A 42,389-nucleotide genomic window follows, 5' to 3' on the forward strand; every position below is an offset into this window, starting at 1 on the left:
GCCCTCGCCGCCGGCGCCGCCGTCACCGTGGCCGTGCTGCCCACGCCCGCGCCGCCCGCGCCGGTCGCGGCGCCACCGTCCCCGGCCGGGCCGCGTACCACCGCCGCCCCGGCGCCGGCGGTCACCTCGCGGGAGCCGGCCGCCCCGGCGCCACCGGCACCGAAACCGTCCGCCGTCCGGACCGCCTCGCTGACCGCCGGCCGGCCCGTGTCGCTCGAGGCGGCCACCGCGACCGGACGGTACGTCGCGATCGTCGACGATCTCGGTGTCCTGCTGCCGCTCGGGCCGGACAGCACCGAGGCGGCCCGCCGCCAGGCCACCTTCACCGTGCTCGCCGGCCTGGCCGACGCCCGGTGCTTCTCCTTCCGCGCCCGGGACGGCCGCTACCTGCGGCACGCCAACTGGCGGCTACAGCTGAGCCCGGACCAGGGGACGGAGCTGTTCCGGGGGGACGCCACCTTCTGCCCCCGGGACGGGGCCGCTCCCGCCACGACGTCGCTGGAGGCGTCGAACTATCCCGGCTGGTTCGTGCGGCACCGCGACGGGCAGCTCTGGGTGGACCAGGCCGACGGCAGCGCCGCCTTCCGCGCCGACGGCTCGTTCCGGGTCCGCCCGCCCCTGGCCGGCTGACGCGCCCGGGCGGGTCAGCTCCGGTTCCACCGCTGGTTGGCCCCGCCGTTGCACGTCCAGAGCTGGACCTTCGCCCCGTCGTTCGTGGCCTGGCCGCTGACGTCCAGGCAGAGCCGCGACTGGACGCCGAGGACGGTGCCGTCGGCGGCCAGCATCCACTTCTGGTTGTCACCGCCGTTGCAGTCCCAGATCACCACCGCGGTGCCCGCCGCGGTGCCCTGACCGTAGGCGTCCAGGCACTTGTTGCCGTAGACCCTCAGCTCGCCGGCCGGACTCGGCGCGAAGGTCTGGTACGCCGCGCCGGTGCAGGTCCGCAGCTGGGCCGCCGCGCCGTTGGCCGTCGAACCGTCGACGATGCTCAGGCACCGTCCGGACTGGACGCCGACCAGCCGGGACGCCGGCAGGGCCAGCGATCCGCTCGCGGTGTCGACGCCCCACGAGCTGAACCAGCTCAGCGCGGCGGTGCCGCCGGGGGTGAGGGTGATCGGCAGCCAGACCGGCAGTGAGGAGTTCAGGTCCGAGGGGTTCCACCGGTCGCCCAGGTACACGTAGCTGGTCCCGGCGCTGCCGCTGACCGGCAGCAGGAACGACGTCTGCGAGTCGTAGGTGCGGCTGCCGGCCGGCGCCACGTTCCGGAACTCGCTCCACGGCCCGGCCAGCGAGGTGGCCGTCGCGTACACGTTGTCGTTGGTGGACCAGCCGGTCAGGTGCGAGGCGAGCAGGAAGTAGCGGCCACCGACCTTCGCCATGGCCGGCGACTCCAGGTCCGCAAGGACCGCGACCGGGCCGGCCACGCTGGTGTAGTCGGCGGAGAGCCGGTCGATCCGCAGGCCGTGGTCGCGGTCCTCGGTCAGCAGGTACCCGGTGCCGTCGTCGTCCTTGAACAGGCCCAGGTCCCGGCTCAGGAAGCCGAGTGGCCGGCTGGAGCCCAGGTAGGTGTACGGGCCGCACGGGGTGCTGCTGACCGCGACCCCGGCGCGGGCGTCCCCGTACGAGCTGGAGTCGATGTGCATCCACATGACGTAGCGGCCGGTGGCGCTGTTGAAGATCACCTTCGGCCGCTCCACGATCCGTCCGGCCGCGAGGTCGCCGCTGGCCTGCCGGGAGAGCGCGTCGGTCTGCCGGGTCCAGTGCGCCAGGTCGGTGGAGGAGTAGCAGGCGACGGCGGTGAAGGTGGCTCCGGCGCTCTTGTCCTCGCCCACCAGGTAGTAGGTCGAGCCGACGGTGAAGATGCCGGCGCCGTGCGCCTGCAACCGCCGGCCGGCGGTGTCCGTCCACGGGGTGCCGGGCGTGATCGTCGCGGTCGCCGCCTGCGCGGGCGAACCGATCCCCACCACGGCGAGGGTGCCGGTCACGGCCAGCACCAGTGCCAACAGGGTACGCCGGAGTCTCTGCTGCATGACGTCTCCGAGGTTCGAGGGGAGGTGCTGCCGGGCCGGCCGCGACGTCAGCGTCGGGCGATGCCGTTCGCCGGGTGGTGTGGTCGGCGGTCCGGTTGGTCGGCCTGCGCGCCGCCCGGTGACGCCAGCAGATTGCCAGAACGGCCGGACGCGTTCAAGAGGCCGGCCCTGCCTATTGTGTCGACCATATGCGGGCATCACTCATAACACTTTTCCCGCCACGATGTCGGCCGCCGGTAGCGGGATGGGTCGACAATTCAAAATAGATGCTCTTCATTGCTGATCGCTGCTGTTATCGCTAACATGGCCGTGCCGGGCTGGGCGGAGGCTGGGAGCCGGGCGACCCCAGCGCCCGCTCGGCCCGGGCTGCGCCCGGCTCGCCGGACCCGCCATCGCCGGTCCGTGAGTCGTCCCCCTACATCTGCTCGCAGGCCATCTCGGCGTGCCGGCGCTCCGGCGCCGACCCGCCCACGCGGCACGCGCCCGTCCCCCTCGCGCGTGTCCCGCCCGGAAGGAGTGGTTCATGAAGGTGACAGCCCCGTCCTGGATCGGACGTCGTTGGCGGTCGGCACTGGCCGCCGCCACGGCGGTGCTCGTCGCGACCGGTTCGCTCGTCACGCTGCAGGCCGCGCCCGCCGCGGCGTCGGTCGACACCAATGCCTGGTACGTCCTGGTCAACCGCAACAGCGGCAAGGCCCTCGACGTCTACGGCGCCTCCACCGCCGACGGCGCCCGCATCACCCAGTGGACCCGCAACAACGGCACCAACCAGCAATGGCAGTTCGTCGACTCCGGCGGCGGCTACTACCGCCTCAAGTCCCGCAACTCCGGTAAGGTCCTCGACGTCAACGGCGCGTCCACCGCCGACGGCGCGGCCGTCGTGCAGTGGAGCGACCACAACGGCACCAACCAGCAGTTCCGGCTGGCCGACTCCACCGACGGCTACGTCCGTCTCCTCAACCGCAACAGCGGCAAGGCCGTCGAGGTCCAGAACGCCGCCACCACCGACGGCGCCAACGTCGTGCAGTACAGCGACTGGAACGGCACCAACCAGCAGTGGCAGCCGGTCCTGGTGTCCGGCGGTGGCAACGCCGGTGGCGGATGCGGCAACGCGCCCGGGCTGTCCAACGGCAGCCACACCATCCAGAGCGGTGGCAAGAGCCGCAGCTACCTGCTGCGACTGCCGGGTAACTACGACAGCAGCCGCCAGTACCGCCTGATCTTCGCGTTCCACTGGCGCGGCGGCACCGCCAACGAGGTCGACTCGGGTGGCACCAGCGGGGCCGCCTGGTCCTACTACGGCCAGCTGGAGCAGTCGAACAACAGCGCGATCCTGGTCGCGCCGCAGGGCCTCGGCAACGGCTGGGCCAACTCCGGCGGCGAGGACGTCACGTTCGTCGACGACATGATCCGGCAGATCGAGGGCGCTCTCTGCGTCAACACCCGCCAGCTCTTCGCGCTCGGGTTCAGCTGGGGCGGCGGCATGAGCTACGCGCTGGCGTGCGCCCGGGCGAACGTGTTCCGGGCCGTCGCGGTCTTCAGCGGCGCGCAGATCAGCGGGTGCAGCGGCGGGACCCAACCCATCGCGTACTTCGGGCTGCACGGCATCACCGACAGCGTGCTCAACATCTCCCAGGGGCGGGCGCTGCGCGACACGTTCGTCCGGAACAACGGCTGCACCCCGCAGAGCCCACCCGAGCCGGCGCCGGGCAGCCGGACCCACATCACCACCGCCTACTCCGGCTGCCGTGCCGGCTACCCGGTGCAGTGGGCGGCGTTCGACAACGGCCACATGCCGGGCCCGGTCGACGGCACGTACGCCGAGAGCGGCGTGACGACCTGGACCAAGGGCGAGGTCTGGCGGTTCTTCGCCCAGTTCTGACGGAGCCACCCGGCGCCGGCCGGAACCCCGTCCCGGCCGGCGCCCCACCACACCACCGCGTACGACAGGAGACCGTTCCGATGTCCCCAGCTCCGATCAGACGCAGACACCTGGCCGCCGGGATCGCCGCGGCGGTCCTCGGCGCCACGGGGGTGCTCGTCGCCGCCTCGCCGGCCGCCGCGGCCACCACCACCCTCTACGCCGCACCCAACGGGACGGGTAGCGCCTGCTCCGCCAGCCAACCGTGCTCGCTGACCGCCGCGCAGGAGGCGGTACGGTCGCGGAACGCCGCGATGTCCGGCGACATCGTGGTGGAGTTGGCCGACGGCGTGTACCGGCTCGCCGCGCCGCTGCGCATGACCGCCGCCGACTCCGGCAACAACGGCTACAGCGTCGTCTGGCGTGCCGCCGCATCGGCCCGACCGGTGATCAGCGGGGCCCGGGCGGTCACCGGCTGGTCGCTCGTCGACGCCGGAAAGAACATCTGGCGGGCGAATGTCGGCGCCGGAATCGACAGCCGGCAGCTCTACGTCAACGGCGCCGTCGCCACCCGCGCCCGTACGGCGGTGAACCGGGCCGACTTCACCTTCACCACCACCGGCATGCGGTTCAGCAACAGCGCGCTGAGCTACCTGAACAACCTCGCCAACCAGAACCGCATCGAGGTGGAGAGCGTCGGCTCGTTCACCGACCGGTACGCGCCGGTGCAGAGCATCGCGGGCAACGTGCTGACCATGCAGCAGCCGGCGTGGAACAACAACACGTTCGGCTACGACACGCTCAGCCGGCCGCACCGGGCCGGCCCGTTCTACCTCGCCAACGCCTACGAGTTCCTGGACTCGCCGGGGGAGTGGTACCTCGACCCGGGCTCCGGCGCGCTCTCCTACCTGCCGCTCGCCGGGCAGAACATGGCCACCACCAGCGTGGAGCTGCCGGTGCTGTCGTCCCTGCTGGACATCGGCGGGACGTACGACGCGCCGGCGCACCACATCTCGTTCAGCGGGATCACCTTCAGCGGCACGAGCTGGCTGGGGCCGAGCAGCAACCAGGGCTTCGCCGACCAGCAGACCGGCGCCCACATCACCGGCACCTGGGCCCGGCCGGCCGACGCCCTGACCTCGTGTCAGGAGGGCTGCCAGCTGTTCGAGGCCACCCGGCCGGGCTGGAGCCAGATGCCGGCGGCCGTGCAGGTGTCCGCGGCCAACACGATCTCCTTCAGCGACTCCCAGTTCGTCAACCTGGGCCAGACCGCGGTAGGCATCGGCAACGACGCGAACGCCCACGCGAGCGGGGTCGGCCTCGGCGCCAGCAACATCACGATCACCCGCTCCGAGATCGCCCGTAGCTCCGCCGGCGGCATCGTGGTCGGCGGCGTGCGGGCCGACGCGCACCACCCGAGCGACTCCCGCATGACCAACCGGAACATCACGGTCAGCAACAACCGCATCCACGACCTCGGCCTGGACTACCGGGGCATCGTGGCGGTCCTGACCACCTACGTCAGCACCGCCGCGGTCACCCACAACGAGGTCTACAACCTGCCGTACACCGGCCTGTCGGTCGGTTACGGGTGGGGCAGCAACGATGCCGGCGGCAGCACCGAGTACGCCAACCGTGGTTTGTACAACTACCAGCCGCGCTACAGCACGCCGACCACCGCGTCCAACAACCAGCTCACCGGCAACTACGTCCACGACGTCATGCAGCAGATGACCGACGGGTCCTGCATCTACACCCTGTCGAACCACCCGAACGGGCTGATCAGCGACAACTACTGCCTGCGCAGCAACGGCTGGTTCGGGCTCTACTTCGACGAGGGCTCCCGCTACTACACCGCCCGCGCCAATGTCTTCTCCTCGACCGGCACCTGGGCCACCGCCAACTACTGGGGCGGGGAGAACATGGGCAACTTCACCGTCACCGGGAACTGGTCGACCAACGGCAGCAGCAACGTGACCAACGGCGATCGCGGCAACGTGGTCTCCGGCAACACGACGGTCACGAACAACAACTGGCCGTCCGGCGCCCAGGCGGTGATGGCCGCCGCCGGGGTGCAGAGCACCGGCGGCCAGCAGAGCGGACAGCTCGTGGGCGGCCAGTCCGGTCGCTGCGCCGAGATCGGTGGATCCAGCACCACCAACGGCACCCAGGCGCAACTCTGGGACTGCACCGGCGGCACCAACCAGCGGTGGACCTACACCGCCGGCCGGCAGTTGCAGGTCTACGGCAGCAAGTGCCTCGACGCGTCGGGGCAGGGCACCACGAACGGCACCCAGGTGATCATCTGGGACTGCAACGGCCAGTCCAACCAGCAGTGGAACCTGAACGCCAACGGCACGGTGACCGGCGTCCAGTCGGGGCTGTGCCTGGACGCCTACGGCGCCGCCACGGCGAACGGCACGAAGCTCGTCCTCTGGGCGTGCAACGGGGGCGCGAACCAGCAGTGGACGTTGCGTTCCTGACCCGCGGCGCGGGCGGTCGGGCTCCGAGCCCGGCCGCCCGGCCGGCGGTGCCCTCCGGCGGGCCGACCGCGGGATCCGCCCCAGGTACGGGGGTTTGCTGCCGCGGACCGCGAATATTACGTCTTGACGAACGATATGTTATCGCTCACAGTCGATGGACAAGGACGGCGGGACCCGCGGCTCACCGGGCGGGCCTGGTTTCGTCGCCACCCAGGTTCAGGTCGTTGGGCAGGGCGGGCGATCCCGCTGTTAGCGCTAACACCCTGCGCGCTCGCCCCGTCACGCGTTCCGGTAGCCCGGCCGCAGCGGGTGACCGTTCGGCTTCCGGTCATTGAGGAGGATCATGTCTGCCTTTGGTACGTCTCCATCCCTGGCGCCGCCCCCGCGCCCGCGCCGGTGGTTGCCGCGGGTGGTCGCCGCCGCCGCGGCGACCGTGCTGGTCGGCGGCGCCGCCGCCGTCGTCGTGTCCACGCCCGCCGCGGCGGCGACGGTCGACACGAGCGCGTGGTACGTGCTGGTCAACCGCAACAGCGGTAAGGCCCTGGACGTCTACAACCTGGCCACGAACGACGGCGCCCGGATCGTGCAGTGGACCCGCAACAACGGCAACCAGCAGCAGTGGCAGTTCGTGGACTCGGGCGGCGGCTACTACCGGCTGCGGTCCCGGCTGTCCGGCAAGGTGCTCGACGTCTACAACTGGTCGACCGCCAACAGCGCCAACATCGTGCAGTGGACCGACAACAACGCCGCCAACCAGCAGTTCCGGCTGGCCGACTCCGACAGCGGCTACGTCCGGCTGATCAACCGGAACAGCAACAAGGCCATGGAGGTGATGGGCGCCTCGACCGCCGACGGCGGCAGCATCGTGCAGTACGACGACTGGAACGGCTCCAACCAGCAGTGGCAGCTCGCCCGGGTCGACGGCGGCGGGGGCAACCCCACCACGCCGCCGCCCACCACGCCGCCGCCGGGCGGCACGTGCTCGCTGCCGTCGACCTACCGCTGGTCGTCGACGGGCGCGCTGGCGAACCCGCGGTCGGGCTGGGTCTCGCTGAAGGACTTCACCAACGTCGTGTACAACGGCCGGCACCTCGTCTACGCCACCACGCACGACACCGGATCGTCGTGGGGGTCGATGAACTTCAGCCCGTTCACGAACTGGTCCGACATGGGCTCGGCCACCCAGAACGCGATGCCCTTCTCGGCTGTCGCGCCGACGCTGTTCTACTTCGCCCCGAAGAACATCTGGGTGCTCGCCTACCAGTGGGGCGGGACCGCGTTCTCCTACCGGACGTCCAGCGATCCCACCAACGTCAACGGGTGGTCGGCACAGCAGACGCTCTTCACCGGCAGCATCTCCGGCTCCGGTACCGGCCCCATCGACCAGACGCTCATCGGCGACGGCTCGAACATGTACCTCTTCTTCGCCGGGGACAACGGCAAGATCTACCGGGCCAGCATGCCGATCGGGAACTTCCCGGGCAACTTCGGCTCCAGCTACACGACGATCATGAGCGACTCGACCAACAACCTGTTCGAGGGGGTCGAGGTCTACAAGGTCCAGGGCCAGAACCAGTACCTCATGCTGGTCGAGTCGATCGGCTCGCAGGGCCGCTACTTCCGCTCGTACACCTCCAGCAGCCTCGGCGGGTCCTGGACGCCGCAGGCCACCAGCGAGAGCAACCCCTTCGCCGGCAAGGCCAACAGCGGTGCCACCTGGACCAACGACATCAGCCACGGCGACCTGGTGCGGAGCAACCCGGACCAGACCAAGACCATCGACCCCTGCAACCTGCAACTGCTCTACCAGGGGCGGTCCCCGAACTCCGGCGGCGACTACGGCCTCCTGCCGTACCGGCCCGGGGTGCTGACCCTGCAGCGCTAGGGCAGTGACGCTGGTCCGGTCCGGATCTCCGGCGGTCGCGGCGACGGCGCCGCCGGACCGGACCAGCTGTCCCACCCCCGAACGGGGCCGGGATGACCGTGGGTGGGCTCGGTGGGCGGCCGAGCCCACCCCACGGTCATCCCGGCCGCGCCTCGCCGCCCGCCGTTCGTCCCGACCCCGACCCCGCCGTTCCGGCGCCCGCCGTCGTCCCGACCCCGTCCCGACCCCGTCGTTCCGGTCCGTGCCGTCGTCCCGATCCGTCCGGGACCGCGTCGTCCGGGCGACCACGGGTGCCCCCGGCGTTCCGACCAGTGGGCGCGGCCGTGCCTCGCCGAGGCGGGAAGCTTGCTGGGCGTACACTGACGCTGGCCTCGTGCCGGGCTGCCCTGGGCAGGCCCGGGGAGGCCGGGGGCAGGGCTGCGGATGGTGCGTCCAGCCGCTCCGGCGTTCGACCGCCGGAGCACGGTCGGGGCTTGGCGGGAGGGTGAGCGCGTGCGGGGTCCCGCGATGACGGATGTGGCCCGCCTTGCCGGGGTCTCCCACCAGACGGTGTCGCGGGTGCTCAACGGGCACCCCAACGTCCGTGAGCAGACGCGGCTGCGGGTGCAGGCGGCGATCGCCGAGCTCGGCTACCGGCCCAACCGGGCCGCTCGGGCGCTGGTCACCGGCCGGTCGCAGGTCATCGGGGTGGTCGCGCAGAACACCACGCTGTACGGTCCGGCGTCGCTGCTGGCGGCGCTCGAGCAGACCGCCGCCGAGGAGGGCTTCGCGGTCACCGTGGGCAGCGTGCGGGACCTCGACCGGGTCTCCATCTCCGCCGCGGTCGAGCGGCACCTGGCCCACCGGGTGGCCGGCATCGTGGTCATCGCTCCGGTGGAGTCCGCCGGTGAGGCGCTGGAACACCTGCCGAAGGACGTCCCCCTGGTGACCGTCGACGGCGACCCGCGCCGTCCGGTGCCGCTGGTGACGGTGGACCAGGTGGCCGGTGCCCGGGACGCCACCCGGCACCTGCTGGAGGCCGGCCACCGTACGGTCTGGCACGTCTCCGGGCCGGCCGACTGGTTCGACAGCGCCGGCCGCATCGAGGGCTGGCGGGAGGCGCTGCGGACTGCCGGCGCCGAGGTGCCGCCGCTGGTGCCGGGGGACTGGTCGGCGGCGTCCGGCTACCGGTGCGGGCAGATGCTGGCCCGGATGCCCGACGTGACCGCCATCTTCACGGCCAACGACCATCTCGCGCTGGGGGTGCTCCGCGCGTTGCACGAGTACGGCCGCCGGGTGCCGGACGACATCAGCGTGGTCGGCTTTGACGACGTGCCGGAGGCGGCGTACTTCATCCCGCCGCTGACCACCGTCCGGCCGGACTTCGTCGCGGTGGCTGAGGCCAGCCTGGAGCTGCTGCTGGCGCAGATCGGGTCCGGGGCGGTCGGTGAGCTGCGGCAGACCATAGCGCCGACCCTGGTCTCCCGGCAGAGCGTCGGGCCGCCCGCCCGCTGACCGTCGGGGCCGGCCCCCGCCGGCGGGGTGGAGCCGTTTCCGCTGCGCGGTACGGCTCGACCCCGCCAACGTCCTGATCCTGGTGCTGGTCCGCCGCCGCAGGGTCGACCGGACCCCGTCCGTGATGCCGTCGCCGGCACCGGCCGGAGATGCGGTCAGTTGCGGAGGGCGAACTGCTGGTTGGTCCCGCCGTGGCAGGTCCAGAGCACGATCTTGGTGCCGTTCGTGGTGCCCCAGTTGTACGCGTCGAGGCAGAGCCCGGACTGCACGCCGCTGATGGTGCCGTTGGAGTTCAAATTCCACTGCTGGTTGGACTGCCCGTTGCAGTCCCAGATGATCGCCCGGGTGCCCGCGGTGGTGCTGGCCCCCTCGGCGTCGAGGCACTTGTTGCCGTACACGGTCAGCTGCTTGGCCGAGGTGTACGTCCAGCGCTGCATGTTCCCACCCCAGCAGTCCCAGAGCTGGACCTGGGTCCCGTTGGTGGTGCTGCCGTCCGGCACGTCGAGGCAGCGGCCCGACTGGTTGCCCACGATCTCGACGTTCTGCCGGGTGCCGCCGGTGCTCGCCGCGTAGCCTGCGGCGTTGATGTTGGCCTGGACCGAGTTCTCGGTGGCGTCGGAGGGGTAGCCGGAGGTCATCACGCCCTCGTAGAAGGTGCCGGCGGAGCCGTGGCTGTTGTCGCCGCCGATGCCGAGGATGATCGCGCCCTCCTTCTTCATCGGGTTGTAGCCCGCGACGTTGGGGCGGGGCCCGTTGTAGTAGGTGGACAGCCCGCCGGACTGCGCGTTGCCGGCCCGGATGGCCCAGTGGTTCGGCTCGCCCTTGACGATGGCGGTCAGGAACCGGTGCGTCACGGTCGGATCGTTGGCGTTGTAGCCGGCGTTGACCCCCGAGAAGAGGCCGTTCTCCAGATCGGCCATGACCCAGGGGCCCGGTCCGGTGCCGTAACCCCAGACCTTGATGTTGCCGAAGTAGATGGCCTCCATGGTGCCGTTGCCGTTGTCCCGGCTGTTGGTCTCGGCGTTGCCGTAGTCGAAGCAGCAGCCGCCGTTGTAGTGGGTGCCGTCGAAGATGGCGTACATGCCCTCCGGCTGGTCGCCCCGGGCGATGCCGTTGGTGTTGTTGTTGCGGTAGCCGGTCCCGGGCGCCACGAACACGCCGTACGCCTTGTGACCGTTGACGGTGACCGGCGCGAGGGTCGCGTCGGCGAGGTTGTCGTAGCCGCCGGCCGCCGGGCCGGAGAAGCCGCCCGGCGGTGCCTGGGTGAGGTGGTTGCCCCGACCGGACTGGTCGTAGATGACGGAGATGACGCAGTTCGTGCCGGCGCAGAAGGTGTCCTGCGTGGCGGCGTTGGCCACGTCTCCCGGGGCGAGCGGCGCGACGTCGCGGGTGCCGTTGTCGGACGAGCGCCGGACCTGGTAGAGCGGCCCGTTGTAGGAGCCGTAGAGCGCCCGGGTGGTGCTGTGCGCGGCCACGCACGGCGTGCCGCCGGAGGCGTAGATGTCGCAGGGCCCGGTGGTCGCCGCCCGGGCCTGGGGCGTTGCGGCGGAGACGCCGCCGGTGATCGCGGCGACCAGCACCAGGGGTGCGAGGGTGGCCGTCAGGCGGCGCCGGCGGCCGGTGTTCGGTTTCATCGTTCCTCCCGGGTGGATGACGACCATGTGAGCGCTAACATCGACAAGTAGCGTCGCGTTCACATCCGTATCTGTCAACGTCCGGTGCGCGTTGGGCGGGGTCGTGCCCGGGTCAGGGCACCCATCACCTGCCAATTACCGCAGTTGATCAGGGAGGGCGGGGCGGTCGGGTCGACGGTGTCCGGGTCGGGCCGGAGTCGACTGTCGACATCGGCGGTCATCTGGCCGTTACTTGAACCGGGTCGGGGCGATGTTAGCGGTAACAGGGCATGGTCGAGAGACGCGGCCCAGGGCACGATCCGGCAGGGCCTCGGCGATCATCTGAGCCGCTTCGGCGAGTGTCGGTCTACGCCACCCGCGTCTGCTCGGTTCACCGGGAGGGCCTCACCCGGATGGGCGGCGGGTCGTTCCAGACCTCCGCGGGCACCGGACAGGGCATCCGCATCACCCGCAGCAAGGACAACACCGTGCGCCGTCGTGCGCTGGGCTGGCTGGGCAACATCCGCAGCTCGCCGCGCTCGGTGCGAACCCGATCAAACTGAACACACGGCCCACCGGGCCGGGCGCCACCACATCCCGAGGTCACGTCCGCGCTGGTGGTGTAGGAGACGGCCATCGCGGGATCCGGCTTGATGTTAGGCGGCGATCGGGTTCGGGTCGGCCTGCTGGGTGTCGTGTTGGGCGGTGTCGACGGTGATAAGGCGGGCTTTGGCCAGTAGCTCCAGGCCCATGTAGCGGCGGCCTTCGGTCCACTCGTCGGTCTGTTCGGCGAGGACGGCGCCGACGAGGCGGATGATCGCCGGGCGGTTGGGGAAGATTCCGACGACGTCGGTGCGGCGGCGGATCTCCTTGTTGAGCCGCTCCTGCGGGTTGTTCGACCAGATCTGGCGCCAGATCTCGCGGGGGAAGCCGGTGAAGGCGAGGAGGTCGTCGCGGGCGGCGTCGAGGTGTTCAGCGGCGGCGGGGAACTTGGCTTCGATCGTGGTTACGACGCGCTGGAACTGGGCGTGGACGGCGTCGGTGTCGGGCTGGTCGAAGATCGTTCGCACCAGCGTCGCTATCCACGGCTGCGCAGACTTCGGCACCTTCGTCAGCAGGTTGCGCAGGTAGTGGGTCCGGCACCGTTGCCAGGAGGCTCCCGGCAGAGCCGCCCCGATGGCCTGCACGAGTCCGGCGTGGGCGTCGGAGATGACCAGGCGGACACCGGTCAGGCCGCGGGCGGTCAGCGACCGTAAAAACGCCAGCCAGCCGGCGCCGTCTTCGTCGGAGGCGACGTCGAGGCCGAGGACTTCGCGTTGTCCGTCGGCGTTGACCCCGACGGCGATCAGGGCGTGGACGTTGACCGTGCGGCCGTGCTCGCGGACCTTCATCGTCAGGGCGTCCATCCACACGAACGTGTAGTGCCCTGAGTCGAGGGGCCGGTTGCGGAAGGCCTCGACCTGGGCGTCGAGGTGGGCGGCCATTTCCGAGACCTGCGACTTGGACAGCTGCCGGATGCCGAGTTGCTCAACGAGCTTCTCCACCCGCCGGGTCGACACCCCGAGCAGATACGACGTCGCCACCACCGACACCAGAGCCTGCTCCGCCCGCCGACGGTGCGTCAGCAGCCAGTCCGGGAAGTAGCTGCCCTGGCGCAGCTTCGGGATCGCCAGGTCGATCGTGCCGGCCCGGGTGTCCCACTCCCGAGCTCGGTATCCGTTGCGGGAATTGACCCGCTCGTCGCTGCGCTGCCCATAGCCGGCGCCGCAGATCGCGTCGGCCTCGGCGGACATCACCGCCTGCGCGAACGTTTTGATCATCGCCTGCAACATGTCCGGCGACGCGCCCGCGATCTGCTCGCGCAGCAGTTCAACAGGGTTCACACTCTCTGAAGCGGCCATCGCGTCCTCTCTTCCTTCTCTGACTTGGTCGTCTTGAAGGATCGACGCGATGGCCGTCTCTCATCTACGCAACACGCCCATCACGGGCAAGTCGTACACCACTCTCGTGGACGCAACCCATCCCGCGCCAGCCAGAAGCCGGCGGCTTGGAGGTGACGGGATGGCGCAGTCCGGGCTGACGGGTCGGGCGGTGGCCACGGTACGGCGCAGTCCGGGCCTATGGGTCGGCCGGTGGCCACGCGATGGCGCGGTCCGGCCCTATGGGTCGGGCGGTGGCGACGGGATGGCGCAGTCCGGCCCTATGGGTCGGGCGGTGGGCACGGTTTGGCGCAGTCCGGGCCTGTGGGGCCGCCGGTGGCCACGGTATGGCGCAGCCGGGCTGACGGGTCGGGCGGAGTGGGCACGGGATGGCGCAGTCCGGGCCTATGGGTCCGGCGGTTGCCACGGGATGGCGCGGTCCGGCCCTATGGGTCCGGCGGTGGGCACGGATGGCTGGGCTGACGGGTCGGGCGGTGGGCACGGTATGGCGCAGTTCGGGCCTATGGGTCGGCCGGTGGCCACGGTATGGCGCAGCCGGGCTGACGGGTCGGGCGGTGACCACGGGATAGCGCAATCCGCCCCAACCGCTCGCGCGGTGACCACGGGATAGCGCAATCCACCCCAACCGCTCGCATGATGACCACGGGGGCGGCGCAATCCGCCCCAACCGCTCGCGCGCTATGACCACAGGACGGCGCGATCCGCACCGACCGCTCGGGCAGTGGCCACAGGACGGCGCAATCTGGGCCGACCGCTCGGGCGATGACCACGGGACGCACAACCCGCCCCAACGGCTCGGACGGTGACCACGGGACGGCGCAATCCGCGCCGACCGCTCGGGCAATGACCACGGGATAGCGCAGTCCGGGCTGACGGCTCGGGCGGTGTCCACGGCATGGCGCAGTCCGGGCTAACTGGTCGGGCGGCGGCCACGGCATGGCGCAGTCCGGGCTAACGGGTCGGGCGGCGGCCACGGCATGGCGCAGTCCGGGCCGACGCCCGCGGGCGGCGTCGCGACGAGCGGGCGGGTTAGCGCTAACAGATCTTCGGACCGGTGTCGAGCGACGTGCCGGCCCAGGAAGGACTTGGGCGGCGCATCGACAACTGTGAACGTTAACATCCGCTCATCGCGTCCCTCCGGCTCGATCGAGGTGACCCGATGGGGTCGGTGGGCCGCGTCGTTACGGGACTGTTGCGATCGCGTCTTGACCAACGCCGATGTGAGCGCTAACAATGTGAGCCACGGCACGCGGAGGTGGAGATGATGGGTGTGGACGGACCGGGCGACCGGTACGTCGTCGGGGTCGACTTCGGGACACTGTCGGGTCGGGCACTGGTGGTCCGGGTGAGCGACGGCGCGGAGCTGGGCACCGCGGTCCACGAGTACCGGCACGGCGTGCTCGAGTCAGCGCTGCCGAGCGGTGTGCCGCTCCCGCCCGACTGGGCCCTGCAGGATCCGGAGGACTACCGGGACGTGCTGCGCCACGCGGTGCCGGCCGCGGTGGCCGCCGCCGGGATCGACCCGACCCGGGTCATCGGCATCGCCACCGACTTCACCGCCTGCACGATCCTGCCCACGCTGGCCGACGGCACCCCGCTCTGCGAGGTGCCCGAGCTGCGGGACCGGCCGCACGCCTGGGTGAAGCTGTGGAAGCACCACGCGGGGCAGCCGCAGGCCGACCGGATCAACGCCCTGGCGCAGGAGCGCGGCGAGTCGTGGCTCGGCCGGTACGGCGGGAAGATCTCCGCCGAGTGGCAGTTCGCGAAGGGCCTGCAGCTCCTCGACGAGGACCCGGAGGTCTACCGGCGGGCCACCCGGTTCGTCGAGGCGGCCGACTGGATCGTCTGGCAGCTGTGCGGCGCCGAGACCCGCAACATCTGCACCGCCGGCTACAAGGGCATCCGGCAGGACGGCCGGTACCCGTCCCCGGACTTCCTGGCGGCGCTGGACCCGGACTTCGCCGACTTCGTCGACAAGTTGGACGGCCCGTTGCTGCCGCTGGGCGCCCGGGCCGGTGGCCTGACCGCCCAGGCGGCGGCCTGGACCGGGCTGCCCGAGGGCATCGCGGTCGCGGCCGGCAACGTCGACGCCCACGTCACCGCCGCGTCCGCGCAGGCCCTGGTGCCCGGCCACCTGGTGGCCATCATGGGCACCTCCACCTGCCACGTGGTCAACGGCACCGAGCTGGCGGAGGTGCCCGGCATGTGCGGCGTCGTCGAGGGCGGCCTCAGCCCCGGCGCCTGGGGGTACGAGGCCGGCCAGAGCGGGGTCGGCGACATCTTCGGCTGGTTCGTCGAGCAGGCCGCCCCGGCGGGTGCGGACTCGCACCAGCGGCTCTCCGAGCTGGCCGCGGCGCAGCCGGTCGGCGGGCACGGGCTGATCGCCCTGGACTGGTGGAACGGCAACCGCTCGCTGCTGGTCAACCACGACCTGAGCGGTCTCATCGTGGGGCTGACCCTGGCCACCCGGCCGGCGGACATCTACCGCGCGCTGTTGGAGGCCACCGCCTACGGCACCCGCATGATCATCGAAGCGTTCACCGAGGCGGGCGTGCCGGTCCGGGAACTCGTGGTGGCCGGCGGCCTGACCGCCAACCCGCTGCTCATGCAGATCTACAGCGACGTCACCAACCGGCCGCTGCACCTCATCGGTTCGGCGCAGGGGCCCGCGCTGGGCTCGGCGATCCACGCGGCGGTCGCGGCCGGCGCGTACCCCGACGTCTACGCGGCCTCGGCCGCGATGGGCCGGGTGGACCGGGACGCCTACCAGCCGGATCCGGAACGGGCGCGTGCCTACGACGCGCTGTACGCCGAGTACCGGGCCCTGCACGACCACTTCGGACGCGGCGGCAACGACGTCATGTCCCGGTTGCGCGCGATCCGCAACGCCGCCGTCCAGCCGTCGGCGGCCCAGGTCACGACACCGTTGGAGGTGGTCGCATGAGTGCCGAGCTCGGTCAGCAGCTGCGGGGGCTGCGGGAGAGCGTCGCCCGGTTGCACGGCGAACTCACCCGCTACGGGCTGGTCGCCTGGACCTCGGGGAACGTTTCGGCCCGGGTGCCCGGTCACGACCTCATGGTGATCAAGCCGAGCGGGGTCGACTACGACGACCTCGCCCCGGAGAACATGGTCGTGTGCGATCTCGACGGGCTGGTGGTCGAGGGGGACCACGCGCCGTCGAGCGACACCGCCGCGCACGCGTACGTCTACCGCGCCATGCCCGAGGTGGGCGGCGTGGTGCACACCCACAGCGGGTACGCGACCGCCTGGGCGGCCCGCGGCGAGTCCATCCCCTGCCACCTCACCGCCCAGGCCGACGAGTTCGGCGGCGAGATCCCGATCGGCCCGTTCGCGCTGATCGGCGGTGACGACATCGGCAAGGGGATCGTGGCGACCCTCGCCGGGCACCGCTCGCCGGCCGTGCTCATGCGCAACCACGGCGTCTTCACCATCGGCCGGGACGCCCGCGCCGCGGTCAAGGCCGCGGTGATGTGTGAGGACGTCGCCCGCACCGCCCACCTGACCCGGGCGCTCGGCGAGCCGCTGCCGATGGCGGCGGCCGACATCGACGCCCTGTACGAGCGCTACCAGAACGTCTACGGACAGCGATCCCCCTCACCCGCGAGCCCCTGACGGCCGCCCTGAATCGCGCGGCCGTCCACAGCGGGCCGTCCGCGTCGCACCACCTTCGGACCACCTGACCAGCACCACCACCAGCGCGGGACGCACGCCCTCGAGGCGTACGGCCCCGGAACGGTTACCCCGAGGAGATTTGCGGTGAAGAGAATGAGGACCTACCTGCCGTCCCGAAAGGTCATCGCGGTGCTCGCCGCGGCGTTGCTCGCCACCGGCACGGCGGCCTGCGGCAACAGCGACACGGGCGACAACGCCGGCAAGGGCGACGACGGCAAGATCACGCTCGGCTTCTCCCAGGTCGGTGCGGAGAGCGGCTGGCGTACGGCGAACACCACCTCGATCAAGGAGGCCGCCTCGGCCGCCGGGATCGAGCTGAAGTTCGACGACGCGCAGCAGAAGCAGGAGAACCAGATCAAGGCCATCCGCAACTTCATCCAGCAGAAGGTGGACGTGATCGCCTTCTCGCCGGTGGTGGAGTCCGGATGGGACACCGTGCTCAAGGAGGCCAAGGACGCCAAGATCCCGGTCATCCTCACCGACCGGGCGGTCGACTCGGCCGACAAGTCCCTCTACAAGACCTTCCTCGGCTCGGACTTCGTCAAGGAGGGCCGGCTCGCCGGGGAGTGGCTGGTCGAGCAGAAGAAGGCGGCCAGCGGCCCGGTCAACATCGTCGAGCTGCAGGGCACGACCGGTTCGGCGCCGGCGAACGACCGGAAGAAGGGCTTCGCCGAGGCGATCGCGGCCAACCCGAACCTCAAGATCATCGCGTCGCAGTCCGGTGACTTCACCCGTGCCGGCGGCAAGCAGGTGATGGAGCAGTTCCTCAAGGCCAACCCGAAGATCGACGTGCTCTTCGCGCACAACGACGACATGGGCCTGGGCGCGCTCGAGGCGATCACCGCGGCCGGCAAGGTGCCCGGCAAGGACATCACCATCATCACGGTCGACGCGGTGAAGGACGGCATGCAGGCCCTGGCCGACGGGAAGTTTAACTTCATCGCCGAGTGCAGCCCGCTGCTTGGCCCCCAGCTCATGGAGCTGGCCAAGAAGGTGCACAACGGCGAGGAGGTCCCGGCCCGGATCGAGACCGAGGAGACCACCTTCACCCAGGAGCAGGCCAAGGAGGCGCTGCCCAACCGCAAGTACTGACCGGACCCCGGGGGGTGCCGACACCCCCGGAACCCGATGCGGCGGCCGGGCCTCGGGCCCGGCCGCCGCGCGGCCCGATCGACCGGAGCACGCCGGTCGCCTTCTCACCAACCTCAGGAGGAAAGGTCCGGTGGCATGACAGGCAGCCATCCAGTCCTGACGATGACGGGGATCAGCAAGTCGTTCCCCGGGGTCCGCGCGCTCGACAACGTGGACTTCCGCCTCTTTCCCGGCGAGGTGCACGCCCTGATGGGCGAGAACGGCGCCGGCAAGTCGACCCTCATCAAGGTGCTGACCGGTGTCTACGGCACCGACCAGGGCACCGTGACGCTCGCCGACGAGCAGGTGTCCTTCACCGGTCCGATGCAGGCCACCGCCGCCGGGGTGAGCACCGTCTTCCAGGAGGTGAACCTCTGCACGAACCTCTCGGTGGCGGAGAACATCTTCATCGGCCGGGAGCCCCGGCGGCTCGGCGCGGTCCGCTGGGGCGAGATGCGCCGCCAGGCGCGGGCCCTGCTCGCCCGGCTCGACCTGGACATCGACGTCAACGCGCAGCTCGGCAGCTACTCCCTGGCCGTGCAGCAGATGGTGGCGATCGCCCGCGCCATCGACATCAAGGCCCGCGTCCTGGTCCTGGACGAGCCGACCTCCAGCCTCGACGCCGGTGAGGTCGCCCAGCTGTTCCGGGTCATGCGGCAGCTGCGCGACGACGGCATCGCCATCCTGTTCGTCACCCATTTCCTGGACCAGGTCTACGAGATCGCCGACCGGATCACCGTGCTGCGCAACGGCCAACTCGTCGGCGAGTACCTGACCGGCGAGCTGCCCCAGCTCGGCCTCGTGGAGAAGATGATCGGCAAGGAGCTGCGGGTGCTCGAGCGCCTCGACGAGCAGCCCCGCCGGGCCGCCACCGACCGGGCCACGGGCACCCCGCTGCTGGACGTGCACGAGCTGGGCCGCCGCTCGGCGGTGGCGCCGTTCAGTCTGACCATCCACGAGGGTGAGGTGGTCGGCCTCGCCGGCCTGCTCGGGTCGGGTCGTACCGAGGTGGCCCGGCTGCTGTTCGGCGCCGACCGCGCCGACCACGGCGACGTCCGGGTGCAGGGGTCGCCGGCGTCGCTGCGTACCCCGGTGGCCGCCATCGGGCACGGCATCGGCTTCTGCTCGGAGAACCGGCGGGCCGAGGGGATCATCGCCGAGCTGTCCGTACGGGAGAACATCATCCTCGCGATGCAGGCCGCCCGGGGCTGGTTGCGGCCCATTCCCCGCCGCCGCCAGGACGAGCTGGTCGAGCGGTACGTGCGGGCGTTGAGCATCCGGCCGGCGGACCCCGAGCTCCCGGTGGGCAACCTCTCCGGCGGCAACCAGCAGAAGGTGCTGCTCGCGCGTTGGCTGATCACCGAGCCGCGCCTGCTCATCCTCGACGAGCCGACCCGCGGCATCGACATCGGTGCCAAGACGGAGATCCAGCGGCTGGTCGCCCAGCTCTCCGACGGCGGCATGGCGGTGCTCTTCGTCTCCGCCGAGTTGGAGGAGGTGCTGCGCCTCAGCCACAAGATCGCCGTGCTGCGCGACCGGGAGATGGTCGCGCAGCTCACCAACGACCAGGACGTCGACGCCGACCGGATCATGCAGAGCATCGCCGCCGGCGCCGGGCACGAGGGGGTGCCGTCATGAGCAACCGAACCGCCGGCTACCGGGCGTTGACCACACACCGGCTCTTCTGGCCGATCGTCGTCCTCGTCGTCCTGCTGGCCGCGAACACCGTGTACCGGCCCGGCTTCCTGTCCGTGCAGATGCGCGACGGCCACCTGTACGGCAGCCTGATCGACATCCTGCGGCTGAGCGCGCCGCTGATCCTCGTCGCGCTCGGCATGACGCTGGTGATCGCCACCGGCGGCATCGACCTCTCCGTCGGCTCGCTCTGCGCGATCAGCGGCGCGATCGCCTGCCTGCACATCAGCGAACAGCCCGACCAGAACAGCGTCGGCGGCGTGCTCACCGCGCTGGCCCTGGGCCTCGGGGTGGCGCTGGTGCTCGGCGCCTGGAACGGCGTGCTGGTCGCCGTCATCGGTATCCAGCCGATCATCGCCACCCTGATCCTCATGGTCGCCGGCCGGGGCCTGGCCCAGCTGATCACCGAGGGGCAGATCCTCACCATCAACTCCGACCCGTACAAGGCGATCGGCGTCGGTCATCTGCTGACCCTGCCGCTGGCCATCTTCATCGCGCTCGCCGCCGCGCTGGTGGTCGCCGCGTTCACCCGGCGGACCGCGCTCGGCCTGATCATCGAGTCGGTCGGCGGCAACGCCCAGGCCAGCCGGCTGGCCGGCATCCGCTCCGCGCGGATCACCTTCCTGGTGTACGTGATCAGCGCGGCCTGCGCCGCGGTCGCCGGCTTCATGATGACGGCGAACGTGTCCAGCGCCGACGGCAACGCCGCCGGGCTCTGGGTCGAACTCGACGCGATCCTCGCCGTGGTCATCGGCGGCACCTCGCTCGCCGGTGGCCGGTTCTCCCTGGGCGGCACCATCCTCGGCGCGCTGCTCATCCAGACCCTCACCACCACGGTGTACGCCATGAACATCTCGCCCCAGACCTCGCTGCTGTTCAAGGCGGTCGTGGTCATCGCGGTCTGCCTCATCCAGGCGCCGGGCTTCCGGGCCCGGTTCGCCCGACGCCGGCCCTCAGCGGCCGCGCCCGCCCCCGTGACCGAGCAGCCGAAGGAGCAGGTGCCGGCATGACCACCCTGTCCCTGTTGACCACCCGCACCTGGTCGCGACTGCCCCGGCGGCACGTCCCGGTCCTGGCCACCCTGGTCCTGTTGCTGGTCCTCTACGGCGTCGGCGTCTCGCAGTACCGGGCGTTCTCGAACATCCAGGTGATCTTCAACGTCTTCATCGACAACGGCTTCCTGCTCGTCGTCGCGGTCGGGATGACCTTCGTGATCCTCACCGGTGGGATCGACCTCTCCGTCGGCTCGGTCGTCGCGATGACCGCCATGGTGTCGGCGTTCCTGCTGCGGGAAGGGCTGCCGGCGGCGCTGGTGCTGGTCATCGCGCTGCTCATCGGCCCGACGCTCGGTTTCCTGATGGGCTGCGTGATCCACTTCTTCGACATCCAACCGTTCATCGTCACCCTCGCGGGAATGTTCTTCGCCCGCGGCATGTGCACCTTCATCAGCGGCTCGTCGATCCCGATCACCGACGGGTTCTGGACCAGGATGTCGCAGGAACGGATCGGGAACCCGAGCGGAAACTTCGTCTCGATCAGCGTGCTCATCGCCTTCGCGGTGGTCGCCGTTGCGGCGTACACGCTGGCCTACACCCGGCTGGGCCGCAACGTGTACGCCATCGGCGGCAACCCGCAGTCGGCGCTGCTGATGGGCCTGCCGGTCGGGCGGACCCGGATCGCCGTCTACACCATCAGCGGTCTCTGTGCGGCGATCGGCGGCATCCTGCTCTCCTTCTACACCCTCTCCGGCGCGCCGCTGATCGCCGTCGGCATGGAACTGGACGTCATCGCCGCCGTGGTCATCGGCGGGACCGTGCTCACCGGCGGCTCGGGCTACGTCTTCGGCACCGTGCTGGGCGTGCTCGTGCTCGGGGTCATCCAGACGCTGATCACGTTCGACGGCAGCCTCAACTCCTGGTGGACCAAGATCGTGATCGGCGGCCTGCTCTTCGCGTTCATCCTGCTCCAACGTCTGATCGGAATCCGCTACAAGTGACCGACCATCTCGCGGAAGGCAACCCCATGGCAACGCACGCTGAGCCTGAGATCTGGTTCCTGACCGGCAGTCAGGCCATGTACGGCGAGGACACCCTTCGCCAGGTGGCCGACCAGTCGCGGCAGATCGCGGCGGCGCTCGACGACTCGCCGCACATCCCTGCCCGGGTCGTCTGGAAACCGGTCCTCACCACCAGCGGCGACATCCTGCGGGTCTGCCGGGACGCCGCCGCGCGCGGGGCCGTCGGCGTGATCGCCTGGATGCACACCTTCTCGCCCGCCAAGATGTGGATCGCCGGCCTGGACGCGCTGCAGACGCCGCTGCTGCACCTGCACACCCAGGCGAACGTCCTGCTGCCCTGGGACGAGATCGACATGGACTTCATGAACCTCAACCAGGCGGCGCACGGCGACCGCGAGTTCGGGTTCATCCAGACCCGCCTGGGGGTGGCCCGCAAGACCGTCGCCGGGCACGTCAGCGACCCGCGGGTGGTGTCCCGGGTGGGTGCCTGGGCGCGGGCGGCGATCGGCTGGTCGGCGATGCGCTCGCTGCGGCTGGCCCGCTTCGGCGACAACATGCGCGACGTGGCGGTGACCGAGGGCGACAAGGTGGAGGCCGAGCTGCGCTTCGGCGTCTCGGTGAACACCTACGGGGTCAACGACCTCGTCCAGGTGGTCGGCGAGGTCACCGACGCGCAGGTGGACGACCTGGTGAAGGAGTACGACGACAGCTACCGGATGGTGTCCGAGCTGCGCCCCGGCGGCGACCGGCACGAGTCGCTGCGCTACGCCGCCCGCCTGGAACTCGGCCTGCGGGCCTTCCTCGAGCGGGGCGGGTTCCGCGCCTTCACCACCAACTTCGAGGACCTGGGCGGGCTGCGCCAGCTCCCGGGCATCGCGGTGCAACGCCTGATGGCCGACGGCTACGGCTTCGGCGGCGAGGGCGACTGGAAGACCTCCGTCCTGGTGCACACGCTCAAGGCGATGGCGGTCGGCGTCGACGGCGGCACCTCGTTCATGGAGGACTACACCTACGACCTGACCCCGGGCCGGGAACTGGTCCTCGGCGCGCACATGCTCGAGGTCTGCCCGAGCATCGCCGCCGACGTGCCGGCCGTCGAGATCCACCCACTGAGCATCGGCGGACGGGAGGATCCGGTCCGGCTCGTCTTCGACGCCGAGCCCGGTCCCGCCGTCGTGCTCGGCCTGGCCGACATGGGCGAACGGTTCCGGCTGGTCGCCAACGAGGTCGACGTGGTGGCGCCGCCGCACCCGCTGCGCCGGCTGCCGGTGGCCCGGGCGGTCTGGCGCCCGCGTCCGCACCTGGCCGGTTCCGCCGAGGCGTGGATCACCGCGGGAGCCCCGCACCACACCGTGCTGTCCCAGGCGGTCGGGGCCGAGGAACTGCACGACCTGGCCGAGATGAGCCGGACCGAGCTGGTCGTCATCGACGCCGACACGGACCCGCGCCGGTTCGCCGACGAGATCCGCTGGAACCAGGCGTACTACCGGCTCGCCCGGGGGTTCTGAAGCCCGTCCGCCGCGAGTCACGCGGTCCGCTCGCCCGGGCCCGGCAGGTGGTCACCGCCTGCCGGGCCCGGCCGCGCTGGCGGGACGGGTCAGCAGCCGGTGGGGTGCCGCCAGCGGATTGCTGGACCGGTCCACCCTGGCCGACGCCGCTCGTGATCCGGCCGCCGCGGCTCGCGGTCGGGCCGTCGCCGTTCGGATCCGGCAGCCGTGGCTCGCGGTCGGGCCGCCGCGGCTCGCGGTCGGGCAGTACCGGTCCGCCGCGGCCGCCGCGACCGCTTGCCGCGCGGTCCGGCCGAGGTGCACATGTTATCGATAACAAGGGTGGACCGTCCGCTGTGGCGGCAGTTGTTCTGCTGACCGAACTTCGGCGACGGCCCTTGACCGATGACATCAATGGATTGCGATGTTATCGCTCACACGGTAGCTTGTCGCTGGGGAGCGAAGGGCACGTCCTGGCGGAGCGATCGGGCCGCGATCCGGGCGACGCGGCACATCGTCCAGGGCCGCCGCCGGTCGGCGCGCACCGCCGGCTCAGCCCCGAGCGACGCGAGCCCCGCACCGTCCACCGTGGCGGTGACCGCCGGACCCGTCCGGCCCGCCCGTCCCGGGCCGGGACGGGCGCAGAGCCGCACCAATCCACCCCTGTCCCGTCCCGCCGCCGGCGCAGCGCCGACCGCCGGCCGGACCGTCACCTGTGACGGCGTACGCCGCCACGGGAAGGAGATCCGATGAGACCCTTCGCCTCGGGCCGCCGCTGGGCCGCCGGCCTCGCGGCCGGCCTGCTGCTGGCCGGCACCCTGACCGCGCTGCGGCCGGACACCGCCCAGGCCCTGGAGAACGGGGTCGCCCGCACCCCGCCGATGGGCTGGAACAGCTGGAACTCGTTCGGCTGCAACATCAACGAGACGCTGATCCGGCAGGCCGCCGATGCCATCGTCAACAGCGGCATGCGCGACGCCGGCTACCAGTACGTCGTTGTCGACGACTGCTGGTTCAACCCGAACCGGGACTCCGCCGGCAACCTCCAGGGCGACCCCGGCCGGTTCCCCAGCGGCATGAAGGCGCTCGGCGACTACCTGCACGGCAAGGGCCTGAAGTTCGGCCTCTACCAGGTGCCGGTCGACCGGACCTGCGCGCAGTACTTCAACTCCTACCCGGGCGCCACCGGCAGCCAGGGCCACGAGGCGCAGGACGCCCGGCAGTTCGCCGCGTGGGGCGTGGACTTCCTCAAGTACGACTGGTGCTCGCCGAACGGCACGATCGACCAGCAGGTGGCGACCTTCGCGAAGATGCGCGACGCGCTCGCGGCGACCGGCCGGCCCATCGTCTACAGCATCAACCCGAACAGCATCCACGCCAAGACCGGCCCGCAGCGCAACTGGGGCGACGTGGCCAACATGTGGCGGACCACCGAGGACATCACCAACGCCTGGGACACCGGCCAGACCAACGGCTACCCGATGGGCATCCAGAACATCATCAACGTCACCGTGCCCCTGGCCGGGTACGCGCGCCCGGGGGCGTTCAACGACCCCGACATGATGGAGGTCGGCCGGGGTGGCATGACCGACACCGAGATGCGCAGCCACTTCGCCATGTGGGCCGTGCTCGCGTCGCCGTTGATCGCCGGCAACGACGTACGGTCGATGAACTCGGCCACCCAGAGCATCCTGACCAACCGGAACCTGATCGCGATCAACCAGGACACCCTCGGCCGGCAGGCCACCCAGGTCTCCTTCGACGGCACCCGCCGGGTGCTGGCCAAGCCGCTGGCCAACGGTGACGTCGCGGTGGCCCTGTTCAACCAGGGCAGCAGCACCACGACGATCTCCACCACCGCGGCGGCCGTCGGCAAGAGCGGCAGCAGCTTCACCCTGCTCGACGCGTGGACCAACGCCACCAGCAGCACCAGCGGCACCATCTCGGCCAGCGTCCCGGGGCACGGCACGGTGGTCTACCGGGTCAGCGGCGGCGGCACCAGCACGCCGCCCCCGACCACCCCGCCCCCGACCACCGGCGGCACGCTGGTCAGCGCCGCCTCCGGCCGATGCCTGGACGTGCCGCAGAGCAACACCGCCAACGGCACGCAGCCGGTCATCTGGGACTGCAACGGTGGCAGCAACCAGCGCTGGACGGCCAACGGGGACACCCTCCAGGCCCTGGGCAAGTGCCTGGACGCGCCGCTGAACGCGTCCGCGGGCGCCAAGGCGCAGATCTGGGACTGCAACGGCGGGACCAACCAGCGTTGGACCCGCAACTCCGACGGCACCATCCGGAACCAGCAGTCCGGCCTCTGCCTCGACGTCAACGGCGCGGCCACCGGCAACGGCACCACCGTGATCCTCTGGACCTGCACCGGCGCCGCGAACCAGCGGTGGACCCTGCAGTAGGAGCGGTCCGCCCGCAGCGGGTCGACACCCGCTGCGGGCGCGGTCCACGCCCCCGGCCACACCTTTGCCAGCAGCCGTGGCCGGGGGCGCGGTAGCGTCGCGGCCATGAGTGACGACAGCTTCCGCTCGGTGCGGATCGAGCGCACCGGCATGGGGACGTACGCCGTGCGGAACACCCGTGGCGGGTCGATGTCCGTGGGGATGGGCGAGGACACCAGCTTCACCCCGGTGGAACTGCTGCTCGCCGCCATCGGCGGGTGCACGGCCATCGACGTGGACCTGATCACCAGCCGGCGGGCCGAGCCGATCCAGTTCTCCGTCGACGTCTCCGGCGACAAGATCCGGGACGAGGCGGGCGGCAACCGGATGCGGAACCTGAAGGTCGAGTTCACCGTGACGTTCCCGGCGGGCGCGGAGGGCGACCGGGCGCGGGAGGCGCTGCCCCGGTCGCTGCAACAGTCACACGACCGGCTCTGCACCGTCTCCCGTACCGTCGAACTCGGCACTCCCGTCGCGATCGAGATCGACGGCGCCGCCGGGGCCCGGCAGGAGCAGGAGAGCAGCGACGACCGGTGAGGGCTCACCCGCACCGGTCGCGCCGCCGGTAGGCCCGGGTGCCCGCGCCGGTCACCGCGACCGCCGCAGCCAGCATGACGGCGACCGCCGCCCAGTTCGGCCGGTCCGCCCGTTCCGGCTCGCGGCCGCCGACGGGCGGGGCCGCCGACCACCGGCGAGGCCCCTGGCGACGCCCGGAACGGGCGGTGGCGGGGGGCCGATATGATCGCCGGGATCCATGGCGCGCCGGGAAGTCTGGTCGGCACCGTGAACGACCGTGCGCTCCGGAGGGTCCCCTTGCTGCTGCTGTGCTTCGCCGCCGTCCTGCTCGCGGCCGTGCTCGTGTCGGCGCTCGCACACCGCACGATCCTGTCCACCGCGGCGTTGTTCCTGGTCGCCGGGTTCGTCCTGGGGGAGGGCAGCACCGGGGTGCTGCACCTGCACGCCGATTCGCCGATCGTGGCACAGCTGGCGGAGCTGGCCCTGTTCGCGGTGCTGTTCACCGACGGCATGCGGGTGGGTTGGGCGGACCTCCGGTCGGCGTGGCGGCTGCCCGGGCGGGCGCTGGGCTGGGGCCTGCCGTTGACACTGCTGGTCACCGCCGCCCTGGCACACTACGTGGCCGGGCTCGGGTGGGCGGAGTCGTTGCTGATCGGGGCGATCCTGGCGCCCACGGACCCGGTGTTCGCGGCCGCGCTGGTGGGCAACGACAAGGTGCCGGCGCGGTTGCGGCACCTGCTGAACGTCGAGTCGGGCGTGAACGACGGGCTGGCGCTGCCGTTCGTGGTGGTGCTGCTCGCGGTCGCGGCCGGCTCCGACGACCTGCACCTGGGGGAGCTGGCCACCGAACTGGCGGTCGGACTGGCGATCGGGGTGCTGGTGCCGCTCGCGGCGATCGCGCTGGAGCGGACCCGGTTCTTCGCCGCGTCGGCGGCGTACGCGCCGCTGAACGGGGTCGCGATCGGCCTGCTGGTGCTGGCGCTGGGCAAGGTGACCCACGGCAACCTGTTCCTGGCCGCGTTCGCGGCCGGCATCACCGTGGCGACGTTCGGGCCGCGGGAACGGTCCGCCTTCGAGCACTTCGGCGAGAACATGGCCGAGTTGCTGAAGCTGGCCGCGCTGCTGGTGTTCGGCGCGCTCATCTCGCCCGCGTTCCTCGGGGAGATCGCGTGGACCGGCTGGGTGTTCGCCGTGCTGGCGATCGTGGTCGCCCGGCCGGTCGCCCTGTGGGTGTCGTTCCTGCGCAGCGGCCTCGGCCTGCGCGAGCAGGCCGCGGCGATGTGGTTCGGGCCGAAGGGCTTCGCCTCGGTCGTCTACGGGCTGCTGGTGCTCGAGTCCGGCATCGGGGCCGCCGACGAGATCTTCCACCTGGTGGCGTTGACCATCGTCGTCTCGATCCTGGCGCACTCCTCGACCGACGTCGTGGTCGCCCGGGCCTTCGACGACAGCCGCGACACGCCGAACTGGCACGGTGTGGTGAACCGGATCCAGCGGGCGCGACGACGGCCGGGGCAACCCGTCACCGACCCGGCCGGGAGCGGAACCGGGCGGGCCGGGAGCGGAGCCGAGCGGGCCGGGAGCGGAACCGAGCGGGCCGGCCGGGACGGTGACGGGGACGGCGCGGCGGTCGGGGATCAGGCCAGCAGGAAGTAGCGCAGCCACAGGTAGGGCACGGCGAGCCCGACGGTGACCAGGGTGACCAGGATGCCGTACCGGGTGAACTGCCAGAAGGTGATGCGCTGGCCGGCCCGCTCGGCCAGGCCGAGCACCACGACGTTGGCGGAGGCGCCGACGGCGGTGGCGTTGCCGCCGAGGTCGGCGCCGAGCGCGAGCGCCCACCACAGCACCCGGGACTGCCCGGCGCCGCCCTGGGCCTGCACCAGATCGGCGACGACCGGGCTCATGGTGGCCACGTACGGGATGTTGTCCACGATCGCGGAGAGCGCCGCGGATCCCCAGAGGAGCACCATCGTTGCCGGCAGCAGCCGGCCCTCGGTGGCGTTGATCGCGGCACGGGAGATCTGCTCCACCACGCCGGTGTTGACCAGCGCGCCGACCATGATGAACAGGCCGGCGAAGAAGACCAGGGTGGGCCACTCCACGTCCCGGCTGATCTCGCCGGCGTCGAGCCGGGACAGGGCCAGCAGCAGCAGACCGCCGAGCAGGGCCACCACCGCCGGCTCCAGGTGCAGGGTGGTGTGCAGGACGAACGCGGCGGTCACCGCGGCCAGCACGGCCAGGCCGAGCGTGAGCAGTCGGCGGTCGCGAATGGCGTCGCCCTCGTGCAGGGCGGCGATCTGCGCCGCCCGCTGCGGGTCGTAGCGGAACGCGTCCCGGAACAGCACCCGGCACAGGCCCAGGAAGACCACCAGCAGCAGCACCACGAACGGCGCGAGGTGGATGAGGAAATCGTTGTAGGACAGGCCGCCCCGGCTGCCGATGATGATGTTCGGCGGGTCGCCGACCAGGGTCGAGGTGCCACCGATGTTCGAGGCCATCGCCTCGGCGATGAGGAACGGCGCCGCCGGCACGCCGAGCCGCTCGCAGACCAGGAAGGTCACCGGGGCGACGAGCAGGACGGTGGTGACGTTGTCCAGCGCGGCCGACGCGACCGCGGTGATCAGCACCAGGATGACCATCACCCGGTACGGGCGCCCCCGGGCGCGTTTCGACGCCCACACCGCCACGTACTCGAAGCCGCCGGTGCGTTTCAGCACCGCGACGATGAGCATCATGCCGACGAGCAGGAAGATCACGTTCCAGTCGATGCCGGCCTGCTCGGAGAAGAAGGCGTGCGCCGTGTCGGTGGCCCCGATCAGGAACATCACGGCGGCGCCGCCGAGCGCGGCGGCCACCCGGTGGATCTTCTCGGTGGCGATCAGGACGTACGCGACGGTGAAGACGGCGACCGCCGCCCAGGCCACGCCCGTCATCCGGCGAGCATCCGGTCGAGCAGGGCGTCGAGGGTGACGCCGCCGATCATCGGGGCGCGGGGCGCGGCCACCGCGACCAGCGGGCTGCGCTTCTGCGCCATCACGGCGGCGATCTCGAGCGCGGTCGCCTGCGGGTCGACCACCGGCGGCTCGGGATGCTCCGGCGGCAGCAGATCAGCCACCGTACGCCCCTCGGCACCGCGCAGGAACACGTCCGCCGAGGGCTCATCGATCATCCGGGCCAGGGTCGGATCCTCCCGGCAGTAGCCGGGAATCACCAGGCGCAGCACCTGGGTGCCGGGCAGCACGGTGACCGGGCAGCCGCGCTCGTCGACCACGATCAGACCCGGCAGGTTGTGCCCGGCCAGCAACCGGGCCGCCTCCAGCACCGACGTGGCCAGGGTGATGGTCGGCAACGGTACGGCCAGATCTCGGGCTCGCACGACGGCTCCTGTGGGTTCGGGACACGACGGGTCACACGCCGACCAGACTTCCCGGCACACCGACGATCACCCTAGCGGCCGGAGTCCCGGATCTCACCCGTACCCGGAAGCGGCGGTCGGCGTCACCGGCGGCCGCGACCTCCCGAGAACAGCGTCATCGCGTTGCACACGTCGAAGACGCCGGGGACGTCCCAGGCCAGCTCGGCGGCGGCCCGCCGGGTTTCCTGGTCGGCCACCATGCCGGTCAGGATGACCACCCGGTTCTGCACCGACACGGAGATCTGCTGGCGGCGGGTGGTCCAGTCGATACTGAGCCGCTGCGCCACCAGCGCCGCGAGCCGCAGATCCCCGTCGAGCGGTTGGTCGTCCCGGTGGAACGGGTTGTGGTCGGGATAGGGCCACGGCATCATCGGGCAACCTCCCTGCTCGCCAGGGGCGAGACCGCCCGGGCTGGTGCCCCGACTGCCCGGGTGCAGTGCCGGAAGGCGGCGGCGCGGGTCGGGAAAATGGGAAAGACCTGTTCCAGTCGCATCGTGTGCAGCACCGTCCGGATGAATCGGGACGGCGCGACCAGGCAGAGCGTCCGTCCCTCGTTACGGGCGTCCTGGTGGGCCCGCACGAGCAACCCCAGGCCGGTGGAGTCGATGGTGGCCACGTCGCCGAGATCCACCAGCACCTGCGGGCCCAGCGTGAACGCCTCGCGCAGCGCCCGCCGCACCGACTCCGCGGTGTCCACCTCCGCGACCGGCCGGTCATCCGGCCCGTCCAGGTCGTCGATGCCCAGCGGATTGCCCAGCCCGGACGCGCCGCCGCCCACCGACGGGTCGAGCGAGCACCGGGGGCAGTGGTGCGGGCCGGAGGCGAAGGCGGAGCCGCTCCACCCGTTGTCGAGGACCAGCGTCCACACCACCTCGGCGTCCGGCAGGACGTTGCCCCCGCCGGTGACGGTGTCACCGCAGCCGTCACAGATCATGCTCAGCAGATTCTCCGTCGGTACCACCGTCATGCCTGACCTCCCACCGTCCGGCCGTCCCGCAGCCGGTCCCCGTCCTCCGGCCGGCCGGCCGGACCACCGCTCAGCTCGGGCGTCCGGCGCCGGCCGGCGGCCACCACGCCCAGGACGACCGCCGGCAGGGCCAGGCCCACCTGGGCCATCAACCGGTGCGGCGCCAGGTTGTCCAGGTCCATCCCGAGCAGCCGGGCGATGACCGACCCCAGCAGGGCCGCCGCCACGCCGAGCGCGATGGTCAGCCACACCGGAGCGGCCTTCGGGCCGGGCAGGGCCAGCCGCCCCAGCAGACCGACGCCGACGCCGACGGCCAGGGCGCTGAGAAGCGCGCTGCCACCCACGTTGCTCTCCTCTCCGTCGTGGTCAGGGCGTTGCCGGGCCGACCCGGGCGCGCCCCCGTACCGGACCGATCGGTCCGCCCGCGGCCTCGCCGCGCCGCGACGGGGGCGGCGGCGGGGGTGACGTGACGATCCGCAGGACCTGATCGAGGTGGGCGCCGTCGAGGATCCGCCGGATCCGGGGATGGGGATCGCGCACGGTGAGCGACCCGCCACTGCGGGTCAAGCGACGCTGGACATCCAGGAGCAGGCCGATGGCGGCGGCGTCGATCTGCCGGCACTCGGACAGGTCGATCACGACCTCCGCCGGTTGCAGGGACAGGACCCGGTCGAGGGCCGCGCCGACCTCGGCGAGGTGGGGCAGGTCCAGCTCGTCGACGATGTCGAGCTCGACCCGGGGCACCCGGCACTCCGGCTCGGGTGGGTGGCGCGAGGTCACTGACGGCTCCTCCTCCGAAGGGGTGGTTGTCCGATTCCCTGACGACTCTGGGTACGGATCGTGGAGGTCCCTGCGCAGGTTCATGACAGTTGTGTGACAAAACCGGGTGGGCCGCCACCGGGTTGGGCATCGCGACACGGAGCAGGGATGATGCCGCTATGACGGCCGTACTGGTGATCGAGGACGACGACCGGATCCGGCTGGCCCTCCTGCTCGCGCTGGAGGAGGAGGGTTACACCGCGTACGGGGCGGCCAGCGCCGAGGAGGGACTGCGCCGGCACCAGCAGACGCCGGCCGACAACATCCTCGTCGATCTGATGCTGCCGGGCCTCGACGGCTTCGAGTGCATCCGGCAACTGCGCCGCGACGACGACGTACCCATCGTGGTGGTCAGCGCGCGCGACGACACGCATGACATCGTCGCGGCGCTGGAGGCCGGCGCGGACGACTACCTGGTCAAACCGGTGGCGATCAAGGAACTCACCGCCCGGCTGCGGGCGCTGCGCCGGCGGGCGCGGGCCGGCACGGCGGTCTCCGTCCAGGTCTTCGGCGACCTGGAGGTCAGCGCCGAGGCCGGAGAGGTGCGCCTCGACGGTCGCCCGGTCGCCGTGACCAGGACCGAGTTCCGGCTGCTCTGCGAGCTGGCGCTGCACGCCGGCAAGGTGCTGTCCCGCCAGCAGCTGCTACAGCGGGTGTGGGGCTACGACACCGGCGACGAACGGCTGGTCGACGTGCACGTCGGCCGCCTCCGGCAGAAGATCGAGCGGGACCCGACCAACCCCCGGCACCTGGTGACGCTGCGCGGGCTCGGCTACAAGCTGCAGCGATGAACCGCCTCGGACTGCGCGCCCGGGTCACCGCCGCGTTCGCCGTCGGCGCCGCACTGCTCGCCGCGGCGATGGCCCTGTTCTCGTACGACCTGACCCGTCGGTCCCTGCTGGAGGAGCGGGAACGCACCGCCGTGCGGGCGGCGTTCTTCGACGCCGCGGTGGTCCGCTCCGGCCTCGACACCGACGCGCCGGACATCGCGGCGGTGCTCGGCTCCCTGGACACCGGCAGCGCCCGGCGGCCGCTGCTGCACCGGGACGGGCGGTGGTACGCCCGGAGCGCGGAGATCCGCGGCAGTTCCGTCCCCGAGGAGCTGCGGCGGACCGTCTCCTCGGGCACGCCGGCCGTGCAGCGGGTCCGCGCCGACGGGCAACCGGCCCTGCTGGTCGGCGTGCCGCTGTCGGCGACGGTCAGCTACTACGAGATCACCTCGATGCGGGAGGTCGAGGAGACCTTCCAGCTGGTCGCGTTGACCCTCACCGCCGTGGCCATCATGGTGGCGGGCGCCGGCGCCGCCCTCGGCTGGTACGCGACCCGGCACAGCCTCCGCCCGCTGACCGCGGTCGCGGACGCGGCCGAGCGGATCGCCGCCGGCGACCTGGAGACCCGCCTCGACCCGGCCACCGACCCGGACCTGACCCGCTTCTCCACCTCCTTCAACCGGATGGTCGAGCAGCTGGCCCGGCACCTGGAGCGGGACCGCCGCTTCGCCGCGGACGTCAGTCACGAGCTGCGCTCACCGTTGCAGACCCTGGCCGCCGCCGGCAGCGTGCTGCAGCGCCGCCGGGAGCATCACGACGAGCGGACCGCGGTGGCCGCCGGCCTGGTGGCCGACGAGATCAACCGCTTCCAGCGGCTGGTCGACGACCTGATCGAGCTGGCCCGCGCGGAGCAGCCGACCAACCGCGAACCCGTCGACGTCGCGGCGCTGGCCGGCGAGGTGTGCCACCGCCACGGGCTGCCGGCGGACCTGGTGCGGGTTGTGCCGCCGGGCGCCCACTGGCAGGTCGACCGGCGCCGGGTCGGGCAGATCCTGCACAACCTCGTGGAGAACGCGGTCCGGTACGGCGGCGGGCCGGTCGCGATCCGGCTCGGCTGCGCCGGCGACGGCACCGGGGTGATCGAGGTCGACGACGACGGGCCCGGTGTGCCCGTACCGGACCGCGAAGTGATCTTCGATCGTTTCGTCCGTGGCCGGGCGGCGCACGACCGGGCCCGCACCGACGGCACCGGGCTCGGGCTCGCCCTCGTCGCCGAACACGCGGCCGCGCACGGTGGTCGCGCGATGGTCACCGATCGCCCCGAGGGCGGCGCCCGGTTCCGGGTGGAGCTGCCGGGATGTGCCGGATGAGACGTCTCGGGCTGGTCGCCATCGGCGTCGTCCTGCTGGCCGCCGGGTGCGGCGTGCCGGTCGACGACGCGCCCCGCCCCGTCCCGGTGCCGCCGGGACCGTTCGCCAACCCGGCGCCCGACGCCACCGCGACCAGCTCGGGGCGGAGCGCCGAGCCGCTGTGTTTCCTGCGCGACGACCGCCTCGTCCGGGTCGTCCGGCCGGTGGACTATCTGCCCGACGTTGCCACCCATCTGAAGCACCTGCTCGCCGGGCCGACGGAGGCCGACCGGGACGGTGGCCTGACGAGCGCGCTGACCGGAGGGGCGGTGCACACGGGTGGCCGGCTCACGGCCGGCGTGGCGGAGGTCGAGGTCGCCGAAGCGGCCGACGAGAGCGGACGCAGCGACGAGATCCTGGCCTTCGGCCAGATCGTCTGCACGCTGACCAGCCGGGTCGACGTGCACGCGGTCACCTTCCGGCGGGACGGCCGGCCGCTGGAGGTGCCGCGGGCCGACGGCGCGCTCACGACGGAGCCGCTCACCGCGGCCGACTACCGGTCGCTGATGGCGGCCCGCTGAGCCGCCCGGCGGCTCCGGTGGGCCCCGCCGGGCGACGGCCCGGACCCGGCCCCGGACGGGTGCCGCTGGGCCCGGGGGAGCGGGACGGGCGGCCGCCGTCGTAACCTCTGCTGGCGGTGCCGCCGCCCGGTCGCGGCGACCGGGGCGGGGCCGGGACGATGTGAGGGGCAGTGGGGGAGCGGCACAGGCGAGCGTGGGGACGGCGGAGCGCCGGATGGGCCGCGGTGACGCTGGCCCTGGTGCCGGCCGGCGCGGTGGTGGCGCCACCACCGGCCGGCGCGGTGTGGGTGGCGGCGCCACCGGCCGCCGCGGGCGCGCTGCCGCTGCGGGCACCGTCGCCCGCCGGGGTGCCGGTGTGCCGGGTACGCGACAGCCGACTCAACGAGATCTCCGGGCTGGCCGTCACGGCGGGCGGGTTCGTGGTGGTGAACGACAGCGCCGACGACGAGCCCCGCCGCCGGATCTTCTTCCTCGACCAGGGCTGCCGGGTGACCCGCACGGTGCGGTACCCGTCGCGTCCCCGGGACACCGAGGACCTGGCCGTCGGGACCGACGGCGCGGTGTGGATCGCCGACACCGGCGACAACGACCGCTCCCGGCGGACCGTGGCCGTGTGGCGGCTGCCGGCCGGCGGCGACCGGCCGGTGCTGTACCGGCTGACCTACCCGGACGGGGCACACGACGCCGAGGCGCTCCTGCTCGACGGCACCGGACGGCCACTCATCGTGACGAAGCAGGGCGGTGCGGCCGGGATCTACGGCCCGGCGGGTGACCTCGTGGCGGGGCGCGCCGTGCCGCTGGTCCGGCGGGGGCAGGTGGCGCTGCCGGGCACCGGCACCAGCAACCCGTTCGGGTTCCTCGGCCGCGCGGTGGTCACCGGCGCGGCGGCCTCCCCGGACGGCCGGCGGGTGGTGCTGCGCACCTACGCCGACGCGTTCGAGTTCGACGTGCCGGGTGGCGACGTGGTGGCCGCGCTGACCGGCGGCACACCGCGGGTCGTGCCGCTGCCGGACGAGCCGCAGGGCGAGTCGATCGCCTACAGCCGGGACGGCCGCTCACTGCTCACCGTCTCCGAGGTCGCCGACCAACCCGCCGGTACCCGCCCGACCATCCTGCGCTATCCCGCTCCCGGTACGCCCCGCTCACCGAGTGCGCCGGCGACGACGGCGGCGCCGGCGTCCACCCGGGCCGCGTCGCCGGCCGTCGCGGCACCGTCCGATCGGAACGACCGTCGCGGCCTGCCGACCGTGCTGCTGGTCGGGGCCGGGCTGGCCGCCGCCGGCCTGCTCGCGATGATCGCGGCCCGCCGCGCTAAGCGCTGACCGCCCGGCACCGCTGTCCGGCCTCCGGGTACCCCCCGGCCGGCGCGGTCAGCCGTCGCTGCCGGGCAGACCGCCGGATCCGCCGGCAGCCCCGGCGCGGTGGCCGCCGGCCGGCATCCGGGCGGGCGTGGCGTGACGGACGAGCCGGCTGGGTAGGGGAATCGAATGCCAGAAGTGGGTGACCTCGTCGGCGCCCGGTACCGCCTGACCGAGCGGATCGCCGCCGGCGGAATGGGTGAGGTGTGGCGCGCCGTCGACCAGACGCTGAAACGCGACGTGGCGGTCAAGGTGCTGCATGGCCGCGCCGTGACCCAGGCGAGCGCCGGTGAGCGGTTCCGGCGGGAGGCGCGGGCGATGGCGGCGCTGCGCCACCCCGGCGTCGCCGAGGTGTACGACTACGGTGAGACGGGCCTGCCGGGCGAGCCCGGCACCGCGTACCTGGTCATGGCCTACGTGCGCGGCCAGCCGCTGTCGGCCCGGATCGCGGAGGCCGGCCGGCTCGGCACCGCCGAGACCATGTCGATCGTCGCGCAGACCGCCCGCGCCCTGCAGGCCGCGCACGAGGTCGGGGTGGTGCACCGTGACGTGAAGCCGGGCAACCTCGTGATCGAGCCGGACGGGCACGTCGTGCTCGTCGACTTCGGCATCGCGCTCTCCGCCGACGCGGCGGAACTGACGGCGGCCAACCAGGTCATGGGCACGGCCCTCTACATGGCACCGGAGCAGCTCGCCAAGACCGGTGTCAGCCCGGCCGTGGACATCTACGCGCTCGGCGCCGTCGCCTACCACTGCCTCGCCGGCCATCCCCCGTTCCCGGGCGACAATCCGATCGCGGTGGCGCTGCGCCGCCTCGACGAGGAGCCGCCGCCGTTGCCCGACGACGTCCCGGCGACCGTCGGTGACCTGGTCGTGACCGCCATGGCCCGGGAGCCGGAGCGGAGATTCCCGACCGCCGCGGCAATGGCCGACACGGCCGCCACCCTCACCGGACCGCCGGGCGAACACCCGGATGCCGGACCGCTCGGTCAGCACCCGGATGCCGGACGGCCGGGTGAGCGTTCTGCCGCCGGACCGCTGGCGGCGGGCCTGGCTGCCGGGCCGTTGGGGGAGGGTGTGGCCGCCGGGCCGCTGGGGGAGGGTGTGGCTGCCGGGCCGTTGAGGGAGAGCCCGGCTGCCGGGCCGGCCACCGTGGCCGTACCGCCGGCCGTCGCCCCGCGGTCGGCATCCGCCGCCGGTCCGACCGGGTGGGCCGGCCGACGGCGGGCCCTGGCCGGGCTGGTCGTGACGGGCCTGGCCGCCGTTGCCGCCGTGCTGGTCTTCGCCGACGGCACCGGCTGGTCGCCGGGCCGCTCCGGAGAACCCACACCGTCCGTGACCCGGTCGGGCGAGCCCGGCCCCGCCGGCGGCGACCCTCGACAGACGCCGGCGAAGGCGCGCGACACGACCCCTGACCGCCGTGCGACCCCGACCGCCGGCGGAGGGTCCGGCGCCGCGTCGGCCGCCCCGCAGCCGTCCCGCACCGACCGTCCCGCGCCGACCGGCGGCACGCCGTCGGACGCCCCGGCCAGCGAGTCGCCGGCCGAGCCCAGCGCGGCACCGACCGACGAGCCGGACACCCAGTCCAGCGCGCCGTCACCGCAGGCGACCCCGAACTGACCGGTCGATCAGCCGGACCGACTTGCCCGCGGTGACCTGGAGGCGGCGGCCGCCGCAGGCCGGTCCGGGGCGATGCGCAGTGCCCAGGCCCATGGCTGGCGGTCCTGCACGGGTGCGCCGCGCCCGCCGACCAGCGGGAGCGTCGCCGGATCCGCGCCGGCGCGCCCGCCAGGGCCGGCCGGCCACCAGCACCTGCCCCACGCCGAAGGCGGCTCAGGAGGCGGTGAGGTCGGTGCAGTGCGCGATCGTCGCATCGTCCGCCGGCACCGCGTGGCGGGCCTCGGCCTGGCGGACACGTCGGATGATCTCGGCGGGCCCGCTCGCCGTGAGGAGGGCCATGACGGCTGGCCAGTCGGCGAGGTGGAAACGGTCCACGAGGCGACTGGCACCGTTGCTGAGCAGGACCGCCCCGGCCAGCTCGGCGGCCGGACAACGCCCGGTGAGCGCCTCGTCCGCCGCCCGCGGGTCGTCCTTGGCCAGCCAGAAACCGCCCGGCTGGTTACGGTTCGCGCGCAGCTCCCGCAGGATCCGGTGGTACGCGTCGCTTCCCTCGGCGGTGGCCTCCAGCTCGGACTGGTACGCGCGCCTGATGACCACCTCGCGTGGATCGGAACGGATCAGCGGCGGCCCGTCCGCCCGGTCGAGCATGACGGACGAGTCGCCGAGCACCAGGTGCTCGACGACGCCGTCGGCGACGCGCAGCATGGCGACGGTCGCCGACGGGCTGATGGGGTCGGCGACGTCGCAGGTGTCCCGATGGGCGTCCGTCACCCGGTCGATCGCCTCGGCGAGCAGCGCGGGAAGGCCGCGGTCCGGCACCAGAGACAGGAGGCCGAGCAGGGTGCCGCCCAGCCGGCTCGCGTACCAGGCCACGCCGTGTCGGCAGACGGCTTCGGCGCCGGGGATGCCAGCGCCGTCGATCAGCACCGCAGCCGTGGGTACGGCGCCGGTGAAGTCCTCGTTCGCGCGGTCGGCCCGGGCCGCCGCGCTCGCCATCGTCACTCGCACGGCTGCCGGCTGATCTCGGCGAGGACGTGGTCCACGTGTGGGCGTACCCGCGCCCTCAGCTCGTCACTCCAGCTCTCCTCGGAGTACCGACGGTTCAGGTACAACTCCTTGGCATGCCGGAGCACGGGGCGGTGCTCGGCCGGCAGCCGGGCCAACGCCCAGTCCGCGGCGGCGTCCTTCGACCGGATCTCACCGGTGGCGAGGGTGGTCCAGACGCGGGCGAAGGTCAGCAGGACGTTGCGGGTGTCGTCGTCGAGATTCTGGCGCAGGCCGGGAATGCCGGCCATGGTCGCGCGGACCAGGTCCGCGTGCGGAACCGGGTCGAGGACCTGCGCGGGCGGCGCACCGGTGAGCGGATGGTCGCCGGCCAGCACCGTCGCGACCAGCAGGGCCAGGTCGGGCATGGGTGCCGGCTGAGGTGGCCCGCCGACCTCGAAGTCCTGGCGCAGCCATTCGCCGTAGTGGAAGTCGCAGATCGGCGGGTACCGCCACGGGCGGACCTCCGACTGGACGACCACGGTGAGTTCGACGGGGCGGGCCTGGTTCCGGGAACCGGAGAGCGGGAACAGCCCGTCGAGGAGCTGACGCCGCTCCTGGTCGTTCAGGGGCCGCCGGGTGATGACCAGAACGTCCAGGTCGCTGGCCGGTTTGAGGCCACCGAGCACCGCGGAGCCGTGCAGGTAGCTCCCGACCACCTCCGGACCCAGGACGCGGCCCACCAATCCGACGATCTCCCGAAGCTGATCCATCGCGCCAGTTTCGGCCCTCGGCGGGCACGGCGCACCCGGATTTCCGCCGGCCGGCATGGCCTTCGCGGGCGCCGGGTATGGGGTGGTGGTGACCGGACCTGAGCAGAGCAGACGGCAGCAGGAAGAAGCGCTCGAGAGCGGCGAAATCTACCAGGACACCGAGGGACGCCGGACCGACGATCCGCGTGCCGGCGCGGGGCACGCGCGCAGTGAGGCCGACCGGAACGCCGAGCACCTGCGGCGCGGCGAGGTCGGCCCGGGCGTACCGGAGCAGTAGCGGCCGCCGGTCCGCCCGGCCCGCCGACGCGGGTGCGGGCGGCGACGCGGGCCGGCACAGCCGACGGTCCGCGTACCGCTCAGCGGCGCTGGTTGTCGAGCATCTCGTTGAGGTGCAGCGCCGTGGTGATGAGCGCGAGGTGACTGAACGCCTGCGGGAAGTTGCCGATCTGCTCGCCGGTGAGGGCGATCTCCTCCGCGTACAACCGCAGGTTGCTGCTGAAGGTGAACATCTTCTCGAAGGTGAGCCGGGCGTCGTCGAGCCGGCCGGCGCCGGCGAGCGCCGAGACGTACCAGAAGGTGCACATGTTGAAGGTGCCCTCGTCGCCGGGCAGCCCGTCGGGTGCGGCCGCGGGGTCGTACCGGTGCACCAGGCTGTCGGAGACCAGCTCCTCCTCGATGGCGCGCAGCGTCGACCGCCAGAGCGGGTCGGTGGGGGTGATGAAGTTGACCGCCGGCATGATGAGCAGCGCCGCGTCGAGGACGCTCTCCCCGTAGCTCTGCACGAAGGAGCGGCGGATCGGGTGGTAGCCGCGCTCCATGATCTGGTTGTAGACGGTGTCGCGCTGCTCGACCCAGCGGTAGACGTCGGCCGGCCGACCGTGCCGGCCGGCGAGGCGGATCGCCCGGTCGAAGGCGACCCAGGACATCATCCGGCCGTACGTGTAGTTGCGGGGGTGGTGGCGGCTCTCCCAGATGCCCGCGTCGGGCTGGTCCCAGTTGCGACAGAGCCAGTCGACGAGCCGGACGGTGCTGCGCCACACCTGGTGCGAGGGCCGGATGCCCTGCTGGTCGGCGAGGTGCATGGCGTAGAGGGCCTCGCCGTGGATGTCGAGTTGCAGCTGGTCGGCCGCGCCGTTGCCGATCCGCACCGGGCCGGAGCCGCGGTAGCCCTCGAAGTGTTCGAGCACCTCCTCGTGCAGGTCGGAGGAGCCGTCCACCCGGTACATGATCTTCAGGGGGGCGGCGTTGTCGCCCGCCTCGCGGATCCGCTCGTCCAACCAGTCCACGTACCGGCTGGCCTCCTCGGTGAAGCCGAGGCCGAGCAGCGCGTGCACCGAGAAGGAGGTGTCCCGGATCCAGGTGTAGCGGTAGTCCCAGTTGCGGGTGCCGCCGATCTGCTCGGGCAGCGAGGCGGTCGGCGCGGCGATCATCGCGCCGGTCGGGGCGTACGTCATGAGCTTCAGGGTGATCGCGGACCGTTCCACCATCTCCCGCCAGCGCCCGCCGTAGGTGGAGCGCTCCAGCCAGCGGCGCCAGAAGTCGAGGGTACGTTCGAACATCGCCTCGACCTCTTCGGCCGCCATGATCCGGGGACCCCGGACCGAGGCGGTCTCCAGCACGACGCCGCCGGTCTCGCCCTCCTGGAGGGTGACCCGGCCGACCAGGTCGTGACCGTTCTCGACCTCCCGCTCCCGGAACAGCTTCGGGACCGGGCGGACCGGGTTGAGCGTCAGGCTCAACGACGGGCTGCGGAAGACGAACCCCTCGGGGTGCACCTCCAGCTCGTGGCGCTCCCGGCCGTAGTCAAACCGCGGCCGGCACTCCAGCTTGAAGGGCATGCTGCCGCGGATCATCCGGACCAGCCGGACCAGGCGGTGCTGGTCGGTGGGGCGGTCCCCGGCGATCGGCATCCAGTCGATGATCTCGGCGACCCCGTCGGCGCTGATGAAACGGGTGATCAGGATCGGCGTGTCGGGCTGGTAGAGCTGTTTGGTCACGTAGCGCACGCCGTCGGGGGAGATCCGGAAGTAGCCGCCCCGGACCCGGTCCAGCAGCGCCGCGAAGATGCTGGGGGAGTCGAAGCGCGGTGCGCAGAACCAGTCGATGGTGCCGTCACACGTGACGAGGGCAGCCGTCTGGAGGTCACCGATGAGCCCGTGGTCCTCGATGGCGGGATAGTCGTCCACGCCGCCCTCCCCACGTCACCTGTTTCCGTTCGGACGGTAGACGCCGTGGGGTGGCGTGGGACGCCGGAGCGGGCGACGGTCACCCGTCGGGGGTATCCCGCCGCGACGGCGCCGCCCGGCGGGGCGCGGTGCTCAGGGCGGTCGACGACACCGACCGCGCCGCCGCGGGTACGGGTCAGCCGTCGACCTCGATCACCTCGTCCGGCGTCCGTCGCGGCGTGGCCGGCGGCTCGCCGTCGGGCGCCCAGCCGACCCGGATCACCAGGTACGGCTCGCCGACCCCGGCGAGCAGGTCGCGCAGCATCCGGCGCGGCCAGGCCAGCTCGATGGCGTCGCTGATCGGCGCGGTGGCCAGTCCGTCGGCGGTGGCGGTGAGCAGCAGCGCGGACAGTGCCTCGCCACCGCGCAGCCAGGCCGCCGGGTCGTCGCGTTCGCCGAAGAGGATCACGTACGCGGCGCCCCGGTCGAAGCCGTCGCCGGCGCTGAGCCCGGCCGTGCCGCCCGGGGCGTGGTCGCGTAGCGGCACCCGGCGGGGCGCGGGCCGTACGGCGGCGGCGGCGGGCACCCCGTCGCCGGATCCGGCCGGCCGGTCGGTCCACCGGCGCAGTTCCGCCCGGTACGCGGGATCGGCCAGCTCGGCGTCGGCGGCCCGGGCGGTGGTCACGGCGAGCATCGGCATCTGGTCGTCCCGGACCAGGTGCAGGTAGGACTCCTCGGCCTCGACCGCGGCGCGCAGCCGGGACAGCAGCGCCGCCGACACCGGCCGATCGGTGTAGGCCCGGCGGTCGGTGTGCCGGCGGGTGATGGCCTCGACCAGCCGGCCGGCGGTGAGGTCCAGGTCGGCCGGGCCGGTGACCCGCAGCCGGGCCAGCAGCGCCGGGTCGTCCGGATCGGGCAGCCGGCTGACGGTCGCCGCCCAGCCGGTCGCGGCCAGCCACACCCGGGCGTGGTGCAGCGCGGCACCGCAGCTCAGGGTGAGCAGCCGGCCGTCCGGGTCGGTGGTGGTCAACCGCCGGTCGGGGTCGGCGCGCAGCTCGAGCGCGTCCGGGGTGACCCGCCAGCGCCAGGGCTGGGTGTTGAACACCGAGGGGGCGTGCCGGGCCTGCCGGGCCGCGGCCTCCAGCACCTCCGCCACGGGGGTCTGCTCGGTCCAGGTCGATGGCCGGCTCATGGTGCGCCTCCTCGTTGCTCGTCCCCTTTCGACCCTGCTCTCGCGGCGGGGGCGAAGGCCAGGGCCGGAGGGCCCAGGGCGGCGGGCCGGGCGGCCCGCGC

35 protein-coding genes are annotated in these 42,389 nt (G+C 72.3%); 22 read left to right on the forward strand and 13 right to left on the reverse strand.

The genetic code is table 11. The features are described from left to right. The coding region (locus LQ51_RS26980; protein ID WP_046570531.1) for an AbfB domain-containing protein at positions 1 to 630 on the forward strand (630 nt) is incomplete at its 5' end. A gap of 14 nt (positions 631 to 644) precedes the next feature. On the opposite strand, the gene LQ51_RS26985 is transcribed toward LQ51_RS26980, so the two are convergent. Next, complete coding sequence (locus LQ51_RS26985; RefSeq protein ID WP_046570532.1) at positions 645 to 2,030, reverse strand: ricin-type beta-trefoil lectin domain protein; 1,386 nt, start codon at positions 2,028 to 2,030, stop codon at positions 645 to 647. Positions 2,031 to 2,553: 523 nt separating this feature from the next. Here LQ51_RS26985 and LQ51_RS26990 point away from each other — a divergent pair. From LQ51_RS26990 to LQ51_RS27005, 4 genes are all read left to right on the forward strand, one after another. Continuing rightward, entirely contained in the window at positions 2,554 to 3,912 is a 1,359-nt protein-coding gene (locus LQ51_RS26990) for an RICIN domain-containing protein (RefSeq protein WP_082159682.1), read from the forward strand. 80 nt (positions 3,913 to 3,992) lie between these two features. Beyond that, a complete protein-coding gene (locus LQ51_RS26995) occupies positions 3,993 to 6,374 on the forward strand; it encodes a ricin-type beta-trefoil lectin domain protein (protein WP_046570535.1) in 2,382 nt (793 codons plus the stop codon). A gap of 343 nt (positions 6,375 to 6,717) precedes the next feature. Beyond that, a complete protein-coding gene (locus tag LQ51_RS27000) occupies positions 6,718 to 8,259 on the forward strand; it encodes a non-reducing end alpha-L-arabinofuranosidase family hydrolase (RefSeq protein WP_046570537.1) in 1,542 nt (513 codons plus the stop codon). Between the two features lie 507 nt (positions 8,260 to 8,766). Next, positions 8,767 to 9,753, forward strand: coding sequence for a LacI family DNA-binding transcriptional regulator (locus tag LQ51_RS27005; RefSeq protein ID WP_197087931.1), 987 nt, complete (start codon positions 8,767 to 8,769; stop codon positions 9,751 to 9,753). A 155-nt stretch (positions 9,754 to 9,908) separates the two neighbouring features. On the opposite strand, the gene LQ51_RS27010 is transcribed toward LQ51_RS27005, so the two are convergent. Continuing rightward, positions 9,909 to 11,387, reverse strand: coding sequence for an arabinofuranosidase catalytic domain-containing protein (locus tag LQ51_RS27010; protein ID WP_046570539.1), 1,479 nt, complete (start codon positions 11,385 to 11,387; stop codon positions 9,909 to 9,911). Between the two features lie 338 nt (positions 11,388 to 11,725). Between LQ51_RS27010 and LQ51_RS27015 the strand changes: the two genes are divergently transcribed. Next, the gene (locus tag LQ51_RS27015) at positions 11,726 to 11,929 is read left to right on the forward strand and encodes a hypothetical protein (protein WP_046570540.1); all 204 of its coding nucleotides are present in this window, start codon (positions 11,726 to 11,728) and stop codon (positions 11,927 to 11,929) included. A gap of 93 nt (positions 11,930 to 12,022) precedes the next feature. On the opposite strand, the gene LQ51_RS27020 is transcribed toward LQ51_RS27015, so the two are convergent. After that, the gene (locus tag LQ51_RS27020) at positions 12,023 to 13,267 is read right to left on the reverse strand and encodes an IS256 family transposase (protein WP_046570541.1); all 1,245 of its coding nucleotides are present in this window, start codon (positions 13,265 to 13,267) and stop codon (positions 12,023 to 12,025) included. 1,300 nt (positions 13,268 to 14,567) lie between these two features. Here LQ51_RS27020 and araB point away from each other — a divergent pair. The 10 genes from araB (at position 14,568) to LQ51_RS27070 (ending at position 27,948) form a co-directional block, all read left to right on the forward strand. Then, the gene (gene araB / locus LQ51_RS27025) at positions 14,568 to 16,250 is read left to right on the forward strand and encodes a ribulokinase (protein ID WP_046570582.1); all 1,683 of its coding nucleotides are present in this window, start codon (positions 14,568 to 14,570) and stop codon (positions 16,248 to 16,250) included. Then, positions 16,247 to 16,939, forward strand: coding sequence for an L-ribulose-5-phosphate 4-epimerase (locus LQ51_RS27030; protein WP_046570542.1), 693 nt, complete (start codon positions 16,247 to 16,249; stop codon positions 16,937 to 16,939). The genes araB and LQ51_RS27030 overlap by 4 nt, the downstream gene beginning before the upstream one ends. Positions 16,940 to 17,092: 153 nt before the next feature. After that, positions 17,093 to 18,091 carry an ABC transporter substrate-binding protein gene (locus tag LQ51_RS27035; protein ID WP_046570543.1) on the forward strand — a complete coding sequence of 333 codons (999 nt, stop codon included), beginning with the start codon at positions 17,093 to 17,095 and terminating at the stop codon, positions 18,089 to 18,091. A gap of 135 nt (positions 18,092 to 18,226) precedes the next feature. Beyond that, entirely contained in the window at positions 18,227 to 19,768 is a 1,542-nt protein-coding gene (locus LQ51_RS27040) for a sugar ABC transporter ATP-binding protein (protein ID WP_046570545.1), read from the forward strand. Then, entirely contained in the window at positions 19,765 to 20,835 is a 1,071-nt protein-coding gene (locus LQ51_RS27045; RefSeq protein WP_046570547.1) for an ABC transporter permease, read from the forward strand. Before LQ51_RS27040 ends, LQ51_RS27045 begins: the two co-directional genes overlap by 4 nt. Beyond that, positions 20,832 to 21,821, forward strand: a complete 990-nt coding sequence (gene yjfF / locus LQ51_RS27050) for a galactofuranose ABC transporter, permease protein YjfF (protein ID WP_046570548.1) — start codon at positions 20,832 to 20,834, stop codon at positions 21,819 to 21,821. Before LQ51_RS27045 ends, yjfF begins: the two co-directional genes overlap by 4 nt. A 26-nt stretch (positions 21,822 to 21,847) precedes the next feature. Beyond that, positions 21,848 to 23,350: an L-arabinose isomerase gene (gene araA / locus LQ51_RS27055; protein WP_046570584.1), complete on the forward strand. Its 1,503-nt coding sequence runs from the start codon at positions 21,848 to 21,850 to the stop codon at positions 23,348 to 23,350. Between the two features lie 728 nt (positions 23,351 to 24,078). Beyond that, the gene (locus LQ51_RS27060; RefSeq protein ID WP_046570550.1) at positions 24,079 to 25,740 is read left to right on the forward strand and encodes a glycoside hydrolase family 27 protein; all 1,662 of its coding nucleotides are present in this window, start codon (positions 24,079 to 24,081) and stop codon (positions 25,738 to 25,740) included. Between the two features lie 105 nt (positions 25,741 to 25,845). After that, positions 25,846 to 26,316: an OsmC family protein gene (locus tag LQ51_RS27065; RefSeq protein WP_046570552.1), complete on the forward strand. Its 471-nt coding sequence runs from the start codon at positions 25,846 to 25,848 to the stop codon at positions 26,314 to 26,316. A gap of 276 nt (positions 26,317 to 26,592) precedes the next feature. Next, positions 26,593 to 27,948, forward strand: a complete 1,356-nt coding sequence (locus LQ51_RS27070) for a cation:proton antiporter (RefSeq protein WP_046570585.1) — start codon at positions 26,593 to 26,595, stop codon at positions 27,946 to 27,948. Here LQ51_RS27070 and LQ51_RS27075 read toward each other — a convergent pair. The 6 genes from LQ51_RS27075 to LQ51_RS27100 all read right to left on the reverse strand — a co-directional run bounded on the left by LQ51_RS27075 (position 27,930) and on the right by LQ51_RS27100 (position 31,457). Beyond that, positions 27,930 to 29,228, reverse strand: a complete 1,299-nt coding sequence (locus LQ51_RS27075; protein WP_046570554.1) for an ArsB/NhaD family transporter — start codon at positions 29,226 to 29,228, stop codon at positions 27,930 to 27,932. The genes LQ51_RS27070 and LQ51_RS27075 overlap by 19 nt on opposite strands. After that, entirely contained in the window at positions 29,225 to 29,671 is a 447-nt protein-coding gene (locus tag LQ51_RS27080; protein ID WP_046570555.1) for a CBS domain-containing protein, read from the reverse strand. The genes LQ51_RS27075 and LQ51_RS27080 overlap by 4 nt, the downstream gene beginning before the upstream one ends. A 122-nt stretch (positions 29,672 to 29,793) precedes the next feature. Then, positions 29,794 to 30,081 (reverse strand): BON domain-containing protein, encoded by a 288-nt coding sequence (locus tag LQ51_RS27085; protein ID WP_046570556.1) that lies wholly within the window; start codon positions 30,079 to 30,081, stop codon positions 29,794 to 29,796. Then, positions 30,078 to 30,677, reverse strand: coding sequence for an STAS domain-containing protein (locus tag LQ51_RS27090; protein WP_046570558.1), 600 nt, complete (start codon positions 30,675 to 30,677; stop codon positions 30,078 to 30,080). The genes LQ51_RS27085 and LQ51_RS27090 overlap by 4 nt, the downstream gene beginning before the upstream one ends. Further along, positions 30,674 to 31,021 carry a hypothetical protein gene (locus LQ51_RS27095; RefSeq protein ID WP_046570560.1) on the reverse strand — a complete coding sequence of 116 codons (348 nt, stop codon included), beginning with the start codon at positions 31,019 to 31,021 and terminating at the stop codon, positions 30,674 to 30,676. Before LQ51_RS27095 ends, LQ51_RS27090 begins: the two co-directional genes overlap by 4 nt. A gap of 22 nt (positions 31,022 to 31,043) precedes the next feature. Then, positions 31,044 to 31,457 (reverse strand): STAS domain-containing protein, encoded by a 414-nt coding sequence (locus LQ51_RS27100; protein WP_046570562.1) that lies wholly within the window; start codon positions 31,455 to 31,457, stop codon positions 31,044 to 31,046. A 158-nt stretch (positions 31,458 to 31,615) separates the two neighbouring features. On the opposite strand from LQ51_RS27100, the gene LQ51_RS27105 reads away from it, so the two are divergent. The 5 genes from LQ51_RS27105 to LQ51_RS27125 all read left to right on the forward strand — a co-directional run bounded on the left by LQ51_RS27105 (position 31,616) and on the right by LQ51_RS27125 (position 37,174). Continuing rightward, entirely contained in the window at positions 31,616 to 32,287 is a 672-nt protein-coding gene (locus tag LQ51_RS27105) for a response regulator transcription factor (protein WP_046570564.1), read from the forward strand. After that, positions 32,284 to 33,636 (forward strand): sensor histidine kinase, encoded by a 1,353-nt coding sequence (locus LQ51_RS27110; protein WP_046570566.1) that lies wholly within the window; start codon positions 32,284 to 32,286, stop codon positions 33,634 to 33,636. Before LQ51_RS27105 ends, LQ51_RS27110 begins: the two co-directional genes overlap by 4 nt. Beyond that, the gene (locus LQ51_RS27115) at positions 33,633 to 34,196 is read left to right on the forward strand and encodes a GerMN domain-containing protein (RefSeq protein ID WP_046570567.1); all 564 of its coding nucleotides are present in this window, start codon (positions 33,633 to 33,635) and stop codon (positions 34,194 to 34,196) included. The genes LQ51_RS27110 and LQ51_RS27115 overlap by 4 nt, the downstream gene beginning before the upstream one ends. 224 nt (positions 34,197 to 34,420) lie before the next feature. Beyond that, the gene (locus LQ51_RS27120) at positions 34,421 to 35,518 is read left to right on the forward strand and encodes an NHL repeat-containing protein (protein WP_304413737.1); all 1,098 of its coding nucleotides are present in this window, start codon (positions 34,421 to 34,423) and stop codon (positions 35,516 to 35,518) included. A gap of 174 nt (positions 35,519 to 35,692) precedes the next feature. Continuing rightward, entirely contained in the window at positions 35,693 to 37,174 is a 1,482-nt protein-coding gene (locus LQ51_RS27125) for a serine/threonine-protein kinase (RefSeq protein ID WP_052745080.1), read from the forward strand. A 213-nt stretch (positions 37,175 to 37,387) separates the two neighbouring features. Here LQ51_RS27125 and LQ51_RS27130 read toward each other — a convergent pair whose 3' ends face one another. Next, a complete protein-coding gene (locus LQ51_RS27130) occupies positions 37,388 to 38,170 on the reverse strand; it encodes a hypothetical protein (protein WP_046570572.1) in 783 nt (260 codons plus the stop codon). A gap of 2 nt (positions 38,171 to 38,172) precedes the next feature. Then, entirely contained in the window at positions 38,173 to 38,931 is a 759-nt protein-coding gene (locus LQ51_RS27135; protein WP_046570573.1) for an aminoglycoside adenylyltransferase family protein, read from the reverse strand. An 88-nt stretch (positions 38,932 to 39,019) separates the two neighbouring features. Between LQ51_RS27135 and LQ51_RS27140 the strand changes: the two genes are divergently transcribed. Continuing rightward, positions 39,020 to 39,208 (forward strand): hypothetical protein, encoded by a 189-nt coding sequence (locus LQ51_RS27140; RefSeq protein ID WP_046570589.1) that lies wholly within the window; start codon positions 39,020 to 39,022, stop codon positions 39,206 to 39,208. A gap of 79 nt (positions 39,209 to 39,287) precedes the next feature. On the opposite strand, the gene LQ51_RS27145 is transcribed toward LQ51_RS27140, so the two are convergent. Both LQ51_RS27145 and LQ51_RS27150 read right to left on the reverse strand, forming a co-directional pair. Beyond that, a complete protein-coding gene (locus LQ51_RS27145; RefSeq protein WP_046570576.1) occupies positions 39,288 to 41,117 on the reverse strand; it encodes a glycoside hydrolase family 15 protein in 1,830 nt (609 codons plus the stop codon). Between the two features lie 175 nt (positions 41,118 to 41,292). Then, positions 41,293 to 42,288, reverse strand: a complete 996-nt coding sequence (locus tag LQ51_RS27150; protein ID WP_046570578.1) for an Acg family FMN-binding oxidoreductase — start codon at positions 42,286 to 42,288, stop codon at positions 41,293 to 41,295. Positions 42,289 to 42,389: the final 101 nt, after the last annotated feature.

Source organism: Micromonospora sp. HK10, assembly GCF_000982955.1.
Classification (GTDB): Bacteria; Actinomycetota; Actinomycetes; order Mycobacteriales; family Micromonosporaceae; genus Micromonospora.

What these genes read in the sequence shown, in the direction of transcription:
- LQ51_RS26985 (WP_046570532.1), bottom strand. Translation starts at nt 2,030, where the DNA reads ATGCAGCAGAGACTCCGGCGTACCCTGTTGGCACTGGTGCTGGCCGTG.
- LQ51_RS26990 (WP_082159682.1), top strand. Translation starts at nt 2,554, where the DNA reads ATGAAGGTGACAGCCCCGTCCTGGATCGGACGTCGTTGGCGGTCGGCA.
- LQ51_RS26995 (WP_046570535.1), top strand. Translation starts at nt 3,993, where the DNA reads ATGTCCCCAGCTCCGATCAGACGCAGACACCTGGCCGCCGGGATCGCC.
- LQ51_RS27000 (WP_046570537.1), top strand. Translation starts at nt 6,718, where the DNA reads ATGTCTGCCTTTGGTACGTCTCCATCCCTGGCGCCGCCCCCGCGCCCG.
- LQ51_RS27005 (WP_197087931.1), top strand. Translation starts at nt 8,767, where the DNA reads ATGACGGATGTGGCCCGCCTTGCCGGGGTCTCCCACCAGACGGTGTCG.
- LQ51_RS27010 (WP_046570539.1), bottom strand. Translation starts at nt 11,387, where the DNA reads ATGAAACCGAACACCGGCCGCCGGCGCCGCCTGACGGCCACCCTCGCA.
- LQ51_RS27020 (WP_046570541.1), bottom strand. Translation starts at nt 13,267, where the DNA reads ATGGCCGCTTCAGAGAGTGTGAACCCTGTTGAACTGCTGCGCGAGCAG.
- araB (WP_046570582.1), top strand. Translation starts at nt 14,568, where the DNA reads ATGATGGGTGTGGACGGACCGGGCGACCGGTACGTCGTCGGGGTCGAC.
- LQ51_RS27030 (WP_046570542.1), top strand. Translation starts at nt 16,247, where the DNA reads ATGAGTGCCGAGCTCGGTCAGCAGCTGCGGGGGCTGCGGGAGAGCGTC.
- LQ51_RS27035 (WP_046570543.1), top strand. Translation starts at nt 17,093, where the DNA reads ATGAGGACCTACCTGCCGTCCCGAAAGGTCATCGCGGTGCTCGCCGCG.
- LQ51_RS27040 (WP_046570545.1), top strand. Translation starts at nt 18,227, where the DNA reads ATGACAGGCAGCCATCCAGTCCTGACGATGACGGGGATCAGCAAGTCG.
- LQ51_RS27045 (WP_046570547.1), top strand. Translation starts at nt 19,765, where the DNA reads ATGAGCAACCGAACCGCCGGCTACCGGGCGTTGACCACACACCGGCTC.
- yjfF (WP_046570548.1), top strand. Translation starts at nt 20,832, where the DNA reads ATGACCACCCTGTCCCTGTTGACCACCCGCACCTGGTCGCGACTGCCC.
- araA (WP_046570584.1), top strand. Translation starts at nt 21,848, where the DNA reads ATGGCAACGCACGCTGAGCCTGAGATCTGGTTCCTGACCGGCAGTCAG.
- LQ51_RS27060 (WP_046570550.1), top strand. Translation starts at nt 24,079, where the DNA reads ATGAGACCCTTCGCCTCGGGCCGCCGCTGGGCCGCCGGCCTCGCGGCC.
- LQ51_RS27065 (WP_046570552.1), top strand. Translation starts at nt 25,846, where the DNA reads ATGAGTGACGACAGCTTCCGCTCGGTGCGGATCGAGCGCACCGGCATG.
- LQ51_RS27075 (WP_046570554.1), bottom strand. Translation starts at nt 29,228, where the DNA reads ATGACGGGCGTGGCCTGGGCGGCGGTCGCCGTCTTCACCGTCGCGTAC.
- LQ51_RS27085 (WP_046570556.1), bottom strand. Translation starts at nt 30,081, where the DNA reads ATGATGCCGTGGCCCTATCCCGACCACAACCCGTTCCACCGGGACGAC.
- LQ51_RS27090 (WP_046570558.1), bottom strand. Translation starts at nt 30,677, where the DNA reads ATGACGGTGGTACCGACGGAGAATCTGCTGAGCATGATCTGTGACGGC.
- LQ51_RS27105 (WP_046570564.1), top strand. Translation starts at nt 31,616, where the DNA reads ATGACGGCCGTACTGGTGATCGAGGACGACGACCGGATCCGGCTGGCC.
- LQ51_RS27110 (WP_046570566.1), top strand. Translation starts at nt 32,284, where the DNA reads ATGAACCGCCTCGGACTGCGCGCCCGGGTCACCGCCGCGTTCGCCGTC.
- LQ51_RS27115 (WP_046570567.1), top strand. Translation starts at nt 33,633, where the DNA reads ATGAGACGTCTCGGGCTGGTCGCCATCGGCGTCGTCCTGCTGGCCGCC.
- LQ51_RS27130 (WP_046570572.1), bottom strand. Translation starts at nt 38,170, where the DNA reads ATGGCGAGCGCGGCGGCCCGGGCCGACCGCGCGAACGAGGACTTCACC.
- LQ51_RS27135 (WP_046570573.1), bottom strand. Translation starts at nt 38,931, where the DNA reads ATGGATCAGCTTCGGGAGATCGTCGGATTGGTGGGCCGCGTCCTGGGT.
- LQ51_RS27150 (WP_046570578.1), bottom strand. Translation starts at nt 42,288, where the DNA reads ATGAGCCGGCCATCGACCTGGACCGAGCAGACCCCCGTGGCGGAGGTG.